56 protein-coding genes and 2 pseudogenes (1 of these 58 cut by a window edge) are annotated in these 56971 nt (G+C 69.1%); 40 read left to right on the forward strand and 18 right to left on the reverse strand.

What is annotated here, in order from left to right; translation table 11 throughout:
• The first annotated feature begins 1165 nt into the window (after window positions 1-1165).
• From SSP29_RS49555 to SSP29_RS49575, 5 genes are all read left to right on the forward strand, one after another.
• Entirely contained in the window at window positions 1166-1870 is a 705-nt protein-coding gene (locus SSP29_RS49555; RefSeq protein WP_089107613.1) for a hypothetical protein, read from the forward strand.
• Window positions 1867-2313 (forward strand): helix-turn-helix domain-containing protein, encoded by a 447-nt coding sequence (locus tag SSP29_RS49560; RefSeq protein ID WP_089107614.1) that lies wholly within the window; start codon window positions 1867-1869, stop codon window positions 2311-2313. Before SSP29_RS49555 ends, SSP29_RS49560 begins: the two co-directional genes overlap by 4 nt.
• 674 nt (window positions 2314-2987) lie before the next feature.
• Window positions 2988-3581 carry a hypothetical protein gene (locus SSP29_RS49565; protein ID WP_089107615.1) on the forward strand — a complete coding sequence of 198 codons (594 nt, stop codon included), beginning with the start codon at window positions 2988-2990 and terminating at the stop codon, window positions 3579-3581.
• A 78-nt stretch (window positions 3582-3659) separates the two neighbouring features.
• Window positions 3660-4865: a PIN domain-containing protein gene (locus SSP29_RS49570; RefSeq protein ID WP_145969078.1), complete on the forward strand. Its 1206-nt coding sequence runs from the start codon at window positions 3660-3662 to the stop codon at window positions 4863-4865.
• A gap of 229 nt (window positions 4866-5094) precedes the next feature.
• On the forward strand, window positions 5095-5442 hold the full coding sequence (locus tag SSP29_RS49575; protein WP_089107617.1) for a hypothetical protein: 348 nt from the start codon (window positions 5095-5097) through the stop codon (window positions 5440-5442).
• Between the two features lie 98 nt (window positions 5443-5540).
• Here the strand turns inward: SSP29_RS49575 and SSP29_RS49580 are convergent, their stop codons facing one another.
• The 3 genes from SSP29_RS49580 to tap are packed head-to-tail and all read right to left on the reverse strand — an operon-like array spanning window position 5541 to window position 9310.
• Window positions 5541-6629, reverse strand: coding sequence for a hypothetical protein (locus SSP29_RS49580; protein ID WP_089107618.1), 1089 nt, complete (start codon window positions 6627-6629; stop codon window positions 5541-5543).
• Between the two features lie 14 nt (window positions 6630-6643).
• A complete protein-coding gene (gene tpg, locus SSP29_RS49585; RefSeq protein ID WP_089107619.1) occupies window positions 6644-7201 on the reverse strand; it encodes a telomere-protecting terminal protein Tpg in 558 nt (185 codons plus the stop codon).
• Between the two features lie 3 nt (window positions 7202-7204).
• Window positions 7205-9310: a telomere-associated protein Tap gene (gene tap, locus SSP29_RS49590; RefSeq protein ID WP_089107620.1), complete on the reverse strand. Its 2106-nt coding sequence runs from the start codon at window positions 9308-9310 to the stop codon at window positions 7205-7207.
• Window positions 9311-9492: 182 nt separating this feature from the next.
• On the opposite strand from tap, the gene SSP29_RS60780 reads away from it, so the two are divergent.
• Complete coding sequence (locus SSP29_RS60780; RefSeq protein WP_150136483.1) at window positions 9493-9876, forward strand: zeta toxin family protein; 384 nt, start codon at window positions 9493-9495, stop codon at window positions 9874-9876.
• Window positions 9821-10357 (forward strand): hypothetical protein, encoded by a 537-nt coding sequence (locus SSP29_RS49600; RefSeq protein WP_150136484.1) that lies wholly within the window; start codon window positions 9821-9823, stop codon window positions 10355-10357. The genes SSP29_RS60780 and SSP29_RS49600 overlap by 56 nt, the downstream gene beginning before the upstream one ends.
• A 66-nt stretch (window positions 10358-10423) precedes the next feature.
• Here the strand turns inward: SSP29_RS49600 and SSP29_RS49605 are convergent, their stop codons facing one another.
• Complete coding sequence (locus tag SSP29_RS49605) at window positions 10424-10795, reverse strand: fic family toxin-antitoxin system, toxin component (RefSeq protein WP_089107621.1); 372 nt, start codon at window positions 10793-10795, stop codon at window positions 10424-10426.
• Entirely contained in the window at window positions 10792-11049 is a 258-nt protein-coding gene (locus tag SSP29_RS49610) for a type II toxin-antitoxin system CcdA family antitoxin (protein WP_089107622.1), read from the reverse strand. Before SSP29_RS49610 ends, SSP29_RS49605 begins: the two co-directional genes overlap by 4 nt.
• 357 nt (window positions 11050-11406) lie before the next feature.
• On the opposite strand from SSP29_RS49610, the gene SSP29_RS60785 reads away from it, so the two are divergent.
• On the forward strand, window positions 11407-11940 hold the full coding sequence (locus SSP29_RS60785; protein ID WP_245883587.1) for a transposase: 534 nt from the start codon (window positions 11407-11409) through the stop codon (window positions 11938-11940).
• Here SSP29_RS60785 and SSP29_RS61655 read toward each other — a convergent pair.
• Complete coding sequence (locus SSP29_RS61655; RefSeq protein WP_438363854.1) at window positions 11873-12211, reverse strand: GGDEF domain-containing protein; 339 nt, start codon at window positions 12209-12211, stop codon at window positions 11873-11875. The two genes, SSP29_RS60785 and SSP29_RS61655, sit on opposite strands and share 68 nt — an antisense overlap.
• Window positions 12212-12349: 138 nt before the next feature.
• A pseudogene (gene cdgB / locus SSP29_RS61075) lies at window positions 12350-13360 on the reverse strand (diguanylate cyclase CdgB); the annotation flags it as partial.
• A 1787-nt stretch (window positions 13361-15147) separates the two neighbouring features.
• On the opposite strand from cdgB, the gene SSP29_RS49625 reads away from it, so the two are divergent.
• Window positions 15148-15348 carry a hypothetical protein gene (locus SSP29_RS49625; RefSeq protein ID WP_089107623.1) on the forward strand — a complete coding sequence of 67 codons (201 nt, stop codon included), beginning with the start codon at window positions 15148-15150 and terminating at the stop codon, window positions 15346-15348.
• A 52-nt stretch (window positions 15349-15400) separates the two neighbouring features.
• On the opposite strand, the gene SSP29_RS60795 is transcribed toward SSP29_RS49625, so the two are convergent.
• The 3 genes from SSP29_RS60795 to SSP29_RS49645 all read right to left on the reverse strand — a co-directional run bounded on the left by SSP29_RS60795 (window position 15401) and on the right by SSP29_RS49645 (window position 20041).
• Complete coding sequence (locus SSP29_RS60795) at window positions 15401-17761, reverse strand: hypothetical protein (protein WP_150136487.1); 2361 nt, start codon at window positions 17759-17761, stop codon at window positions 15401-15403.
• A 1060-nt stretch (window positions 17762-18821) separates the two neighbouring features.
• Entirely contained in the window at window positions 18822-19283 is a 462-nt protein-coding gene (locus SSP29_RS49640; protein ID WP_089107624.1) for a PPC domain-containing DNA-binding protein, read from the reverse strand.
• 29 nt (window positions 19284-19312) lie between these two features.
• Window positions 19313-20041, reverse strand: coding sequence for an asparaginase domain-containing protein (locus tag SSP29_RS49645; RefSeq protein ID WP_218036980.1), 729 nt, complete (start codon window positions 20039-20041; stop codon window positions 19313-19315).
• A 185-nt stretch (window positions 20042-20226) separates the two neighbouring features.
• Here SSP29_RS49645 and SSP29_RS49650 point away from each other — a divergent pair, with 185 nt between their 5' ends.
• The 7 genes from SSP29_RS49650 (at window position 20227) to SSP29_RS49675 (ending at window position 26302) form a co-directional block, all read left to right on the forward strand.
• Window positions 20227-20880 carry a hypothetical protein gene (locus tag SSP29_RS49650; protein WP_089107626.1) on the forward strand — a complete coding sequence of 218 codons (654 nt, stop codon included), beginning with the start codon at window positions 20227-20229 and terminating at the stop codon, window positions 20878-20880.
• Between the two features lie 105 nt (window positions 20881-20985).
• On the forward strand, window positions 20986-21204 hold the full coding sequence (locus SSP29_RS49655) for a hypothetical protein (RefSeq protein ID WP_089107627.1): 219 nt from the start codon (window positions 20986-20988) through the stop codon (window positions 21202-21204).
• Window positions 21205-21239: 35 nt separating this feature from the next.
• Window positions 21240-21548 (forward strand): hypothetical protein, encoded by a 309-nt coding sequence (locus SSP29_RS49660; RefSeq protein ID WP_089107628.1) that lies wholly within the window; start codon window positions 21240-21242, stop codon window positions 21546-21548.
• Window positions 21527-21667, forward strand: coding sequence for a hypothetical protein (locus tag SSP29_RS59020; protein WP_167450202.1), 141 nt, complete (start codon window positions 21527-21529; stop codon window positions 21665-21667). The genes SSP29_RS49660 and SSP29_RS59020 overlap by 22 nt, the downstream gene beginning before the upstream one ends.
• A 1012-nt stretch (window positions 21668-22679) precedes the next feature.
• Window positions 22680-23228, forward strand: a complete 549-nt coding sequence (locus tag SSP29_RS49665; protein ID WP_438363853.1) for a sigma-70 family RNA polymerase sigma factor — start codon at window positions 22680-22682, stop codon at window positions 23226-23228.
• 663 nt (window positions 23229-23891) lie between these two features.
• Entirely contained in the window at window positions 23892-25154 is a 1263-nt protein-coding gene (locus SSP29_RS49670) for a ParA family protein (RefSeq protein ID WP_089107630.1), read from the forward strand.
• Window positions 25151-26302: a ParB/RepB/Spo0J family partition protein gene (locus SSP29_RS49675; protein ID WP_089107631.1), complete on the forward strand. Its 1152-nt coding sequence runs from the start codon at window positions 25151-25153 to the stop codon at window positions 26300-26302. The genes SSP29_RS49670 and SSP29_RS49675 overlap by 4 nt, the downstream gene beginning before the upstream one ends.
• Window positions 26303-26427: 125 nt before the next feature.
• Here the strand turns inward: SSP29_RS49675 and SSP29_RS49680 are convergent, their stop codons facing one another.
• Window positions 26428-26616 (reverse strand): immunoglobulin domain-containing protein, encoded by a 189-nt coding sequence (locus tag SSP29_RS49680; protein WP_089107632.1) that lies wholly within the window; start codon window positions 26614-26616, stop codon window positions 26428-26430.
• Between the two features lie 498 nt (window positions 26617-27114).
• On the opposite strand from SSP29_RS49680, the gene SSP29_RS61080 reads away from it, so the two are divergent.
• The 10 genes and pseudogenes from SSP29_RS61080 to SSP29_RS49730 all read left to right on the forward strand — a co-directional run bounded on the left by SSP29_RS61080 (window position 27115) and on the right by SSP29_RS49730 (window position 36482).
• A complete protein-coding gene (locus SSP29_RS61080) occupies window positions 27115-27243 on the forward strand; it encodes a hypothetical protein (protein ID WP_275539798.1) in 129 nt (42 codons plus the stop codon).
• 1424 nt (window positions 27244-28667) lie between these two features.
• Window positions 28668-29699 carry a bifunctional DNA primase/polymerase gene (locus tag SSP29_RS49690; RefSeq protein ID WP_245883588.1) on the forward strand — a complete coding sequence of 344 codons (1032 nt, stop codon included), beginning with the start codon at window positions 28668-28670 and terminating at the stop codon, window positions 29697-29699.
• Entirely contained in the window at window positions 29696-31201 is a 1506-nt protein-coding gene (locus tag SSP29_RS49695; RefSeq protein ID WP_089107634.1) for a DNA primase family protein, read from the forward strand. Before SSP29_RS49690 ends, SSP29_RS49695 begins: the two co-directional genes overlap by 4 nt.
• Entirely contained in the window at window positions 31198-31569 is a 372-nt protein-coding gene (locus tag SSP29_RS49700) for a DUF6009 family protein (protein ID WP_089107635.1), read from the forward strand. Before SSP29_RS49695 ends, SSP29_RS49700 begins: the two co-directional genes overlap by 4 nt.
• An 899-nt stretch (window positions 31570-32468) precedes the next feature.
• Window positions 32469-32666: an acyl-CoA carboxylase epsilon subunit gene (locus tag SSP29_RS49710; protein WP_089107637.1), complete on the forward strand. Its 198-nt coding sequence runs from the start codon at window positions 32469-32471 to the stop codon at window positions 32664-32666.
• Between the two features lie 487 nt (window positions 32667-33153).
• Window positions 33154-33990, forward strand: coding sequence for an AfsR/SARP family transcriptional regulator (locus SSP29_RS49715; protein ID WP_089107685.1), 837 nt, complete (start codon window positions 33154-33156; stop codon window positions 33988-33990).
• A gap of 182 nt (window positions 33991-34172) precedes the next feature.
• Window positions 34173-34994, forward strand: a complete 822-nt coding sequence (locus SSP29_RS49720) for an AfsR/SARP family transcriptional regulator (RefSeq protein WP_089107638.1) — start codon at window positions 34173-34175, stop codon at window positions 34992-34994.
• A 7-nt stretch (window positions 34995-35001) separates the two neighbouring features.
• Window positions 35002-35721: pseudogene (locus SSP29_RS49725) on the forward strand (transposase); the annotation flags it as partial.
• A gap of 205 nt (window positions 35722-35926) precedes the next feature.
• On the forward strand, window positions 35927-36067 hold the full coding sequence (locus SSP29_RS59025) for a hypothetical protein (RefSeq protein ID WP_167450203.1): 141 nt from the start codon (window positions 35927-35929) through the stop codon (window positions 36065-36067).
• A 100-nt stretch (window positions 36068-36167) separates the two neighbouring features.
• Window positions 36168-36482, forward strand: a complete 315-nt coding sequence (locus tag SSP29_RS49730; RefSeq protein WP_089107639.1) for a DUF6059 family protein — start codon at window positions 36168-36170, stop codon at window positions 36480-36482.
• A 472-nt stretch (window positions 36483-36954) separates the two neighbouring features.
• On the opposite strand, the gene SSP29_RS59030 is transcribed toward SSP29_RS49730, so the two are convergent.
• Window positions 36955-37419, reverse strand: coding sequence for a hypothetical protein (locus SSP29_RS59030; RefSeq protein ID WP_150136490.1), 465 nt, complete (start codon window positions 37417-37419; stop codon window positions 36955-36957).
• A 151-nt stretch (window positions 37420-37570) separates the two neighbouring features.
• Here SSP29_RS59030 and SSP29_RS61660 point away from each other — a divergent pair, with 151 nt between their 5' ends.
• The 7 genes from SSP29_RS61660 to SSP29_RS49770 all read left to right on the forward strand — a co-directional run bounded on the left by SSP29_RS61660 (window position 37571) and on the right by SSP29_RS49770 (window position 44628).
• Window positions 37571-38911, forward strand: coding sequence for a PhzF family phenazine biosynthesis protein (locus SSP29_RS61660; RefSeq protein ID WP_089107640.1), 1341 nt, complete (start codon window positions 37571-37573; stop codon window positions 38909-38911).
• The gene (locus tag SSP29_RS61090; RefSeq protein ID WP_089107641.1) at window positions 38902-39111 is read left to right on the forward strand and encodes a pyridoxine 5'-phosphate oxidase C-terminal domain-containing protein; all 210 of its coding nucleotides are present in this window, start codon (window positions 38902-38904) and stop codon (window positions 39109-39111) included. Before SSP29_RS61660 ends, SSP29_RS61090 begins: the two co-directional genes overlap by 10 nt.
• Window positions 39112-39221: 110 nt before the next feature.
• On the forward strand, window positions 39222-40055 hold the full coding sequence (locus SSP29_RS49750) for a 4'-phosphopantetheinyl transferase family protein (RefSeq protein WP_245883597.1): 834 nt from the start codon (window positions 39222-39224) through the stop codon (window positions 40053-40055).
• Window positions 40010-41575, forward strand: coding sequence for an acyl-CoA carboxylase subunit beta (locus SSP29_RS49755; protein WP_089107642.1), 1566 nt, complete (start codon window positions 40010-40012; stop codon window positions 41573-41575). Before SSP29_RS49750 ends, SSP29_RS49755 begins: the two co-directional genes overlap by 46 nt.
• Before the next feature lie 6 nt (window positions 41576-41581).
• The gene (locus tag SSP29_RS49760) at window positions 41582-42523 is read left to right on the forward strand and encodes an alpha/beta hydrolase (protein WP_089107643.1); all 942 of its coding nucleotides are present in this window, start codon (window positions 41582-41584) and stop codon (window positions 42521-42523) included.
• 28 nt (window positions 42524-42551) lie between these two features.
• A complete protein-coding gene (locus tag SSP29_RS49765) occupies window positions 42552-43619 on the forward strand; it encodes a glucose-1-phosphate thymidylyltransferase (protein WP_089107644.1) in 1068 nt (355 codons plus the stop codon).
• Between the two features lie 52 nt (window positions 43620-43671).
• Complete coding sequence (locus SSP29_RS49770; RefSeq protein WP_089107645.1) at window positions 43672-44628, forward strand: NAD-dependent epimerase/dehydratase family protein; 957 nt, start codon at window positions 43672-43674, stop codon at window positions 44626-44628.
• Here SSP29_RS49770 and SSP29_RS61095 read toward each other — a convergent pair.
• Both SSP29_RS61095 and SSP29_RS60805 read right to left on the reverse strand, forming a co-directional pair.
• On the reverse strand, window positions 44603-44737 hold the full coding sequence (locus SSP29_RS61095) for a hypothetical protein (RefSeq protein WP_275539799.1): 135 nt from the start codon (window positions 44735-44737) through the stop codon (window positions 44603-44605). The genes SSP29_RS49770 and SSP29_RS61095 overlap by 26 nt on opposite strands.
• A gap of 118 nt (window positions 44738-44855) precedes the next feature.
• The gene (locus tag SSP29_RS60805) at window positions 44856-45287 is read right to left on the reverse strand and encodes a methyltransferase family protein (RefSeq protein WP_438363855.1); all 432 of its coding nucleotides are present in this window, start codon (window positions 45285-45287) and stop codon (window positions 44856-44858) included.
• Window positions 45288-45839: 552 nt separating this feature from the next.
• Here SSP29_RS60805 and SSP29_RS49780 point away from each other — a divergent pair.
• Window positions 45840-47357, forward strand: a complete 1518-nt coding sequence (locus SSP29_RS49780) for an FAD-dependent monooxygenase (RefSeq protein ID WP_089107646.1) — start codon at window positions 45840-45842, stop codon at window positions 47355-47357.
• 259 nt (window positions 47358-47616) lie between these two features.
• Window positions 47617-49101: an FAD-dependent monooxygenase gene (locus SSP29_RS49785; protein WP_089107647.1), complete on the forward strand. Its 1485-nt coding sequence runs from the start codon at window positions 47617-47619 to the stop codon at window positions 49099-49101.
• A gap of 72 nt (window positions 49102-49173) precedes the next feature.
• Here SSP29_RS49785 and SSP29_RS49790 read toward each other — a convergent pair whose 3' ends face one another.
• A complete protein-coding gene (locus SSP29_RS49790) occupies window positions 49174-49938 on the reverse strand; it encodes an SDR family NAD(P)-dependent oxidoreductase (protein ID WP_089107648.1) in 765 nt (254 codons plus the stop codon).
• A 281-nt stretch (window positions 49939-50219) separates the two neighbouring features.
• On the opposite strand from SSP29_RS49790, the gene SSP29_RS49795 reads away from it, so the two are divergent.
• Both SSP29_RS49795 and SSP29_RS49800 read left to right on the forward strand, forming a co-directional pair.
• Window positions 50220-51041, forward strand: a complete 822-nt coding sequence (locus SSP29_RS49795) for an alpha/beta fold hydrolase (protein WP_245883589.1) — start codon at window positions 50220-50222, stop codon at window positions 51039-51041.
• 150 nt (window positions 51042-51191) lie between these two features.
• Window positions 51192-52289 (forward strand): acyltransferase family protein, encoded by a 1098-nt coding sequence (locus SSP29_RS49800; protein WP_245883590.1) that lies wholly within the window; start codon window positions 51192-51194, stop codon window positions 52287-52289.
• Window positions 52290-52346: 57 nt separating this feature from the next.
• Here SSP29_RS49800 and SSP29_RS49805 read toward each other — a convergent pair whose 3' ends face one another.
• Entirely contained in the window at window positions 52347-53510 is a 1164-nt protein-coding gene (locus tag SSP29_RS49805) for a nucleotide disphospho-sugar-binding domain-containing protein (protein WP_089107651.1), read from the reverse strand.
• A gap of 74 nt (window positions 53511-53584) precedes the next feature.
• Window positions 53585-54004 carry a pyridoxamine 5'-phosphate oxidase family protein gene (locus tag SSP29_RS49810; RefSeq protein ID WP_089107687.1) on the reverse strand — a complete coding sequence of 140 codons (420 nt, stop codon included), beginning with the start codon at window positions 54002-54004 and terminating at the stop codon, window positions 53585-53587.
• Between the two features lie 271 nt (window positions 54005-54275).
• Here SSP29_RS49810 and SSP29_RS58135 point away from each other — a divergent pair, with 271 nt between their 5' ends.
• Window positions 54276-54965: a gamma-glutamyl-gamma-aminobutyrate hydrolase family protein gene (locus tag SSP29_RS58135; protein WP_245883591.1), complete on the forward strand. Its 690-nt coding sequence runs from the start codon at window positions 54276-54278 to the stop codon at window positions 54963-54965.
• Window positions 54966-54990: 25 nt separating this feature from the next.
• On the opposite strand, the gene SSP29_RS49820 is transcribed toward SSP29_RS58135, so the two are convergent.
• Entirely contained in the window at window positions 54991-55869 is an 879-nt protein-coding gene (locus tag SSP29_RS49820; RefSeq protein WP_089107653.1) for a sigma-70 family RNA polymerase sigma factor, read from the reverse strand.
• Between the two features lie 84 nt (window positions 55870-55953).
• On the opposite strand from SSP29_RS49820, the gene SSP29_RS49825 reads away from it, so the two are divergent.
• Together SSP29_RS49825 and SSP29_RS49830 are read left to right on the forward strand one after the other, a co-directional pair.
• Window positions 55954-56406, forward strand: a complete 453-nt coding sequence (locus tag SSP29_RS49825; protein ID WP_089107654.1) for a carboxymuconolactone decarboxylase family protein — start codon at window positions 55954-55956, stop codon at window positions 56404-56406.
• Window positions 56407-56439: 33 nt separating this feature from the next.
• Window positions 56440-56971 carry the beginning of an MMPL family transporter gene (locus tag SSP29_RS49830; protein WP_150136497.1) on the forward strand. 587 nt of this gene lie beyond the right edge of the window, so 532 of the gene's 1119 nt are visible here — the first part of the coding sequence; its start codon is at window positions 56440-56442; the stop codon falls past the right edge of the window.

The raw sequence follows: 56971 nt of genomic DNA on the forward strand, positions 1-56971 counted from the left end.
CCCGCGGAGCGGGATATGTCCCGGCTTGCCGGGACATAGAGCACGAATTTGCGCAAGCGCAATTCGAATTCCGGCGTAAACGCCGGAATGGAATTCCGTAAACGGAATTCTGACGGGACGTCAATTCGCGCAAGCGCGAATTGAGGGCACCCGCGCAAGCGCGGTCGCCGAGGGCTGGCAGCAAGGGGGGGTGCATCATGTGCGGGCCTGTGTAGCCACTGGGAATCCGAGGTGTAACCCCCGCAACGAAAGTGACGAACCGCCGACTCTACAGGTGTCGGCCCCGCCGCCAGTGACGGGCTCCGCTTACGCTCCACCCGAACCCCTCCCAAGCATCCCAATTCACTTCGACACGTTCACCAATACCCCGCCAACATACACGTCAACCCGTCAACGATGGGGCGGGTTGACGTGACGCATCACTCTGGCGAGCAAAGGAGCGGCCCAAGTGATGCATCATCGTAACTAACTGTGTAGTGCCTGGATCCTGGAGAGGCCACCACCTACCCGTCCCTAAAACTGCCGGTGGAATTCAGAATTGCACTGCCCAGAATTCCTCAGCCCCGGAAAGGAAGCTCCGATATGAGGTGCTGAAATTCAGCGTGCGGAGGTACCGAAGCCGAACGGCCCCTCGGGCCGGGCGGCGAAACCCCGACGGAGATCGACCCCGCCTATTGCTGCTGCTTTTCCGTCACGGCCTCAGCCGCCCGAGACTCAGAGCCGCTGATGCCGCCTACGGTCTGCGCGGGCCCACGGGCCCGCACGCGAAGCTGCCTCAGCCTCGACGAGGTTCGGCGGTTGCCCACCGGTGGACCTCAGCCACTTATATCTACACAGATCAAGAACATGCTGGTCAGCGCGTTGCGCGTGGCGCGATGCGCACCGGCTGAGGGGACGTATCGCCGCCGATGTGTCCCGACTGAGGGGGCATATCGACCCCTCGAAGTCAATTGGAGGCGACACGTTCTGCGCTGGTGTGTCAACTGGAGGCGACATGCGGGGGCCGTTGTGTCCGGGGAGACGTCCGCGGTGCGGGAAGGGGGGAGATCTGTCCCCCTGGGGGGACACAACTTGCGCGGCATGTCGTGTCGAAGCGACATGAGTGTCAAGCGGAGGTGACATACTGCCGAGAGTCCGAAGATCAAGAGCGTGGGAGAACAGCCTCGTGCCGAGTGATCCGCAGCATCGCCGTACGAGCGCCCGTGAGGCGCCGCAGCCGAGCCTGCCACTGGATGATCCGGCTGATGCCTGGGATCGGCCGCTACGGCCCGTCAAGGATCTTGACGACGTCGCGCGGCAGTACCCGGGCCGGAAGCTCACGCTGGACAGCCACCGCAAGCCCCTGGAGTTCTACGGGCCGCCGGACCAGCCGAACGCGTTCTCCATGGACAGCCTGGAATTCTTCCTCGTCATCAGCCAGTTCTTCCGCGAGGCGCTGCCGCTGAGGCTGATCCTGCTGATGATCGCCTGCCAGAGGGCGGGCGGCCGGATCCACCTGACCCAGGAAGAGATGGCGCACGTCCTGGACGTGGCCCGCACCAAGGTCAACGAGGCTCTGGGCGAGGTCACGTCGCACGGGATCGTCTTTCGGGTGAAGCGTGGTGTATACCAGTTCAACCCGCCGTACTCCTATCGGGTGGCTGAGTTCATCCCGGGCACCGAGACGGTGGAGGCGGAGTACCGGAAGGTCGAGCAGCACGACACGATTGCCAAAATCCGCGCCGACGAGAGCCTTCCCGACCTGGTGCGCTTCCCCTCTCTGGAGAAGATGCGCCAGGAGATCGAGCGGCTGCGTGAGGAACGCGCGAAAATGCGTGCTGAGAGGCGTCAGGAACGGGCGGCGCGCAAAGAGAAGGGGGCACAGCAGTGAGCGGTCTGCATTTCGCCGCAGTCAACGCGGAGGGCGTCGTCGCCGACCTGGACCTGCTGCCCGCGGCCTACCGGGTGCTGCTGAAGCTGCGGGCCCACAGCGAGGCCGGCGGCCGTATCGAGATCGACCAGATCACCATCGCCCAGATGCTCGGGCTGAGCCGGGCCGCGGTCAACGCCGCCCTGCGCGACCTCGATCTGGCGCAGCTGGTGAAGAAGCAGAGGGCCGGTGTCTACCAGCTCAACCCGATGCTGGCGGCCTACCTCTCCCCCGAGGACGCCATCGCGGCCGTGAAGGCGATGCCGAAGAGCGAGCGTCTGAACTCTCCCGGCTTCGCCGACCGCTACCGTCACGCGGTCACCGCCTACCAGGACCAGCTCGCCGAGAAGCGCCGGCGCCGGGAAGACGCCAAGCGGCGCCAAGCCCTCAAAGCCGTCTCCTGATCCTGGCCACCCTGCCGGACGTCACGGCGCTGCACTCCACGGTGCGGCGCCGTTCTGGTTCTCTGGAACGAGCCGGTTCACCTGGTGCTACCGGGCGAGTGAAATGGCGAGCAGCGCGACCTGAGCGTTGCGTGCAGCACGGAGCCGAGTAGCAGCTGCTGCACCCGCGGTTGCTGCAGGGCGGGACCGGCATGCCACCCGTGCAGCACCCTTGTGCCGCCTGGCCATGTAAATGCTGCGCGACAGACTCGACACCACCCCAACCACCACCAGGACCCCGAGCAGTAACCACCCGGACACCGCCGAGCAGCACCCGTGCCGCACTCCGCTGCACAACACCGTCGTGCAGCAGCCGCAGGCCTTCGGCTGCTGCATCTCTTACCCCTCACACCCTCACAGCGTGACGCCGGGTACGTGACACAAGTCGGGCTCGCCTGGGTGGGCCAAAAGCGGGAACCGATCCGCGTCGCCAGCGCGCCGTGAACGTTCTCCAGGGCATGGAGCTCGTAGTCGAAGAGGCCGCGGTGACCATCAAGGTCCTGTCCGTGAGCGGCAAGCGGATGTCGAAGGGTATCTACAACCAGCTGCCCCGGCGCAGTCCCTGAGCGATCACGACTGCACGATGGAGGGCCCGGCCCTGGGGCGTCGTGATTGATCCGAAGTGCTGCCAACACATGTACGCGGAAGGCCGGGAGCACTGGCACGTCGTGTTCGAGTGCGATGGCGAGCTGGCGGTGTGGTGGGTACGGCAGGGGGCGAAGAACGCCCCGTACAACCTGATCGCCGGTGGCCCGTACGAGCCGCAGTCCCGCGTCGACGGAGAGTTCCTGGACGCCTGCGCCCTGGAGACCTACCGGGGCTCCACCGATTTCTTCCAGGGCAACATGTTCGCCCTGATCCGCGACGACCAGATCGCGGCAACGATCGAGGACACCAAGGTCTACCTGTCTTGCTCCGCCGCAGTGTTGAAGCTGCACACCGCCAGGAAGGAGCATCACGCCGCCGCACAGCGGGCCGCTTCGACACCGCCCTATCCCCCGCATATCAAGATCCCCAACTTCGCTGCCGAGGCCGCCGCGAAGACAGAGAAGGCGCTGAGGGCCGCCGAAGAGGCCCTGGAGCAGATGTATGACCAGCGCGGGCACAGTGCCCAGGATCTGTATCCCGATGTGGTCGCGGACGTTCGCCGCATCAAGCAGGCCCGGGTGAACTACGCCGTGGCACTGGAGGCAGTTGAGCAGCTTCCCCAGCTCTTCTTGGGCGCCTGAGCGGCCGACGGAGCAGCGCGGACCGGGCGTGGGGAAAATCCGTGACTGGCTGCTTCGACGAGGGCCTACGCTCCCGTCATGTACAGCCCTTACGCCCGCCCCCACCCGTTGACTGGTGTCGGCTTCCGGCTCGGAGTTTTCGACACGTCGGTGCTCACCACGGACGTCACGGCGGCGGTGTTCCGCGGCCGGCCATCCTCGATCCTGGACGGGATGCGGTACGGCACGCTGCGCGGCTTCATCCCGCACTATGTGTGGGCGGAGGTCCCCCGGGTGCTGGCCGATCTCAAGCGCGAGGGCGGCGCCTTCGACCTCGAGGCGGCGGAGCGGCTGTGGTGGCAGCAGTACGTGCCGCTGCTGCACGTCGTCTGCGTGAACGGGCTGCCCATGACGGCGGCCGCCGACAAGCTCGCCCAGGAGGACCTCAGCGACGTCGGCATCCTGCAGCTGGCCGGCGTCCTCGCGCCTGTCGTGCTGTTCGCCGAAGACCCCGACCTGATCCGCCAGGGCGTCGCCGTACCGGGATGGAGGGACGTACGGGCCGCGCTGGGAAGGATCGGCAAGGCAGAGGCCGACATGGAGGTCACCGGCAACCTGGTCGTGGGCACCGGCTACGGCCTGTACGGCGTCACGCGCCTGGCCCGCGTGTATCCCGTGGCCGCCGGGATCGTGGCGGCCGCCGCCGGCGTCTACGCCTACCGCAACCGTGCCCGGTTCACCGCCGACGTCCGCGCGAAACTCGCCCGGGTCGGCACGGAGGCCTTGAAGGTCCTGACCGAGCCGTACGGCCAGTACGAGCTGCACAAGCCCGGCTGGACACGGGCGCAACGCGGCACCGCCGGAGATGACGTGCTCTCTCAGGTCGCCCGCCTGCTCGCCCGCGCGCCCGTGCCGATGACCCGTACCGAGATGCTCGCCGCCCTGCCCGCCGCCGTGCAGACGCCGCACCGCCGGCAGATGGACGGGCTAGGGCGGCTTCTGCACCGCTTCCCCGCCTTCTATCAAGTGGAGCCCGGCAGGTGGCAGTTGGGCCGGGCCAACGTGCAGGTACGTCGCCCCCGTCCATGGGAACGCCGCGTGCGGATAGACGCCTGGTCACGCCCTTCGGCGCGAGGCTGGCGGAACGTACGACCGGAATGGCTCCGCCCTCGGCATCTGCCATACCGGGACGGATTCCAGACGTTGTCCGCGCACCCCAGCGGATCAGTGCTCAGTTGGGCAAACTGGCAGGCAAAGAGAGCCGCCTTCGTACGCCAACTGGCACTGACTTGGGGGAACTTGTGATCGTCCGGCGATTCCTTGACGACGATGGTGAACTGGCCCAGCACGTCATCCAGCAGCTCAACACTCCACTGGACTGGCCAGAAACGGAGGGCTGAACACTGGGCAGGTCGCGAAGATTGCTTCTGCGGCAGCCTGCGACGTCTCGTACAACCAGGCAGCCAACGGTCATCTGGCCGACCTTTTCGCCGTCCTCCCCCTGCCGGGCACGCCCAAAGGCGATGAGTTCTGGGTGGCGCTGGAGGATGCGGGAGGCGATGCCGCTCTGTACATCGACCCCGGCAACATGGGCGGTCCGTCCTTCGATCGCCTGGCCAGGGAGAACGGAGCGGGCATTGCCGACCGGGTGCTCAACTTTTCGGCAGAACTTGACGACCAGCAGCGCGACGCTGTGACCAAGGTGATCGGCGACGCACTGGCCCATGACACGCTCGTCGCAGGTGGGCGCTACCTCGGGCAGTTGTGGCTGCGTGACGCCGAGACCACTGCCTGGCATGTGCTGCTCGCTAGGCGCCGGCTGCACGAGACAGAGGACGACCGTAAGCGATTCTTCGAGGTGAGGAGGCGCGGCCGCCGATGACGACGACTTGACGGAGCAGCGTTGCCAGGGGAACGGCATCATCTAGGACGCCCTGCTCCAGCCGATCGAGAGCGTGGACTTGCTTCAGCGGGTCCGCCTCACTTGTACAGGGTGACGATCGAAGCGATGGCGCCCACCACGGCGGCCACGGAGCCCAAGGCCGTCCAGAGGACTGCACCGCGGTTCCACCAGGGCTTCGGCGCGGCGTCGTCAGAAGACGGGCCGACGGTCGCGCTGGCGGTGGATTTGTTGGAGGCCTGCGCGTACGGGGCGCTTACGTTGACAGGGGAGTTGTCACCTGCGGTGATGTTCACGGACTGCCCTGCAGGCGGCTGCGGGTCCGGGGCCGGAGACTGGCTGCTCATGGCGTTCATCAGTTTCTTGTAGGCGCCGAGAACATCCTCGCGCGCGTGGGAGAGGGCTTGCAGGGTCTCGTAGTAGCGGGTGGGGTCGGTGCGTTTCCACTCGGGTGGAACTTCGGTGTACGAGAGGGTGTCCGAGTCTTCAGGGGGGAAGGTACCGCCGAACTCGTCGGCCAGGCGGCCGAGTGCATCAACAAGATCCTGGTAGAGCCTTGTGAGACCGGGGTCGGTGAAGTCGATGATGTCCTGCTGCAGGGCCTCCTGGGCGTCGTCTACACCTGCCGTCACCCGGGCAGGAATGCGGTGCAACGGCTTCCTCGACAGCAGGAACTTCATCCAGGGGGCATCCGGCGGAATGGTACGTGCGACCCGCGTCATCTTGTCCCTGTCAGGTCCCCCCGCTGAGACCGTCTGTCTTCCGACGGCCCGGCTGAACTCCTCAAGAGCGGAGTCGACCCGCCCGCTGTGGTGGGGGAACGCCTCGCCGTCTAGATCGCATAGGCGGCCGCCATTGCCAGGGTTCCGCAGATGCAGCTCGAACTGTGCGTCCGCTGCGGCCCGTATCGCCTCGTACAGGTCCTCGGCCGCCGAGATCACTTGAGGGGCGGCGAGCATCTGCAGTTCCCGGAGTTGGTTGCGGAGATTCAGGACTCCGGCCTCCACCGTGGCCACGGGGAGAGGCACCGGGGCGTCGAGCGACTCGGCCGGGGGTGCGGTCCAGCTGCGATAAAGATCCGTCTGAAGGGTTTGTGTGGCCCGGAGGTAAGAACGGCAGACGTCCAGCACCTCGCCTCTCCCCCCGTCCAGGTAATTGAAGTTCGCCACAGAATGGCTCCGGATTAGTAGTCGAGGTCCAGGTAGTCGATGTCATTGATTTCCACGTCCGACAGCCCCATAGCGCGGGAACCGCCGTCCTGGAAGTACACGTCCTTAAACCCCTCGGCGATGATTCCGCGCATCTGCTGGTCGCTGGCCCCGGCGTCGCGGGCGTCGAACAAGCGGCGGGCGTACTCCGGGGGGAGGTGCACGGTGAGTCGCCGGAAGCGGCCGTCGTCGGTCGTGCCGACCGGCGCGGTGTAGCCGAAGCGGGCCCTTGTCTCTACTGTGATTCCGCCGGTGGCGGCGGCCTGCTTCCGTCGGCGCTTGCGGACCAGGGGCTGCCACCGGGACCGCACCGCCGCGTCGATCTTGTCGGCGATGGCCTTGGGCGGGTGCTTGCGCTCGCCCTTGCGGTAGCGCTCCACCGACCGCTGACTCACCCCGAGCTCCGCCGCGACGGCCCTGGTCGTCTTGAGCTGCTTCATCAGGTAGCCGATCTGGCCCTTGAGGGTCTTGGGCGGCTCGTGGGTGAACGCCTCCTGGTCGGCGCGCTCGATGGCGTCTTCGATCTCCCGCACCGGTCACTCCCCTTCATCCAGGACGGCGTCGCCGCCCTTGATGTGGCGGGCGGGGTTGTAGCCCTTCTCCATCAGGTCGATCGCCCAGAGCATCTCCTGGACGCCTTCCAGCTTGGCCAGGCCGGGGGTGGGCCCGAGGCGGAAGCCGCCGGGCTGGGGCTTGCCGGAGGCCGCGTACGGCAGGAAGTCCAGCGGCGAGGGGCCGGGGCTCGGGTAGACGACGCAGTCGGACAGCACGGCGAGCGGGAACAGGCCGGTCATCTTGGCCATGTTGTTGAGCTTGCGGTGCATGTTGACCCGGGCCTTGCTGATGACGGCGGCCCGGATGTCGGGGCGCCAGGTCGGGCGTTCCAGGGCCGGCCACCGGTCGCCGTCCTTGTAGTTCTTGCCCTGGTGGCGCTCGCGCAGTTTGCCGATGCCCCCCTTGACGGTGGCCTTGATGGCGGCGAGGACGGCCGCCAGGGCGGGGTCGACGTCCTTGTGCCGCTCCATCGCGGCGAGGAACTGCTGGTCGTCCAGGTCCTTGGTGACGCCGAGGTCGGCGAGGGTGTCGACGTACGCGTTCTTGAGCCGGTCGTGCCACGGGTCCAGGTACGCGCCGGTCTCGCGGCGCAGGTACGCCTCGATCGGCTGGACGTTGTAGCCGAGCTCCTGGGCGTAGGCGACGGTGTGCGTCTGGTACCAGGCCGGGCCTGTCGGGCGCTCGCCGGTCGGCGTGAACGGCGAGGGCAGGCGCGGGTCCAGCTCGATGTGGGAGAGGTCGACCAGCCAGGAGCCGGGGATCTTCGGGTTGAAGGCCGGAGCGTGGAAGTGGTCGGGCTCCGACAGGCCGACGACCAGGCGGGCGGCAGCGGCGAGGAACGCCGTGTTGAGGTCCAGGCCGACCGCGTACGGCAGCATGCACTCCTCATCGGTCAGCTGGTCCACCGGCCGCACCCACTGGTACGCCTCCTCATTGAGGAACCCGCCCGTCCAGCCGGAGTGCACGACCACGGGGTGCTCGGGGGTGGCCTCCGGCGGCGCCGGGTCCATCGGGTCCTTCCCGAGCGAGCCGGGGTTGTGGCCGGGCACCCAGTTCCCGGTCTCCTCGTCGCGCACCGCGCGCGTGGGCGGGCGCAGCGCCGTCATCAGTTCCAGCCCGGACACGGCCGTCGACCCGCGTGGGGTGATGACCCGCTGGGCGTACACCCCGAGGACGCGGGCGACGTCGGCCGGCTCCATCTCCGCGACGCCGGGCCACGACCGGGGGTCAAGTGCGTCCCACGACAGGATCGCGAGCTGCACGCACTGGCGCTGGTTGCCCTGCGCCTTGCGGTAGATGCGCGCCCACGGGCCGAACCCGCGCTGCGTGAGCTCCCACTTCGCCTTCGCCACCTGCTTGACGACCGGGTGGTCCTCGGGCAGCCGCAGGGAACGGCGCTGCTCGTGGCCCTCCAGGCGCTCGGGCAGTCCGAGCTTCACGGCGGCCGCCGCGGTGAGCACGATCAACGGGTCGCTGTCCTTGCCGTTCTTGTGCAGGCGCGGCGCACCGAGACCGGACTCGCGCAGGGTCCACTCCACCAGCTCCGGAACCGTGCGAGCGGGGCAGTCCAGCACGATGCCGTCGACGCCGTACGCGGACCCGTCACCGGCCAGCACGGCCAGCGGGCCGTGCGGGAAGCGCGGGTCGGCGGCGGGCTTGGCCGCCTTCTTCGCCGCCGGGCGCCGCGACGACGGACGGGCCGCGGGGCGCTCGGGCTCCGGCACGGCCTGGACGGAGGGAGCCTCCACCGCAGCGGGCGCCTCGGGCGCGGCCGGGCCGGTGAACGTCTGCGGGACCGCCGGCGACTGGGGAGCGGCGGCCGCGGGTGCGGTGCCGGGCTTGGGATGCTTCTCCGCCCAGCCGTTCAACAGCCGCTGGTACGCCGACAGTCGCGGCTCCCTCGGCTCCGAGCGGCCGTTCTCCCAGTTCTTCACCGTCTGCGTCGACGTCTTCAACGCGACCGCAAGGCGGGCCTGCGTGACGCCGGCGGCCTCGCGCAGCCGGGCCCGCTCCGCCGGGGGCGGGAGCTGCGGCTCTTCCCCCAGCAGGGCGTCGACCGACGCGAACAGCTCTTCCTCAGTAGCCACTTGATCTACCTCCCACCCTGAACACTATCAGCGATTGCCCCAAAATTTAACCCGTTTCTTTAACCTGATCGGATTCTTTGTATAGGATCGATCTTGACGTCGTGCGGAGCGGCGCGGACACCAGCAGGAGGGGACCGTGGCAGTGGCGGGACCGGGCGAGGCGTCGGACGTACTGCGGCGCGATGCCCCAGCCGGACCCTGCGCGCCCGGTGGTGGTCGTCGCCGCGCAGCCGGGCAGCGGCAAGGCCCTGGTCGTCGACCTCGTGTGCGCCGCGCTCCAGGGGCGCGGTGGTGCGGTGCGGGTAGACCGCGACACCTACAAGAACGTGCACCCCGGCTACACCGCCTACCTCGCCGAGGACGTGCGGACCGCCGGGGTCCGGGTGCGGCCGGAGACCTACCGGTGGCAGGCCGGCATCGAGGCACGCGTCCGCCGTCCCCGCCCTGGGCTGGGCTGGGAGGGGACGGCACCATCGTGTCCTGGGACACATCTGGTGGCCGCACGGCGACATGGACCGCACCCGTGCCGCCTTCGAGGACGCACGGACGGACACCGAGCAGCATGACGCGCCGGGTGAACAGGCCATCGCTCAGACCCACATCGCGCTGGCCGCCGCCTTCACCGACCCGGCCCGCGCCGACGGCGAACTCGCCCTCGCCCACCAGCTCCTGGACCGGCTCGATCAGCGCGCCACCACGCTCCTGGTCGACGTCGCCGCCCTCGCACGCGACGCCGGCACCGACCGCGATATCACCGGCCGCGCCACCGTGCTGCGCACCGAGATCACGGTCACCGGGCTCCCCTGGCTCACCCCGCTCCTGGAGACGGCTCTCGCCTTTCACCACGCCGTACGCGGCGCCGACGACGACCTGAGCGACACCATCGGCCGGCTGCGCGAGGCGACCGCAAACGGCGACTTCGCCTACCACGTGCCCATCGCGGCCGCCATGGCCGGCCGGCCCCGGCCCGACGGACCCGTCATCCGCTGGCTGGACGACGAACACATCGTCCTTGCCCGCTGGCGTGCCCTGGTCACCGCCCGCTGAGAACTCCTTCGCAACGACCCGACACCGGCATGAACGCCCTGGGCAGCAGGACCGCCTGGACGGGGGTCAGGGCTTCCAGGTGCGCAGGAGGACGGCGATCTGTTCGGCGGTGCAGCGCGGGCTGTTCAGTTCGCGGGCCAGCGCTGAGAGCTGTTCACGGGTGGGGTCGACCGGGATGTTCGACGCCGCAAGGTACATGACGGCCACCGCGCAGGCGACGGTGAGGTTGGAGCGCTCCAGCCACCGGCAGCGTCCCAGGGTGTGTACCAGGGCGGCGGCGCGCGCGTAGGGGCCGTCGTAGACTGGGCGGTCGAAGAACTCGCCGCGGTGCCGGGCGACGGCCGCGATCGGAACGCCGTAGTCGTCCACGCTCGGATCGCGATGACCGGCCCGTTCGGCGACTTCCAGGATCCAGGACTCGTCGACGTGCACGATCACGCCGCGGCTCCCGGGTGCACGTCGCCGGCCGGCTCGTCGAACTGGCGCTCCAGGTCATCGAGGAAGCCGCCGTGCTGGTCGATGAGGCGCTGCGCGGCCTCCATGCCGGCGGCCCGCGCACCGGTCGTGTCCTCCACGATCAGCCGCTCGACATACTTGTTGAAGTCGAGTCCGCGGGCTTTCGCGGCGTCCTTGCCGTTGGCGAGGACGTCGGGTGACAGGCGGAGCTGGGTCTGCTTCCGGTCAGAGGCCATACCGCATGCTAGCAGGGTGGTATCAGCTGGGGTGTGACTGGAACACGGAGCACCCGTCAGACCATCCTGCGGCTCGCAGGTGTCTGAATACGCCACACCGGCATCGCTGCGGAAGGGCTATTCAGCGAGACGCGTTCGCAACGGTGACGGCGTTCCGGACCAAGTTGTACGCGTCGCTGCTCTCCCGGGGCGACGCGTTGTTCGAGCTGTGCGACGCGTTGTTGTGCACCGACGGCCCGGTCCGCACGCTCGTGGACTCGGCCCTCGCCCCCGAGCACCGGCGCGGGCACGGGGCCCGCTACGCCGGGCTGAACCAGGGCCGTATCGACGTCGCGCCTCCGACGTGCCTTGGGCGGGGTGGCGTTGCCTCGGGTTGCCGACGGTCGCCTCGTGCTCGCGGTGGACGTCTCACCGTGGCTGCGGCCGGACGCCGACACGTGCTCGGACCGCTCGTTCTGCCACACCTTCGGCCTGGGCAAGCACCAGATGGTGCCCGGCCGGACCTCCTGGACCGCGCTGCTCGACGCGATCCAGCTGGAACCCGGCGTGGACCTGGCCGCGGTCACCGCCGGCCAGGTCCACGACGTCATCGAACGGCTCGTCGCGGCCGGCCAGTGGCGTCGAGGTGACCCGGAGGTCCTTGTCCTTCTCGATGCTGCCCACAACGCGCCCCCGATCGCCCACCTCCTGGTGGACATGCCGGTCGAGGTGCTGGGCCGGCTGCGTTCGGACCGGGTCATGCGCAAGCCGGTCCCGGTTCCAACGCCGGGCACGCCGTACAACGCCGCTTCCCTTCGGCGTACCGGCCCTGGCAAACCTGCGCTCATGACGCGGACTCACGGGCTGCTCGCAGGATGTCACCAGGAGCCGTCCCGCACTGGGCCCATGTGATGCCGATACCTGCGTGGATGCGCACGGCTTGGTCTGCCAGGGGGATCGGCAGGTGGATCTGGGACTGCATCAACGCCGCCGTGGTCTGCGCGTTGGCAGTGCCTAAGTCGTCGGCGAGGACGACGAACTCGTCACCGCCGTATCGAGCGACCGTGTCTCCGTCTCGTACGGCATGACTGAGCCGCCGGGCGACCTCGACGAGGACGCCGTCCCCCGCGTCATGCCCGAAACGGGTGTTGATCGCCTTGAAGCCGCGGAGGGCGAAGAACATCACGGCCAGGCCATGGGTGCCGGCTTCCACGGGGGCCCATACGTGGGTGTGCTGGTCCGCGGCCTGGTCGGCGTGGCCGAGGTAGGGGTCGTGGTGGACCCACTCCGTGGCGCCAAAGGGCCTGTACTCCCGGAGTACGCAGAGCCGGGCGTCGAGACGGGCGTGCAGCTCGGTGGAGTTCGGCAGGCCGGTAAGGGCGTCGTGCGAGGCGCGGTGGGCGAGATCGAACTCGCGGCGCTTGCGCTCCTCGATGTCCTCGATGTGAGTGAGCAGGAGTCGGGGGCCGTCGACGGCGTCCGCGACCACGCTGTTGCGGAGCGAGACCCACAGATACGTCCCGTCGCGGCGCCCGAGGCGCAGTTCCGCATGCCCGCCCTCGGCGCTGGTGCGGAGCAGAGTGCCTATGTCCTCGGGGTGGACAAGGTCGGAGAACGCGTAGCGGCGCATGGCGAAGGCAGGGCGGCCCAGCATGCGGCACAGCGCGTCGTTCGTCCGGAGGATCCGGCCGTGGCGGTCGCTGTCCATCTCGGCGATGGCCATACCGTTGGGCGCGAACTCGAAGGCTTGCCGGAAGGATTCCTCGCTGGCCCGCAGAGCCTGCTGCTCCCTTTCTTGTCTGACCAGCGCGCGTTGCATGTTCGAGCGCAGCCGTACGTTGGTGATCGCGATGGCGGCCTGGAAGGCGTACTCCTCCAGGTCCCGGCGCTCGTCCGGTCTGGGATGGCGGCGGGTGAGGGGCCGGTCCACGGAGATCACGCCGAGCAGCTCACTGTGGTTGGCGCCGGAAGCGTTCCGGGTGTACATCGGTGCGAAGAGGCGGTCGGAGGGGTGCCACTCGTCCTCGAAGCGGGGGGCGGGGCCGTCGGTGTGCCACTGGGGCACGTCGTCATTGTCGAGGACCCAGCCCTGGGTGTGCGGTATGAACCGCAGGTCGCCCCAGGCCTCGCCCATGTTCAGCCTGCGTTCCCAGGAGTCCCGGGAGCCGACGCGGCCGGTGATCTGCGCCTCGGCGACGGAGTCACCTGCGAGGGAGGCGACCACGAGATCGCCGTCCGGGCGGACGAGGTTGACACAGGCCAGCTCGTAGCCGAGACCGGTCACGACTCCGTCGGCGATGATCTGCAGGGTGTCCGGGAGACTGCGGGCGAGATGGAGACCCTGGACGGCGGCCTGCAGATTGTGACTCTTGTCGATGGCGAGCGCGCTGCGGGTGGCGAAGTCGGCGGCGACCGACAGATCGGCGTCCTGGAAGGCCTGCTCGGTGGGGTGGCGCAGGAGGACCGCTGTGCCGATGATCCGCTTGCGGCCGTGCAGGGGTACGAGGACGGTGTGGCGTCCGCCGGGTGTCTCATGCCCTTCACCGAGCAGTTCCGGCAGCGCGGCGCTGCCGACCGGCGAGTCGGTGGTGACCGGCAGTGCCCCGTGCAGTACTTCGAAGAGTGCGCTGCCGGGGCGTACCTCGCACAGCGCGATGCCCCCTCCGGCGTGAAGCGGGTGTACCTGTTGCAGCCGCAGCATCAGCGGGCCCGCGTGTTCTTCGTCGCCCACCGGGATCGGGTCCCGCAGGTAGACCATGACTGCGTCGGCGACGGTGGGGACGACGGCCCGGCACAGCCGCGTCACGATGTCCTCCGGGTCCCTTCCTCCGCTTATCCGGCGGGCCGCCTCGGAGATGTCGTCCTGCGGGTCGGCGGCCGGAGGTCGTGGGGACTCGAGCGCGGGGAAGGTTGTCTCCTGGCTGGTCGGCGGGTTGTTCGGGGTTGTTCCGGACAACCCGAAGGGTTGTCTCCCCAGGTTCTGCCGAACCTGCCCGGGCACGGAGGCGCCGGCTTCGGCCGGAGAAGCCGAGGGAATCGAGGACGTCCAGTACCCCACCTCGTCGGCGGCCTGCTGGACGGCTTCGTGCTCCTCGTCGAGGACGGCGCGTGCCTTCTCCAGCGCACGGTCCACGTCGTTGAGCGCGGCATCGTCGGGGCTGAGCGCGTGCAGATCGGGCCTGGACAGCAGCGGCGTCGGCTCCTGCGTCCGCGTAGGCTCGTCCTCTCCCATTCTGAGTCGCAACTCGGCGAGCTCAGCCTCTAGTTCGTGGATACGGCGTGCCGCGTGGTCGGCGACCTGCTGAGCGGTGCCTCGCTCCCGCTCGGCGCGAACCAACTGGTCGCGTAGTTCCGTCTCCTGCCGTTGGGCTCGGGAGAGGAGCTCCACCACCCCTTGGCCGTCGGGGAGTTCGACCGTCCCCGACTCCAGCGCGTCGAGCCGACGTCTCAGTTCGGCGACCTTCGCCTGGGCTTGTCCGAGCATGACGAACAGCAGTGTGGCGATGGACAGGGCCTGTTGCCGCCCACGTTCGCCGGCCTCGTAGGCCTGCCGGGCGCGCTGCATCTCTTGGAGGACCTCGATGGTGCGGTCCTTGGCCTCCAGCAGTTCCCGAGCGGGCACCAGCTCCTGGGCCTCCGTGATCGCTGTGGGGTTTGTGCCCGCCCGGTCCCACAGCGTCCTCGCCTCCCTGAGGCGTCGCCGGGAGAGGTCGGCCTGTTCGTGGGGAAAACAGACGTCGGCCACGGCCTCGACGAGATCCCACTCCAGTGATTCGCCGGACAGCCGGTCACGTAACGGGCGTAACTCGGGCACGGCCCCGGCGACGAAGTGCTCGGCAGTGAGCCGTGAGTGCAACTGCCGTACGGACACGGACGATTCGTCAAGCCAGGACCGGACTACAGCGACCAGCTGGTTGATCTCGACGCACGAGCCCCGGGCCGGTCCCCACGGCCGTCCCGCCCGCTTCTTCTCGCCAGCCACTCGTTCTCCCCGTCATGGTTTGTTCGCCGGACAACCCCCTGTTGTCACCGGAGAAACATCCAACCGTCCCACCTGCAGTTCCGCCCGGGGATCGTCGTAATCCGTCATCGACACCACACGACCCAGGCGGTGCCTTCATGAAACACACCTTCCCGGCGTTCCTGCTCCTCGCGCTGGCGGTGGCCGTCCTCTTCTCCGTCGTCGCCGCGGCGATCGCCTTCGCCCTCGCCCGCTGGGAGGGAGCCGCGGTGCCGACGGCCCTGTCCCGCTGCGGCATCGCGTTCGCTGCGAGCCTCACCCTGTGCCTGGCCGTCTTCACGGCGCTGGACCGGACGTAGCGAAGGCGGAACAAAGGAGCAGGCGGCCGACGGGACTTTCGCAACACGTCCTCTAAGCGGCTGCACGGCGGGCCCGCCCAGCCGCCGCCCGCGCCCGAGCCACCTGCAGCTGCCCCAACCGGCTGCGCAGCAGGTAGCCCGCAGTACGGCGGCAGGCATCGTCCGCGGCGGCCTCAGCAGCGTGGAAGGCACGGGGGTGCTGGCGCAGCGCCGCCTCGTACACAGCGTCGGCCTCCGCCACGGCTTCACCACTCCCAGCCAGGTGCCGCAGAGCCGCGGCCCGGCGCCCGTCACGAACCTGCTCGGCAACCTCCTGCGCCACGTACGCCGCCCAGACCTCGTCGCCGCCGCGGCGCCGGGACACCTCAGCGATCAGCGTCCGGGTGTCGGCCTCACAACGCCCCGCCAACTGCGCAACCTGCTCCGCATCCTCAAGGTCGGCGCGCACGACGACGGCCAGGTCGACAGCCTCCTGCACCAGCAGATCCGTACGCCGGACGTATGAACAGGCCGGGCACAGACCGGCCGCGTCCGGCAACCCGCACCCCGAGCACGGGGCCGACCGCCGGGCCAGCTCCGCCTCCGCCTCCCGCTCTCGCCGCCGCTCCACCGCCGCACGACGCGCCGAGACCTCAGCCACCTCACGAACCTGCCGAACACGGGCTTGCTCCTCATCCCGAGCAGTGAGCTCACGCAGCCGCTCCTCAAGGGCTCGACGGCGTTCACCGAAGCCAAGGCCGGGCAGCTCCCGGTCGACCTCCGCAGCGGCCAACGCCCGCCGAGCCCGCCAGATGTGGAGCGCGTTGTGGCAGTTCTCGCACTCACCTCCGGTGTCCAGCCGGATCCCGTCATCACACCGATGGTCCGAGCATGCCTGACGCTGCACCAGGCCCCGCCGGATCAGCCACCCGTAGGGGCCGGTGACCAGAGCCTCGCCACCGGTCTCCTCCAGCCGGTCGGTGAGCCGGTCGGCCAGCAGCCGCGGCCCATCCCCCAACCGCTCCAGCATCCCCGCCAGCCGCTCCACCTCAGCCCTCGCGGCCGCTTCGACCCGGTCCTGCTGCCAGCCGGACAGCCGCCCCCACAGCCCGGAGACCGGCCCCAGAGCCACCCGCAGATCAAGATCAGCTGGAAGAGACGCCCTCCGCTGCCGCTGCGCCTTGTTCCAGCCCACAGCCGTCGGCCCGCCAGCAGCCCCCGCCGCGGCAGCCCGCCGCTCATCCCGCTCATCAACCGGGGACTCCTCCGGCTTTTCCCCGCGCAGCGGGCCGACCTTCGCCACCGGTGACCCGCTCGCGGCAGGAGCTTCCTCACTGCCCGGGGCCCGGTCCTCGCGCACGCACGCGCCCTCCGGCCGACGGCCTTCACCACCACGGCCTTCGCCGGAACACCCATCAGAGAGAGCAGGAGACAGGACAGGACCAGCCACAGGAGGGTGATCAGTGTGAAGGGCTGCCGTCAGCGCGGGATCTGCCCAATCAGCCTCACCGACCCCCGGCACTTCGCCGGCCTGCGGATCTGCCTCCGGCTCGGAGGCCCCACTACCCTCTGCTGCAAGATCGGGGTCTGAAAACTCGGGCCTGGCAGCCTCCAGACGGTCCTCCGGGGCGTCGGCGATCCCGTCCCGGCCGTGCGCGGCCGCGACCGCCGGCACCACCAGCCGGGACCGGTGACGCAGCCCGGACGCCGTCCGCACCCGGACCCGCACCACCACGTCCCGGTCCTCCAGGCGCTCCAGCACCCGCTCGCCCGCCGACGCCGTGCAGCCCAGAAGCCGGGCCACCGTTGCCGCCGCCCGACCGCGCCGGGTGTCCACCTTCCCGCCGCACTGCCGCACCCGACCGTTCTCGCGGGCCTCCAGCACCAGCAGCAGCAGCGCGAGCCTGTCCGTCGCCGCCGCCCGGCCCGTCCGCGACCCGAGCAGCCCGGCCGGAGTCACCCGGCCGTCCCGGTGCGCCCAGCCCGGCGCCATCAACACCTCCAACAGCCGCAGCAGCGTCGCCAGTTCCTGCTTCGCCAGCGCCAGCGGATGCCCGACCACGCCGTGCGCGGCCCACATCGGCAGCACCCTGCACTTCAGCCCGATGTCCTGGCCGGACTCGCCTTCCGCCGTCTCCACCGAGACCACCCCGGACCGGCGCAGCGCTGACACCACGTCCGAGGCGACGTACGAGGCGGACAGCCCCAGCCACCGCGCCAGCTCCGGCGTACGGATCTCCACCACACCTGACTCATACGGCGTACGCGACGCCAGCACGACCACCGCGAGACGCGCCGCGTCCGTCATGCCGTCCAGGCCGGGGGCGTCCAGCAGCGTCCGCACTGCACCGCCCAGCCGGGCCCGGGCATCCCGACCCAGCGCGAGCGGGTGCGCAGGGCCGCGCACCGGCGCCGGGCCGGCTTGCACGGGCACCGACCGCAGCCGACGCCGCGGAACACCGTTGACCGCGGCGACTGGTGCCGCCACAGCGCTCACTGGGCACCCTGAGAGGACGTCAGGACATGATCCATTCGGCGACCATGGACCCTGACTGAAGGAGGCGTCCGCGAAAACACCAGATCGTGTGATGTCAGCCACGTCGAGCTGACTTTGTGGCCGCTCCGGCGGGGGGAACGGCGCTACACGGGGGCGCCAAAGCTGGCGACCCCGAACGAGGTCATGCACAATGACTCCAGTCACGGGACTTCGGTCTTGCGATGAAGCCCCTACTCGGGTGCTTCTGGTTTCTGGTGAAACCTGATGTTGAACCGCTCGCAGCCGGCGGCAACCGGGGCGGGCAACTCCTCCAAGAGGTCGGCAAACCTCATGGAGAACAGGTGGGCGTGGAACCTGGTGACGGGCAATCACCGGTCAAGTGCCCGGGGCGGCTAGAAGATCTGCATCGCAGGCGCCGCCCCCGAACGACCTACGTCATCCGGACCCCCTCAGCAGAGGGGTGAACCGGGGTGCGCGCGGACAGCACGAACGCCCCGGCGACAGACCAGCAACCGGCATGGCTGCTGACCCCACGGCGGGGTGCGGTGTGTCGGGTGACGGGTACGGGTACCCTGATCACGTCGGCACGTCCTTTCTCGTGAAAAGGGTGCTCGGCAGGCTTCCGGACCCCTCTCACAAGGTCCGTCGGCCACGTGGCCCCTCCCGGCTTGTCCAAGGCCGGTCGACGGGGCCACTTTTTTTGATCAACGCTGGGGATCACCCTACCGGTCCCGCTGAACTCTGCATGGCCCCGGGGCACACGTGTCGCAAAGGCCGACGCCCTCTGACGCCCGATCACAACCTCGTACATCCCGGCTGAATGCGTGCTTCAGATGCTCAACTGAGCTGCTCACGTGGCACGTGCCTGTGATCCGAACAGGAGTCGGTCCGGAATTCCAGAGGGTTTGCACGAACACCCTCGCCGATCCCGCAGGGCGGGCAACCATCTGCTTGGCGCGCCGCCCGCCCCACGGGACAGCGATTCGAGAACGGTCTCTCACGCCTCGAAGGTCAGCAGGGGCACGTCGTAGAGGCTGGGGTTCTTGGGGCGCGTCATTGGCGGTGCGGTGACCTCGACTACGAGCATCTCGACAAGGAACTGGACGCGGGCGCTGAGGAGATGGCTGGTGTGGCCGGTGGCGGACCGGGCCTTCTCCCCCAGTGACGTGTGGATGTGCGGCAGGACCGAGTCTGTCTCCGGGGCGTAGGCGAGCGTCCCGCACCCCATGGCCTCCACACCGGTCAGATGGACCTTGCTCCAGACTGGTGCTTCGGGGTCCTCGAGCTTTTCACACGCACCGACGATCTCAGCCTCTGCGAAGCCGGCGATGAACATCGGGATGTGGCCGTGCCGGACGTTGTTCTGGCGGCAGAACTCGGCGAGGGTGGGGAAGAAGTCGTCTCCATGGTCGAAATTCACGGCGAAGGTGCGCCCAGTGGTCAGTTCGTAGCTGCGCAAGACGGGTCCTCGAGACTGGTGGAGACGGGTTACGAAAGGGCGCTGAAGGCTTGGGCGACCTGGTCGTTGTCGGCCGTGGTCATCAGGAGCAGTTGCAGCAGAATGCGGGCTTTGACGGGATCCAGCGTGCTGCCGGAGATCAGACCGCGTTCGAGCAGGTCGGATTCGGAGCCGGGGAAACCGTAGGTGTGCCGGAGCACGGGGCCTGATCCGGTGCGTGTGGCGAGGACGACGGGCATGCGCTTCGCGAGATCGGCGAGCGCGTCCACGCATGCCATCGGGACATGGCCGGCTCCGAAGGCCGCGACCACCAGGCCGTCGACGTGGTCGCTCAGGGCGTGCAGGAGAGTCCCGTCGTCGCCGAGGCCGACCGTGTAGATCGCGGTGCGCGCGGCCGCGGTGGCACTGTGGGGATCGAACGTCAGAGAGGGAGCGGGGCGTGCCGTGATCTGCACACGGTCCTCTGCGACGTAGCCGATCGGCCCGGGGTACGAGGTGAAGGCCGTGGGACTTGTTGCGTGGGTCTTGCGGACCCAGCGGGCAGCGTGGATCTCCTCGGCGAACACCACCACACAACCTGTGCCGCGTGCTTCGGTGCTGGTCGCGACACGGAGGGCGGCAAGCACGTTCGCGGGACCGTCGGCCCCGGCCATGCCGGCATTGCGCATGGCGCCGGTCACCTCGACCGGCGTGTCTCCAGCGGTGAGGAGGTCCAGCAGATACACCGCTGCGGGCGCGAGAGGTACGTAGGAACTCACCTGTTGTGTCACCGGTTCGGCTGGACGAGGAGCGGGCGGGGCGCGGAGAGGGGCGCGCGGTCTGCACCGCCTGCCCGGGCGCCGTCCGCAGCCCGCCGAGTTCTGGTGGGCGGACTCAGGCTCGGCCTAGTTCAGAGAAGGAGCCTCCACCACGAACAGCGCGGGAGAGATCTGGGACGAACTCAGTGCCCGCTTCCCCGGCCCTGGGCACCGAGCCGGTCATCGACGGCGCCCACTACCGGCTGGACACAGCCCTGGACGGCATCGGGATCTGGGGGTCGGCCACGATCCCCGAGGCCGACTACGACATGGATCAGGCGGTGTTCGTCCCCACCGTCGACGACGTCACCTTCACCTTGCGGGGCCTGCTCGTGACCGAGCTCGGGGAGGACGGCGACCTGCTCATCATCGGCCACCCGCCCGCCCGCGAGGTCCTGGCCGTCACCAGCGCCTACTACCTGGACACCTGCGGCCTGCGCCTGCGCGCGTTCGACGGCCACGTTCTCGCTGACAGCATCACCCGCAGCTGGGGCCGGTTCGTCGCCTGCCCCACCCGTGAGGACTGGCGGCTTCGCAGCGTGCCGCAGGACACACCCGGCGCGCTCCCCGTCACCATGGAAGCCCGGGACGGCGACCGGCAGGACATCGGCAACCCCGTCCACTGCCCGGCCTGTGGACGCAACAGCCGCGGACTCGACTACGACCACGAGACCGGGCAGCGCATACACATCTGCCCCTCACCCGTCTGCCGGCACCAGCGGCCCGTCGACCACTCCCCCACGTCCTCGGACCGCGCGGCCACCGAACAGAACCAGCGCGCCGCCCTCACCGCCCCCTGACCCGCTCGGCCCGGCCGGGACACCCCTCACGCCTGCGGGGCGGCCGTCGACACCGACTCCGGCCGCCCTGCAGCACCACCCCATCCGGAAGGATCCGAGAAGCCCATGACCGCCTCCCCCGCCACGGACCAGCCCACCGTGCCGAACTGGCTCGCCGCCGCCGAAGCCGCCCACCAGGAACAGCAGATCGACACCGTGGCCCAGAAACTGCAGCGCGCACAGCGCCACGCCGACCTGATCAACGCCCGCCTCGCCGAACTCGGCATCGAGCCGATCGAGGCCGTCGGCATCGACGGCCACGGCAACCTGCGGCCCGCCCACTGACCCAGCCCGAGTACGAGCCGTACGCCTACTACGAGGTGCGCGCGGCCTGGAGCGAGGACGACAAGGAAGTCGAACTCCACACCGCCGACTGGGAGGCCGACCGCTCCACGTTCGGCCGCGTCCGACTGCTGAACACGCTCGCCGACGTCGCCGCCGCCCGTCGCGAATGGCCCAAGTTCCCCGCCCCCAGGCGCGACTACCGCCGCGAGGCGCTCCGCGCGATCGACGGCCTCAACGCCGACAGCCTCAACAACGCCCACGTCGGAGAGATCGCACCGAAGCCCAGGACTCCTGCCGCTTTCACAAGGGCGTCAGCGCCGGCATGGACTACCAGGCCGACCTGATCAAGACCCTCCTGGCCGACGGCCAGGCCACCGAGTACGTCCAGCAGCGCCACGCCGAACTGGAGGCAAGCACCGCCCAGTCGTCCGCGGCCGACACGAACACCTCCACCACCCAGTGAACGCCGGGGCGGCCGTCGACTTCACGTCAGGCCGCCCCGGCGCTCACCCGCACCACGAAGGGAAACGGTCCCGATCACCGTGGTGCGGCATCCGGCCGCACCAGGGACTGCGGCCGGCCTTTCCAGCCCCGACCACGGAGACGTGCCAGCAACTTGGGCACCTTGATCAGGATCGCCTGCGTTTCTGCTCAGACTGGGGCGGCACGCGTGCAGTGTCTGCCTCCGAGGCGAGGCTACGGTGATCGCCTATTACCGGGTAATAGCGTGCGGCTGTCGTAGATCCGGAAGCCGGCCACGGTCCGGGCACCACTCACTGAACCCGGTGCCGTTCCGATCACGGCTGTGCGGCGCCCTGCCGCTCCGCCGGCTGCCACCGGCACCCTGAACCCCAACCGCGCGTCGACGACCTCGGTGGGAGGGCCCGCCGTCTCAGTCGCTTGGCCGGAGCGAGACGGCGGGCCTTTCTCAGACGCGGAAGAGTCCGCAGCCGCCTGAACGCCAGTGTCACCACTAAGCGCCCGCGAACTGTTCAACGATCCAGACCTCAAGGGCGTTTAGTCCAGAACGTGTGAACTTATCCACGCTCCTCCGGCCTTGGAAGCAACGTGTGACTGGTTCCACACTGCGAGGTATCAGCTTCGCGGAGCCTTCCGCCGTAGTCCTTGGCCGGAGCGCGGTGAAAGGTCATCTCAGGCAAGGGAGTTCATGCCATGCGACAACCTCTGTATCCGCCAGGAGGCAGCTGCCGGCAGCCGTCGTGCGGTGTACCACTTCCACGTCGCGTCCGAGTCGTCATCCTTGTGATCATCATCCTGCTGGCGGTTGCGGCGTGTATCGCTGTGGCCACCCCTGAAGTTGCAGCTAGCGCCGCTGCCCTCGTCCAGTCCGGTGTTGCCTTGTGGATTGCCTTGCGCAGGCCGGGCATTCTGGCAGCTGAGGGCTGATGCCTACGCCGGCATCGTCGGCTCCCCGCCCGCGGGGCGGGGAGGCCGGGTACGGGATCGAGAACACCATGCAGTGCGTTGAGCGTGCTCAGGCAGGCGACAGCACAGCCTTCGCATGGCTCTACTCCGCCTACGCCGACACGGTCTACCGGTACATCTACTACCGAGTCGGCGGGAAGGCCACCGCCGAGGATCTGACCAGCGAGGTGTTCACCCGAGCCTTCCAACGCCTGCATACGTTCACTTGGACAGGCCGGGATCTCGGGGCCTGGCTGGTCACCATCGCCCGGAACCTCGTGGCTGACCACTTTGCCTCAGCGCGCTTCAGACTGGAGGTGACGACGGGCGAGTTCTTGGAAAGCGACGAACTCGAGCAAAGCTCCGAAGACGCTGCTGTCGAAGCCCTTCGCAACAGTGGCCTGGCGGAAGCGCTCGATCGGCTACCCCGCCGGATGCGGCAGGCCGTATGGCTGTGGGCGCTCGGAACCCCCACGTCCCACGTAGCGCAGCAACTGGGCATCAGCCCCAGCACAGTCCGGGTTCACTTGCACCAAGCACGTCAGCGCCTTGCTGCTGACCCTCTCCTGGCTTCGATCATTGGGCCCCCAAGTTCCTGAACTCGCTGACATGCCTGCCCGAGGCGGCCGTCCAGCGCCGCCAAGCGGCGCGCGTTCAGCGACGACCCAGTGGTTCGGCGCAATTGGCGGTGGCCTGGTGGCGACCGCCAGTCAACGGTGACCGCTCCCTCCATTCTCCGGGCCGCGGCGTCACCTTGGACGGCCAGTAGTGGGGGCCGTGCTGAACGTGGAGGCGCGCAGGGCCGTTCTGCCGACCTGAAGGAGCTGTCCCCCCTGGAAGTCCTGGCCGTTCTCAGAGGCCATAGCCGCAGTCCCGTGTAGGCGAGCGAGACGGACCCGCGACACACGGTCTGGAACTCACCGGAGCTGATGGCGCCTTCGAGCTCAGCGACGAGGCGGACGCTGCGGCAAAGGTGAGGTTGACGTTGCCGTGGGACGGCACTGCGTTGTAGGGGGTGAAGGCCACACCGCCAAGCTGCCGCACGAAGGGACGGCGGCTCCGATCTACGGTGTGAGGCGTCTGCCTCTGAGCCAGGTTCCAGAGGCGCCCATTACCCGGTAATAGCCTGCGGGCCTCCCGGCGCCAGCCGCTGCGGCTATTACCCGGTAATAGCCTGCGTGGCCCCGCTAACACTCCACCATGTTCTACAAACTAACGCGTCGATCGCGCAATCGATCAAGGACGTTAGTAAGGTGTCCCCCATGAGTTCGCCAGCCACCTCCAGCGACCGCGAGAAGGTCGTCTCCAAGCTGCCGGGATGGCTCCGGCAGAACCTCAAGATCAGAGCCGCCCAGCACGGCATCGAGATCCAGGCCGCCGTGGAACAGGGCATCACCGACTGGTGCGGCCTGGCCTCCACCACAGCAACCATCGACACCGCCGGAGCCGACTCGTTCTCCACCTTCCTGCCTCCCGGGCAGTGGGAAGAGTTCCGTCAAGTCGTCGCAGACCGCCGTGTCTCCCTCATCCAGGGCCTCGCCCAGGCCGTCCAGCTGTGGCTCGACTCCAACCCCGCCCCCGACGTCGAACGCCCCGAAGTCACCCGCCGCATCGTCGTCTGCAACCAGAAAGGCGGTGTCGGCAAGACCGCCATCACCGCCGGACTTGGTGAAGCACTCGCCGAAGACCCCAACGCCCTGCACTCCGTCCGCGTCGCGAAGGCACTGGCGAAGGCGCTCCGCGCGAGCGAGGACCAGTCCGGCAACGAGCCGGCAAACGATCCGCTCGACATCGAGAACCTGCCCGGACTCGGCCTGCGCGTCCTACTGGTCGACTTCGACCCGCAGTGTCACCTCACCAACCAACTCGGTGGCGCCCCACTGCCGATGGACGGCGACAGCCTCACCAACCACATGGCGGGTGCCCCCAAGGGTGACCTCCGTGACCTCATCGTCCCCGTCGACGACGACACCTTCGGCGGCCGGCTGCACCTGCTGCCCGCCTGCAACGACGCCTTCCTCCTTGACGTCCGCCTGTCCGCCGTACGAGCCCGGGAAGCCGCCCTTGAGCGCGCGCTCGCCCCGCTCGAAGCCGACTACGACGTGATCCTTGTCGACTGCCCGCCGAGCCTCGGCCTCAGCATGGACGCAGCTGCCTACTACGGCCGCCGCCGAGACGGAGAAAAGCCCGGCCAGTCCGGCGCCCTGATCGTCGTGCAGGCCGAAGACAGCTCCGCCGACGCCTACGAGCTGCTCACCACACAGGTCGACGACCTGCGCAATGACCTGCAGGTCGACATCGACTACCTCGGCATCGTCGTCAATCTCTACGACTCCCGTCGCGGCTTCATCGCCACCTCCTCACTGCAGGGGTGGGTCGACATAAAGGATCCACGCGTCGTCGGCCTCATCGGCGACCTCAAGGAACAGAAGGAAGCAGTCCGGATGAAGCAGCCCCTGCTGTCATACGCCCCCAAATCACAGCAGGCGATCGGGATGCGCGCACTGGCCAGGGAGATCGCATGAGCAAGGCCGACCAGTTGGGCGCAGGCCGCTTCGGCGGGGGAGTGCGGGGCGTCAGCGCACGCCGGCAAGCCGTAGCCGCCGCCACAGGAGTCCCCACCGACGGCATCGCCCCGCCCACCGAACTCCCGCCGCACCGCATCAGTCTCAACCCCGACAACCCCCGCTCCAGCCTCGGCGACCTCACGGACCTCGCCGGAAGCCTCAAGACCCACGGCCAGAAGGTGGCGATCACGGTGATGAACCGCGACGCCTACCTCACCGCAAACCCCGAACGCGAAGCCGATCTCGAAGCCGACACGACGCACGTCGTCATCGACGGCAGCAGCCGGCTCGCCGCCGCCCGCGAAGCACAGCTCGCCAGCATCAAGATCATGGTCAGCGACGACCAAGGCAACACCTCTGAGGAACTCCTTGAGTCCGCTCTCGTTGCCAACATCCACCGCCAAGACCTCGAAGAACTCGACGAAGCCCGTGCCCTCGACCGCCTCCTGAAGATCTACGGCAGCCAGACCGAACTGGCCAAAAGGCTGCACCGTTCCCAAGGCTGGGTATCGCAACGCCTGGCTCTGCTCAACCTCACACCCGAACTCCAGGCCCAGATCGGCCAAGAACCCATCAAGCTGCTGCGCGCGGTGGGCAACAAGCCAGCTGCCGAGCAGGAAACAGCCCTCAAGGAACTCAAGGACGAACAGGCTCGTCAGGAAGCGGAGAAGCAGCAACGCCGCCAGAAGAAGCCAGCGAAGATCGCCACGCCTGCTAGCCAGGACTCTGAGAAGCCCGGCAGCCATTACCGGGTAATAGAGGACGACGCGACCAACGCATCGCCCTCCACCGCCCCGGCCGCCCACGACAACGGTGAGGACGGCGCCCGACCATCAGCTGGCGATGATCTTGATTCGGCGGCGCCGGACAAGGACGAACCACATCAGGAAGACGGGACACAGCAATCTGTTCCCGAACCGCGATCCCGCAACGACGGACCAGCCGAGGGGGACCAGGTCGCAGAACAGCAGCTGAAGCGGTTTCCCTACGGTGACGGCGCGTCGGCCGCGGTGTACCTGATTCATAAGATGCCGCCCGACGAGTTCAACACGATGTTGGACCTACTCATCAAGCACAGGGACGGCCAGCTCGCCCCTTCTGGCTGAGAGCCCTGTTGGCGTGCGGAGAGCCCGACAAGGACGTCATGGGTTCCGATACGGCGCCAGATGACGTGCGGGACTCCGGGGTGTGTCTCCGGGCCGTACTGCCAGGTGACCCGACCGCCTCCCGACTACGTCAGTTCGTAGACGCCGCATGGCGCGCAGCGGACGCGCTTGATGCGAAGCGAGGCCCGGAATCCGGTGCCGGTGTGGAGGTCGTCCACGAAGACGCTGACGGTTTGGCGGAAACGGCGTCGCTGTTCGGGGGTGAGGCGGTCCAGGTCGGCGGTGAAGCGGGTCGTGGTCTCGTAGGTCGGCACGTCGTCTGGTGTGAAGGGAGTCGGTGATGTGGTGCGGGGCTGTTCGTCTTCGGCTGTGTTGGACGGGGAGTTACGTGAGGGCGCGCGGGTTGACGCTGGAGTCGGCTGTTGTCGGGGTGCGTGGTGGGTGAGGTGTGGATGGGTGGCTGTGGCGCAGCATTTGCCTGGCCCTCTGTAAGTGCCGTGAGGACGAAAGCGGAGCCCGTAGGGCGGGCTTGAGGCAGCGGCCGGCGCCCGTCGTGCGGGATCGGCCGTGAAGGTTCGCTGAACTCTCCCGCACTACGGGATCGGGTCTTTTCCGCAGGTCAGAGCCGGTGTCCCCTGTGGGCATGCTCAGTGTTGCGAAGGTGCACAGGCGGAACGCCTGGCGTTACTACGTGCGGTGGGTGGCCTTCGGGGTCGGTCGCCGTCCGGCCCGCCAGCCGTTGGAAGACGCTCTGGAGAAGGCCGGGCTCCCGCCCGGGGGCGCTCGACACCCGGCGCCTCTACCGAAACGTCGTGGCGGCAGGGACCCTGTACACCCTCACGATGACGACGGAGGTCTGCGAGGAGCCGGGGCCGGCGACCGTGCCCCGGAAGGTGACGCCGGGCCTGCGTCCCGTCATGGAGACAGCCGGGGTGGAGTAGGACCTCATCGACTGGTCGGCCACCCGCCGCGAGCAGATCACCGCGGCCCTGGAAGGCATCACCGACACGTACGTCGCCAAGCACGGGCGGCTGCCCGACGAGCGGGCCCGCCACGACCGCATCGGCCACCGCTCGCGGCGACGACCGCAACCACGACCAGGCGGCGGCCGCGCCGCACGCCGTCGACCACCCGGACCGGGATGCCGCCCTACACCCCGGTACAGCGGGCCGCCGCCGTCCAGGCCCACCAGCAGGCCGCGATGCCCGAGCTCCTGGAAGGCCGGACGACCGACCCGGAGACATGGATGCGAACCCCGGAGCACCTCGACCGGTTCGCCGCCTTCAAGCGCGAGAGCGACGCCCGCCCTCGCGCCGTCGCCGACCATCTCAGGCAGACCGGGCAACCGGCCAGCGGGGGAGTGATCTGCGCCTTCGCGCCATCTGCAGCTCGGAGCGGATCGAGAATCGGGAAGTTGGGTACCGCGCGTCCTGACTCGCCACCAGGTCCACCACGACGGGAGCGCCACGTTGACCTACGAGCCAGTCGACCTGAACCTGACCGATCCGACGAAGGGCTACCTGAACTTCGTCGCCCGCACGGTCGACGAGCCAGGGCCCGAGGCCTCAGGCTGCCTGGCGGACTGCTCCGTCTCGGTCTGCTTGTGGAGTTTGTCGTCCGCGGACAAGACGTGCCCGAGGGGCCCGTCTCACCCGAGGCTTCAGAGTTCTGCTGTTCCAGGTGGTCCAGCAGACCGGCAGCATCGAGGCCCGGACTGCCCTTCAGATGGCGGGCCAGGAGGCGGCCATCACGTCCCATGGCGACGGCCGCCTCCTGAACTGGGGCGCGAACTGGGGCGCGGCTCTACGACGTCATGTGTCGCTTCGGTCGCTGCTGCAGGGGTGTGCGGTCGAGGAGTACTCAAGAGTCACTCAAGACGGCAGCGACGGACGGGCAGCGACCCGGAAGAGGCAGCGTCGCTGCTCGGTCGCTGAAGGAAAGTGGCTGGCTGGCGGGGGAGTTCCCGGTGGCCCAGCGACCGAAGCGACCCAAGGCCCGGGTATATGACGCGCTCACCCGCATGCACGCATGTGAGTGAGCGCGTCATACATTGACGACTTGGGTCGCTTCGGTCGCTGTTCAGGCTGGTGCACGATGGTGACCTGCGGGTTTTGTCCAGCGGCTGAGGAAGCGACCGACGGGCTGCTCGGTCACTGCGTCTCTCCTCGGGTTCCTGGTCCGGTTGCGGGGACGGAATCGTCTCCTGTCTCACATGACCTTTCCTTTATCGCTGCTTCGCTAGTCTGTTTCCCTTGTTGAGTAGCTTCGGTCGCTGACGGGGGGACGCATGACCGGTGAGCTGCGAGATTTAGGCTGCGATTTACGACGTTCCGCTCCGCCCCGGCAAGACGTTGTCCTGCGGTCCTTGGCCGTCGCACGATGGTGCGCCGGGCGGGGGTGGCCGGTCCATCCGCTGGCCCCGGGACGCAAGACGCCCCCGGGCAACTGCACGGCCTGCCGCGAGCCCGGGCACACCCACCGGGGGTGCCCCTGTCCCGCCGCCGGGCGCTGGTGCCACGGATTCCGGGCTGCCACGCTGGACTTCGCCCGGATCGAGAAGTGGTGGGGTGAGCGGCCCGACTTCGGCGTCGGGATCGCCTGCGGCCCAGCAGGGCTGGTCGTCATCGACATCGACGCCCATCCGGGGCAAATGCCCGGCCGTGACCGGCTGCTGCCCGGCATCGACATCGCCGATACCGTGGACCTGACGGGGCTCGCCAACGGGTTCCACACGATCGGGGTGCTCGCCGCGTTGCGCGGCGCCGTCTCGCCCGCCGAGGACACGACCACCTTGCGGGTGCGCACGCCCTCCCGCGGGCTGCACGTCTGGTACAGGGCCCCGCAGGGGCACCCCTGGCAGTGCTCCTCCGGCTCCGGCGGCCGACGCGCGCTGGCCTGGCAGGTGGACGTACGGGCGCACGGCGGGTACATCGTCGCGCCGGGCACCGTGACCGAGGCGGGGCGCTACGAGGGCGTGGGCGAGGTGAGAGAACCTGCCCCGCTGCCGGACTGGCTTGCGTGGGAGCTGGAGCGCACCGGGCATCTGCCACCCACGCACGTGCCGGCGCCCCGGCCGGTGCCGCCCCGGGCCCGGCAGGCCGTCCTGGCCGCCGGAGGAGGGCACGGAGCCGTCGGCCGTCTCCTGAGCGGGCTGCTGGCCGAAGTGGCCGCCTGTGCCGCCGTACCCGAAGGGGCGGGCTTCACCGACAAACTCAACCGGGCCGCCTACACCGCCGGCGGGCTCGTCGCTGCCGGGCTGCTGGCTGAGGCCGAGCAGGTCCTGGGCGAGGTGGCGGAGTACGCCCGCCCCGGGCAGGAACGCCGCTACGCCGCCGTCATCAGGAGCGGGATCAGCGCAGGGCGCATGCGCCCGCTGAGTCCGGGGGGCGGCCGGTGACGCCCGCCCCCGACAAAGCCGTCTTCGACGCCCGCTCGGTCGCCGCCCAGATCCTGGCCCAGCCCGTGCCCCAGCCCCGCCCGCAGGAACGGAGCACCCCCGGGCTGGGCGGCGAAGCCACCGCCGGCGGGCTGTTGCCGGACACCCTCAGTGACCGCGGCAACGCCAAACTGTTCGTCCGGCTCTACGCCAACGACTACCGGCACGTGCCGGGACTGGGCTGGTTCCGCTGGGACAGCACCCGCTGGCAGCCCGACGAGGATGACACCGTGCTGTGGGCCGCCGGTGACCTGGCGGAGTCCCTCGCAACCACCGACCCGCGCGGTGTGTTCAGCACGGCCGCGCTCCAGCAGCACCAGCGCCGCGCGCTGAGCACCAGCGGGATGAACGCGATGCTCACCCAGGCCCGGTCGGCGCCCGGTATGGTGCTCAACGCGGCGCTGCTGGATGCCGATCCGTACGCGCTGTGCACCCCCGGCGGGATCGCCGACCTGCGCACCGGGCTGATCCGAACCCCCGACCCGGACAAGGACTTCCACTCCCGCTCCACCACCGCCGCTCCCGAGCCCATGCCGACGCCCCGCTGGGACCGGTTCCTCACCGACACCTTCGGGGAGGGGCCCGAGGGCGCGGAGATGATCGACTTCCTGCATCTGCTGCTCGGCTACTCCATCACCGGCGACGTCGGCGCCCAGGTGATGCCGTTCCTGTTCGGCTCCGGCAAGAACGGCAAGTCCGTACTGCTGGACGTGGTGATGAAGCTCGTCGGCGACTACGCGGACGCCGCGCCGCCGGGGTTTCTCATGGCCCGCCCCTACGAGGGGCACCCCACCGATCTGGCGGAACTGCACGGCCGCCGGGTCATCGTGTGCAGCGAGGTGAAGCCGGGGGACCGTTTCGACGAGGCCCGCGTGAAGCTGCTGACCGGCGGAGACCGCATCAAGGCGCGGCGGATGCGGCAGGACTTCTTCAGCTTTCAGCCCACGCACAAGCTATGGCTGCTGGGCAACCACCGGCCTGAGGTCGGTACGGGCGGGTTCGCGTTCTGGCGGCGGATGCGGCTGATCCCGTTCGAGCGGGTCGTGCCCGATCGCCGGAAAGTGGACAACCTGGCCGACATCCTTGTCACCGAGGAGGGGCCTGGCATCCTCAACTGGCTCATCACGGGCGCCCGACGCTACCTGAGCGGCGAGCGGGACCTGCTGGGGCCGGAGCGGGTGCGCATCGCCACCACGGCGTACGCGGAGACCGAGGACCACATTGGGCGTTTCCTTGGTGAGTCCTGTCAGCTGCAGCCGGACCTGAGGGCGGAGCAAGCCGGTCTCTATGCGGCGTACCGGACGTGGTGTCAGAATGAGGGAGCCCCGGCCGTCTCGTCCCGATCCTTCGCGGCGCGGGTCCGGGAGGCGGTGGGACTGGAGTCTCCCAAGGGGATGATCCTGTCCAACCAGCGCAAGTACTACCCGGGCATCGGACTGGCCGCCGACGAGGAGACAGCATGAGCGCCCTCATCGCCGAGGACGAGATCGACCACGAGATCGACTTCGTCTGGCTCGAGGACATCAGCAGGCTGGACTACGTGCGGCAGAGTCTGGACCGGCTGCCGACCCGCCGGGGCAGGCCCGCCTACCACCGCGACGGCCGCATGGTCGGCTACGCGCTGCTCGGGCGAGGGGCCAAGCCGTCCCGTTCGTCGGGGACCTTCCGGCGGCGGGTGTTCTGGCTGTTGCCGCACGACCGGGACACCGAGCCGGAGGGGCTGTACGCCACCGGCGCTCCGGCCGAGGCGGTCGATCCGCGCACGCTGATGCCCGGGAGCAAGGGGCGCAAGACGGAACTGTCGGAGGGCGGGGCAGTATCGTCTCTGTAGGGCGAGAGGGAGACGGACAGCTGCTGGGCGGGCCCGAAGCGCGCGCCCGGCAGAGCGGGATGTGTCCCTTGGAGGGGCCGTACCTATGCGGCGGTCTCCGCGTAGTCGGTGAGCGGAATACGGACGCTGTCGGCGGCGGAAGCGGTTGCCGGCTGATGTCGTCGTAGAGCACGTACAGGATGCTGCAGGCACAACCGGTCATCCACCAGCCTGGGACCGGGAGCCTTCCACGGCCAGGTCGGACGCCACGTTCCTCCTCGCTCACCTGCTGTCCATCCGGGAGCAGGGCACGCAGACCTGATGAAGCACATGGTGGACATCCAGCGGCAGTCGATCGGGCCGGGGAGAGGGGAGTGATGGCCTGGTCCCGCGGTGCGGCAGCACCATGTCGAGAGCCTGCGGGCTGATCCGCGGGTTTCCCGCGACGCCCGCCGCCACCGGCCCGCGTTCATGCGCGGGGAGGTCACGGAGGAGTGGCTGCTGTCCGCGTGGGTGGCGAACGAGAACACACTGTTCTCCCACGGGGAGCGTCACTCCCGATTGCGCTGGCTGGTCCGGGACCCGTTCACGGCATGGCACGCCGAATCCAGGCTCTGTGGTCCCGGGTTGAGCGAATCGCGGCAGAGCTGCTCGACGGCCTGGCCGCGGCCCGTCCGGAACGGCTGATGCATGGGACAGCGAGTGGCGCCCACCTGAGCGAATCGCCGAATTCTGGTTGTTCTTGCTTCCCGGGCCGGCGGTAGCGCCGGGCGTCGCAGTCCGACAAAGGAGCAGCGGCAAAGAATCAGCTCCCCAGAATCTGTGTGAACCCGCCCCGCCGAGCGGGTCTCCGGTCCAGCAGCTGTCAAGTCGGCATCGAGTACGGTCAGGGACCGTTGCGGCAGGCTGATGGAGGAGCGATGAGCAGTCGCAACGTTGCACCCGTCCTGATCCGCGTCGAGCGGGGACGCGCCACCGAGGAAGAACTGGCTGCCCTCACCCTGGTGTTGCTCGCGGCGTGCGAGCGCGGCGCGGATCCCCACGGCGAACTGCCTTCCGTCCGCCCCTGTTGGTGGCAGCACAGCACGAACTACCGATCCCCGGCCGGATGGCTGTGACCTGCCGCGCTTGAAAGATGCGGCCGGCGAGCGAGACTGCCCGCCGGATCACCGCGCCGGCGATGCCGTCCACCCGACCCGGACTCCCCTTCTGCGCAGGCTGAGCACTGCGGCGTCCTCTGCCCGACTGTTACCCGCGCCCACAATCGACCAGAGACCGACCGGATCGGTCATGCCTAACGCGTCAAAGAACTCCTCTGGTTTGTACCTCTGGCGTCAAATAAGTCCGCGTCGTTTGTAATTGACTCTCATCGTCGGCACCCATGGGTGACCCTCATCCTAATCCCTGAGACGGCCACGTGCATTTATCGGCGATAGGGATATAAGGATGAATATGACCATCATGTCGTTGCTGAACAGGGGATTCCGCTTATTAAAACAGCTGGTGCGGTTTTGTATTGACAGGCTGCTTGTGCTGTTTTTAGGATGCCGCAAACGGCGTGTGCTGACAGCACTAGACCGCTTGGGCATGGGACAGGGGGAACCCGTGAACATCGATGTACTTGGCACTCTGAACGTCCGCGAGAATGGTGTCTCCATTACTCCGACCGCGCCGAAGCCGAGACAGGTACTCGCCCTGCTCGCGCTCCGCGCCGATCAGGTGGTGTCCGTCGCCTCTCTGACCGAGGAACTGTGGGGCAGCACGCCGCCGCGCAGCGCTCGTACAATTATGCAGACTTATGTGCTTCAGCTGCGTGAACTCATCGCGTCCGCACGGGAACGGGGCCGTGAACCAACTGGTGCGCGGCGCGCACCCAAGGCCGTTCTGGCAACGCTTCCCGGCGGCTATCTGCTCGACAGCGACGGGGGAGCCAGTGATGTGCGGGACTTCGAGCACCTCGTGGCCGCGGGTTACCGGGCGATGGACGCCGGGGATTTCCAGGATGCGGCACGGAAGCTGAGGCAGGCTCTCGGGCTGTGGACCGGGCCTGCCTTCGCGGATGTTCTGCCTGGCGAGCAACTTCAGATGGAGATCCGGCGTCTGGAAGAGATCCGGCTGTGCGCTCTCGACCAGTGCATCGGGGCAGAACTCCGGCTCGGCCGGCATCGTGATCTTCTCGCCGAACTCACCCTGTTGATAAACCGTCACCCAACCCACGAAAAGCTACGATCTCAGTACATGCTGGCCCTTTACCGATCCGGGCGGCGCGGCGAGGCGCTGGAGGCGTACCAGGACCTGCGCGCGACGCTGGTACGAGAACTCGGACTGGAGCCGTCCGCCGAACTGCAGCGGATCCAGCGCCTGATCCTCATGGAGGGCGCCGATGCCCCACTTGGCCGCCCCGCAGCCGGCCGCGCCGACCGTCTGGTGCGGAGCAACTGAGCGACGACAGGCGGCTGACCTGCACCGAAGACCCGCGCGCACATTTTGCTTGTATTGCGAATGTTTGAGGCCCGCTCAAATGCGGCTCAAGGCACCGGTGTTTTCCGCGCGGTCCCGGCTAGCGTGCCAATTTGCCGACGCCTTTCCGATCAAGGAGAACCTGACGACGAACGGAGGCACCTGTGGAGATCAAGGTCCTGGGACCGTTGCACGCGGAAGTGAACGGCCGCTCGATCGTCCCGACCGCCGGCAAGCCCCGACAGGTTCTCGCCCTGCTGGCGCTGCACCCGCGCCGTGTCGTTTCCGTCGCGACGCTGATGGAGGAGATCTGGGGGAATCAGCCGCCGAGGAGCGCGATGACCACGTTGCAGACGTACATCGTGCAGCTGCGCCGCTGCCTGAGCACCGCGATGGGGCCCGAGATATCAGGCGCGGCGAAAGATGTTCTGGTCACCCGACACGGCGGCTACCTCCTACAGGTGCCGCCGGAGTCCGTGGACGTACAGGCGTTTGAGCAATTGGTCGCTGACGGCCAGAAAGCATTCGAGGAGGGGAAGGACGAGCGGGCCGCCGGCCGTTTCAGGCGCGCTCTGGCCCTGTGGCAGGGCCTGGCGCTGCTGGACGTACGACGCGGCCCGGTCCTGGAGATCGAGGCGATGCGGCTGGAACAGTCCCGGTTGGTGACCGTCGAACGCCGGATCGACGCGGACCTGCGACTGGGCCGGCACGCGGAACTGATCGCCGAACTCGCCGAGTTGATCGCACGCCATCCCCAGCACGAAGGCCTGCACGCGCAGGCGATGGTGGCGCTGTACCGGTCCGGCCGGCAGGCGTCCGCTCTGGACCTCTACCGGAAGCTGCGGGGACGGCTCATCAACGAGCTCGGAGTGGAGCCCTCGCCGCAGCTCCAGCGCCTGCACCAGGCGATGCTCGCGGTCGATCCGGAACTCGACGTGGCCGCCGGTTCTCGGCGCGGCTCGACATTCGACCGGTACGCCGCCTGAAACCGGCATCGTGCTGGTGGACGCGGTGCTGTGTGCGGACGGCCCGGTGAAATCGCCGGTGGATCTGACGCTGGCGCCCGAACACCGCCGTGGGCACGGCGCGTTGTACGGTGCCCTCAACCGCGGCGGGTTGGACGTCGGCCGTCTACGGACGGCGCTGGCCGGGTTGCCGCTGCCGCGTTTCGAGGGCGGTCGCCTGGTGCTCGCGGTCGGCGTGTCGCCGTGGCCGCGCTCGGACGCTCCCTGCTCGGACCAGCGGCTGTTCTGCCACGTCTGCGGCCGGGCGAGGACAGCTTCGCAGCTCATCCCGGGCTGGCCCTACTCCTTTGTCGCTGTGCTGGAGCCCGGTGCCACCTCGTGGACCGGGATCCTGGACGTGGTCCGGCTCGGGTCCGAGGACGATGCGACCGCGGTCACCGCCGCCCAGCTCCGGGCCGTGGTGGAGCGGCTCGTCGCGGCCGGCCAGTGGGCGCCTGGGGACCCCGTCATCACGATCGTCATGGACGCCGGCTATGACGTCACCCGCCTTGCCTGGGTACTGCGCGATCTCCCGGCGGAGCTGGTCGGCCGCAACCGTGGCGACCGGGTGATGCGGCTGCCGAAGCCGACCCGCGTCCACGACCCCAAGGGCGGGCGCCCGCCCGAGCACGGGCCGGAGTTCCGCTTCGCCAAACCCGAGACCTGGCCCGAACCGGAGACCATCACGGCCACCGACACCCTGAACTACGTCACCGCCGCCACCCTGTCGAACAACGGTGAGTTCCTGAAGCTCCCCGGGGCGGGCGCCCGCCGGTCGGAAGTGCGGCCACCCTGGTCCCTAGCACCTTTCGAGCCTTCCTCTTGCACCCTTGTGCAAGGTGGTCTGTGACCCGTATCACTCACGCCGCAGTCCGGCGCCACTCCTGCCGGGGTCGGGCGAACAGGAGGACCACGTGGACGACATGGATGAGGACGCCGGCTGGAATTCCCGGGAAGGGGTAGAGCTGTCACCACCCCACTGGCCACCGCTCCGGCTCGCCGGTATCGATGAGGACGACGCCTGGGAATCCCACGTCGTGCGCGGGATCGACTGACACCCGGCACCCGTGTTCCTGACGTTCGACCGGGACACGAGTGGACCTTGACAGTCTGTGCAACTGGCATGGCATAGGGCACAGGTGCGAAGGGGTCGACATGAAACGGTTCGTCCGGCCGGGGTGGGCAGCGGGCTTCCTGCGCGGGCTCGGGCGGTCCCTGATATGTCTCGGGGCCATCCACACCGGCCCGATCGTGCTCCAGTACTACGTGCTGCACGAGCGAGCGCCGGATCCGCACGCCCGTGATCCCTTCGCCAGGTACGCCGAGGGAGGGCTGCGGCTGCTGCCTCCGGATGCCTCGGGCCCGTCGCCGTACCACCCCGAGCGCCTTTGTGCGGACATGTCGCTGTCCGAGACGGAACAGCTGCTGGCTCGTGAATTATGGCCGCCGGACGGCTACAGACTGCTGTGACCACATCACCTGTCGCGGGCGGGAGCACGCCATGGACGATGTGAACCGGGACATTCGCATCCGCGGGGTACGGCAGCAGCCCGAGTGGAGCGATCTTCTGTAGTTACGCAGGGTAGGCCGGGAACCGGCTGCCCAGCCCGCCCTCGTACGCGCCGAGGAACCGCAGGAATGCACGCGCGAGCACATCACGCGCAAGGCCGCCCCGCTCCCGGCCCGTCGAAGTCGTCGGCGGCGCCGAACTGCCCGTGTTCCGCGCGCACACGGTGAACGGCCCGGAGCCGGACCCGGACCCGGTGGCCAGGGCCTGTCTGACAATTCCCGTCTGCCTCGCGACACCATGCACGCACTCTCGCCGCACCGGGCGCAGACCCAAGTAGGTCCAGTACGAGGGCCTACGCCCGGCACGCCGAGAGCACGCACCTGACGCCGCGAGGCCGCCCTCCGGGCGACGACGGGAATTGTCAGACAGCCCCTAGGGCCGGCCGACCGGCACCGGATCTGCCGCAGCGGCGACCGGCAGTTCAACCGCGTGCTGCACACCATCAGTTTGATCCGGAGGCGACTGGACCCGGCCACGAAGACGTACGTCGCCCGCAGAGCCGTCGGGGGCAAGACCTCCCGTGACGCCCAGCGGTGCCTCAAGCGTGCCATCTGCCGTCAGCTCTTCAAAACTCTCGAACGCGCCGGTCACGACAGCGGAGCGGATCGTGAAGATCTCCCTCAGGCAGCTTGACGCGATACAGCGGCCTCGGGGCAGCAGCAGATCGACCTGTTCGGTACCGCCGGACGCGTCGGCTTCTGCAACACCTTCGCGCTCACCTGAGAACGCGACGAGTTCGTCCCGGACGGCCTGGGCCCGGTCCGGGTCAGCCGGGACGCGGTCGCCGGGGAGGTGCACGCGTTGCGCGGACCGTCCTTCGCCGCCGTGTAATTCCACCTCGAATCCGTGCTCACTCTAGGCGGGCCCCGCATCGTGGGCACGACCCTGGCCGACCTGCTGGCCTCCGCGCCGGCGCCCGCCGCCCGAACTTTTCCCTCGACGGTCCTCCGGTCACGGCACAGCTCCCCTACGACGTGTGAGGAGGCGCATGCACCCGTATGTCGTCGACGCGTTCGCCGAGCAACCCCTCAGCGGAAATCCGGTGGCGGTGTTCTTCGGCAGCGACGACCTGAACGCCCAGCAGATGCAGCGCATCGCCCGGGAGATCAACCTCTCGGAGACCACGTTCGTGCCACGCCCACGCCGGCCCGGAAGCGATGCCCGCGTGCGCATCTTCACGCCCATCTGCGAACTCCCCTTCGCCGGGCACCCGCTACTCGGGACCGTCGTCGCCCCGGGGCTGCGGACCGAAGGGGACCGGCTCCGGATAGAGACCGCCACGGGCGTCATCCTCTTCAGCCCGGAACGCGCCCCGGAATGCGCCGACGAAGTGGCGATCTGGGCGAGCGTGCGCCGGCCGGTGCCCGTGGGGCAGCCCTTCGACCGCACCGGCGAGCTGTTGCAGGCGCCGGGCGTGAGCACCTCGACCCTCCCGGTGGAGATGCACGTGAGCGGCCCCAGGCATGTCCTCGTCGGCCTAGAGAGCACGGAGGCCCTGGCGAAGGTGAACCCCGATCACCGTGCCCTGTCCCGCTTCCCCGACCTGGCGGTCGACTGCTTCGCCGGAGGCGGGACCGTCTGGCGCAACCGCACGTTCTCACCCGCCCACGGAGTGGTCGAGGACGCGGCCACCGGATCCGCCGCCGGTCCCCTTGCCATCCATCTCGGCCGTCACGGTCTCAGCACCTGCGGGCGGCGCATCGAGATCGCGCAGGGCGTCGAGATCGGCCGTCCCTCGCCCATGGGCGCATTGGTCCACGGACAGGGCGACCGGGTCGACTCCGTCGAGGTCCTCGGCCACGGCGTCCTCACCGTCGAAGGGCGTCTCCATGTCTGTCCCGTCCCCGTCGACCAAGACCTCCGGCGTGGTGGACGGCCGTCGTACCGCCAGCCGCTCCGAGTCGCCCACGGGCACCGTGGAAGTGCGCCTCCCCGAGTACCGCGTGCCGCCTGCCGAACCGATGGGGCTGCTGGTGCCGTGGCTGGAGCGAGGCGCCGCCCTCGGCCAACCGGAGCCCCTCGCGCTGGCCTTGGCCACGGCCGGCCCCCGGGGCCGTACACCGTCCCGCATCGTGGTGCTGGGCGCGGTGACGGAAGCCGGGACCGGCTTCGTCACCCACGCCGACAGCCGAAAGTGCCGGGAACCGGCCGGGAACCCGTGGGCGTCCGGCGTCCTGCACCGGAGGGAGTGCATCCGGCAGATCACGTTCGCCGGCCCCGTGCACCGGCTGTCCGACGCGGACGCCGCAGCCCTGTGGTTCGGATGGCCTGTCTTCACGCATGCCATGAACACGGCCTCCTGCCAGAGCCGGCCGCCGGATGGCCTTGACCACGTCGCCGAGCCTGCGGGCCGGCGCCCGCAGGCTCGGCGAGCCGCAGCGGGCACTGCCCCGCCCCGGGAGGTTCGCGGCCTACCGGCCAGCGACCGATTCCGTGGAGTTCTGGGCGAACGGCACCGACCGACTGCACGAGCGGCTCCGTTACGACCGCACCGCCTGCGGCTGGCAGGCCAGCAGACTCCAGCCCTGAACCGTCGATGCGTCACGTCGAGGCGGCCGCATCCCCGAAGAACTGGAGGACCCATGGCGCTGTGGCCGACCGCACCGTCCTGGCCCGGTACATCCCCGTCGGGGTTCACCATGTCATCGGACCGGCTCGACCTGTGGTTCATCCGCAGCCCCAGCGGCGGCGGACGGCGAGCCCTGGACCTGTCCGCGCTGGACGACGGCGAGCGGGCGCGGGCTGACGCCTTCCGCAGACAGGCCGACAGGCTGCTGTACGCCGCCGCCCACGCCGGGCTGCGCCGCCTGCTCAGCCGGTACACCGGTCATGACCCGCAGTCCCTGCGCTTCATCCGCGAACCGTGCCCGGGCTGTGCCGGGCCGCACGGCCGTCCTGCCGTGGCCGACCCGCCGGTGCCGCTGCACTTCTCGCTCTCCCACAGCTTCGGCGTGGCCCTGGTGGGCTTTGCGCCGGTGCCCGTGGGCGTGGACGTGCAGCGGCTACCCCGCGAACACACTGTCGAGATCTGTACGCCGGCCCTCCACCCGGGCGAACGCGCCGAACTAGCCGCGGTGCCGCCGGCCGACCGCCGGGCCGTGTTCGGCTGGCTGTGGACCCGCAAGGAGGCCTATCTCAAAGGTCTGGGCGTCGGCCTGAGCCGTGGGGCGATACAGGACTACCTGGGATTTCGCGGATCGGAGCACCCGGTGGACTGGACGGTACGCAGCATTCCCTGCTTCCCGGACTACGCCGCCGCAGTGGCCGTACGCCACCCCGCGCCCACCGCGGCCGGGGTGCGGTGTGTTCCGGCGCGTTGGCTGGATTCTACCGATGCCTGGCGTGTGGAGGGCGCCCCGGCAGGCGTGCGGATGCCCCTGGCAGCGGCGGGCCGCGCCCTTTCGTCTGATCTCCCATGGAGGACCCCATGTCCCGGACAACCCAGAGCCTGCACCACCGCATTGACGAGCTGACCGACCGAAAGCGGGCCGCACGGGATGGTCCCGGTGCCGCCGCCACCGAGCGCCAGCACAGCAAGGGCAAGCTGACCGCGTACGAACGCATCGACCTGCTGCTCGACAAGGGATCGTTCACCGAGGTGGAGCAGCTGCGCCGGCACAGGGCGACGGGTTTCGGGCTGGAGCACAAGAAGCCGGACGGCGACGGAGTCGTCACCGGCTGGGGAACGGTGAACGGCCGTACCGTCTTCGTGTACGCCCATGACTTCCGCGTCTTTGGCGGGGCGCTCGGCGAAGCGCACGCCGAGAAGATTCACAAAGTCATGGATCTGGCCGCGGCCGCGGGGGCGCCGCTGGTGTCACTGAACGACGGTGCGGGAGCCCGTATCCAGGAGGGGGTTTCCGCACTGGCCGGCTATGGCGGAATCTTCCGGCGCAACACGCGTGCGTCCGGGGTGATTCCGCAGATCTCCATCATGCTCGGCCCGTGCGCAGGCGGCGCCGCCTATTCGCCCGCACTCACCGATTTCGTGTTCATGGTGCGCGACACCGCGCAGATGTTCATCACCGGGCCGGACGTGGTCCGGGCGGTGACGGGCGAGAAGATCACCCACAACGCGCTGGGCGGTGCCGATGTGCATGCCGGCAGTTCCGGCGTGGCCCACTTCGCCTACGACGACGAAGAGCACTGCCTGGAGGAAGTGCGATACCTGCTGTCCCTGCTGCCCTCGAACAACCGTGAGATGGCGCCCGTTGTACCCACCGACGATCCGGCGGACCGGCCCAACGACCGGCTGCTGGACCTGATCCCGGCTGACCCGGGCCAGGCGTACGACGTCCGCGACGTCATCGAGGAGATTGTCGACGACGGCGAGTACTTCGAGGTCCATCCGCTCTGGGCGACGAACATCGTCTGTGCACTGACCCGGCTCGACGGCCAGGTGACGGGCATCGTGGCCAACCAGCCGGTCAACCTGGCGGGTGTCCTGGACATCGAGGCGTCCGAGAAGGGCGCGCGATTCGTGCAGTTCTGCGACGCGTTCAACATTCCGCTGGTCACCCTGGTCGACGTGCCCGGCTTCCTGCCCGGCGTTGACCAGGAGCACAACGGCATCATCCGGCGCGGCGCGAAGCTGCTCTACGCCTACTGCAACGCCACTGTTCCGCGGATCTCCCTGGTGTTGCGCAAGGCGTACGGCGGCGCCTACATCGTCATGGACTCCCGGTCCATCGGCGCCGACCTGGCGTTGGCCTGGCCGACCAACGAGATCGCGGTGATGGGCGCCGAGGGCGCCGCCAACGTCGTGTTCAGGCGTGAGATCAACGCGGCGGACGCCCCCGAGGCCATCCGCCAGAAGCGCATCAAGGAATACAAGGACGAGCTGATGCACCCGTACTACGCGGCCGAACGCGGACTGGTGGACGACGTCATCGACCCGCGTGAGACCCGATCGGTGCTGATCCGGTCGCTCGTGATGCTCCGCACCAAACACGCCGACCTGCCCTCGCGCAAGCACGGCAACGCGCCGCAGTGATCTCCCATGAAGCTCTCATCCGAACAGGACTCCGCCCGCGCGTCTGCCGCCCCCGGGACCGAGAACATCGTCCTGGACGCCGGCGGCACTGCGCTCTCCGGGCTGCTCGCCCGGCCGGCCCGACCCACACCGCACGCCGTCGTGGTCGCCGTCCACGGCAGCGGGATGCGCGCCGGCTACTTCGACAGCCGGGCGCGCGCGGGACTGTCCCTGCTGGCGACCGGGGCCCAGCTCGGCTACACCGTGCTGGCCCTCGACCGGCCCGGTTACGGCCTGTCCGCACGCCAGTTGCCGCACGGACTTGCGCTGGCGCAACAGACACAGGTCCTGCACGCGGCGCTGGCCTCCTTCGCCCGCTCGCACGCCACCGGTGCCGGGTTCTTCGTCGTCGGCCACTCCCACGGCGGCAAGCTGGCGCTGGCCGCCGCAGCCCATGCCGACGGCGCCGGGCTCATAGGGGTGGACGTCTCCGGGATCGGCACCCGGCTGGCCGTGACCCCGGACCAGCTTCCCGGGGCCGCCGGGCCTGGCGACTGGCGTCGGCACTGGGGTCCCCTGCGGCTGTATCCACCGGGCGCCTTCCGCCTCGGCCACACCCTGGTCGCGCCCGTCCCTGCGGCAGAGGCGCGCGAGGCGTCGGCCTGGCCGCGGACCTACCTGCACCTGGCCGCCCGGATCCGGATCCCGGTCCGGTTCACCTTCGCCGAACAAGAGCGGTGGTGGCGCCACGACGACGAGGCCGTCGCCGAACTGCTCCGGCCGCTGGCCGCCCCGAAGTCGAAGGTCGACCGCCTCCCCGACGCCGGCCACAACATCAGCCTCGGCTGGGCGGCCCGCACGTATCACCTGCGAGTCCTGGCCTTCCTCGAAGAGTGCCTGCTCGCAAGCGAGGCGGCGCCGGCCGGCCCCGTACGCAATGTCCCTCCTGCACGGCTCGGCATGTCATGAACTGCACGTGTGAAAGGAAGAACCGGTCATGAAGGCACTGGTGTTGTCGGGTGGGTCGGGAACACGGTTGCGGCCCTTCAGCCATTCCATGCCCAAGCAACTGATGCCGATAGCCAACAAACCCGTTCTCGAGCACGTTCTGGACGGTGTGGGCGCTCTGGGGATCACCGACGTCGGCATCATCGTCGGGGACCGTGCCGCGCAGATCATCGCGGCCATCGGCGACGGATCCCGGTTCGGCCTCGTGATCACCTACATTCACCAGGACGAACCGCGTGGACTGGCCCACTGCGTCCTGCTGGCCCGGGAGTTCCTGGCCGACGACGACTTCGTCATGTACCTCGGCGACAACATCCTGCCCGACGGTGTCGAGGACATCGCCCGGGACTTCACCGAGAAGCGTCCCGCGGCGCAGGTCGTCGTCCACAAGGTCGCCGACCCGCGTTCCTTCGGTGTCGCCGAGCTGGATCGGGACGGCCGCGTCGAACGGCTCGTGGAGAAGCCGGAGCATCCGCGCAGCGATCTCGCCCTCATCGGCGTGTACTTCTTCACGCCTGCCATCCACCAGGCGGTCGACGCGATCAGCCCCAGCGGACGCGGTGAACTGGAGATCACCGACGCCGTCCAGTGGCTGGTCACCCAGGGCGTGCAGGTCATCGCCACTGAATACAGCGGCTACTGGAAGGACACCGGCCGCGTCGACGACGTGCTGGAATGCAACCGCAAACTGCTGGAGGGGCTGGTGCCGTCCGTCCGCGGTCACGTCGACGACGCCAGCGTCCTGATCGGCCCGGTCGTTGTGGAGGAAGGGGCCCGGGTGATCGGCTCCCGCATCGTCGGACCTGCCATCATCGGCGCCGGCACCTCGGTCGAGCACAGCCGCATCGGTCCGAACACCTCCATCGGCAAGGACTGCGTGCTGCGCGACACGCACGTCGACTCCTCCATCGCCCTCGACGGCGCGACGGTCACCGGGGTCCGGGGTCTGCACAGCTCGGTCATCGGCCGCAACGCCAGCATCGGCCCAGCGGAGGGTCACCCATCGCACCACCGGCTGGTCGTCGGGGACCACACCAGGATCGAGGTCCCCGTATGACGGCCATGGTCATCCTCCGGTCACTCGGCAGCACAGGCCCGGCGGGGCTGCCATGACCGGTCGACGCATCGTGGTCCTCGGCGCCACCGGCTTCCTGGGGCGGCACATCGCCCAGGCCTGTGCCGCCGAGGGCCACTGGGTGCTCGGGGTCTCGCGTGCCACGCCGCACGTGGCCGCGGGGCACCGGGCCGCACTCGACCTGGCCGCGACCACCACGGCCCGCCTGGGGGAGTTCCTCCTGGCGCACCGGCCCGACGTGGTGGTGAATGCGGTCGGCACCGTGTGGCAGGCGGACGAGCAGCGCATGCGCGAGCTCAACGACGTGTTCGTGCACCGCCTCGTCACCGCGCTGGCGGAGCTGCCCTCCCCCGCGCGGTTGGTGCACCTGGGGAGTGTGCACGAATACGGGCCGACACCCGCCGGCGTGCCGCTCACCGAGACCCAGGACCCCTCGCCGGCCGGCACCTACGGCTGGACCAAACTGCGCGGCACCCGACGGGTGCAGGCCGCCGCAGGTGACGGGCTGGACGCGGTGACGCTGCGGGTGGCCAACGCCTGCGGGCCCGGGGCGCCACCGCAGAGCCTGCTGGGAAAGGTGGCTGCCGAGCTGGCCGGTCAGGCCGGCCTGACCGGCGGGACGGGCGAGTTGCGGCTCGCTCCCCTGCGGGCCCGACGCGACTTCGTCGACGTGCGCGACGTGGCCGAGGCTGCCCTTGCGGCGGCCTTCGCCGCGCCGGACGTGGTGGCGGGCCGGACCATCAACATCGGCCGCGGGCAGGCCGTGCCGGTCAGGGATCTCGTGGACCGGCTGGTCGCACTCAGTGGACTTCCGGTGCGGCTGGTGGAGGCGGAGTCCCCGGACGGCACCCGCTCCGGTGCCGAGTGGCAGCAGACCGACATCACGCTGGCCCGGCTCCTGCTGGGGTGGCGGCCTCGGCGCACGCTTGACGCGTCGCTGCGCGATCTGCTCGCCGGCGCGTGGCTCAGGCAGCCGGCGTCGCCTCGATGACCGACGCGTGCGCCGAGGTGTCCAGCACGCGTACGACCGTGAACCCCGCCGCCGCGAGCAGCGCCTCGTACTCCGCACGCGTGCGTCCCCGTCTGTTCAGGACCGTCATCATCAGCACATCGCCGGCCTGTCCCGCGTACGCACTCCTCGTCCCGCCAGCTGGCCAGCACATGAAATGGCCAGGACGTGCCCGGCGACCACGGACTCCAGACCGAGACGGATCCCCGTCATGTGAGGGTTGCGGAACAGCACCGTACGCAGCAGACCGCCGCGTCCGCCGCCCAGTTCGACGCACTCTTGCATCCGGAGAAGTCGAAGGCGCTGGTACCGGTGCGTACCGCCTGGTGGAGCCGGGACGCCGACTGCCAGAAGACCGGCTCTCCGCGCACCATGACATGGTCGTGCAGCGACTGCTCCGCGTCCGTACGCAATGGCTCCGCGAGCGGGGTGAGAGGGAACCGGGCGTCGCCGTCCTCGCGGAACACCCCCTTGGCGGCGAGGAATCCGAGGATCCGGTGGAGGTGCCAGTCGTCGACTCCCGCGACTTCGGCGAGTCCGCCCACCGAGCGCGGGCCGGCCGCCAGGCGGCCGGCGATGCGGAAGCGGGCGGCGGTGTGCAGGGCCGCCGAGTACAGACAGCCCAGCGACAGCTCAAGCAGCTATTCCGTCACCTCTGCCGAAGCGGCCATCGATGAACTCCCTTTCCCCGTCCCGTGCGACTGCCCCAGCCCGGGCCCGGCACATCGGGTTTCAATGGACTACCGCCACAGCACCACCGTGCAACGGAGGATTCATGCAGGACGTGAATACCCTCTCAGTCGATCTTCAAGCCGACGCCGAGTGTTTGCCGAGCGGTGACTGCCATAATTCCCCGTGCCTCTGCCGACGCCTGCGCAGTGCTGAATGCCGCGCTCCGACACATCACCCTGCTGGGGGAGTCCATGGCTGATGCAATTCCGCACGGCTTCGCCGAAACCGCCGAACTGCGCCGGAAGAACCGGGCCTGGCGGACAGAAGGGACCGGCCCGGCCGTGCCACATGCTCGACCACTCGGTGATGGGAATTATGGCGACGATCCGAATCGTCCGGCGGACCGGAACACAAGAGCACAACAGTTCCGCCGGATTCGCCGGCCCGGGTGTTCAACCAGGCGCCCGCACCCGGTTGAACACCCCGCCGGCAACCAACGGCACGAGTAAGGAGGGAACAACGTGATCAAGGACGTGATCGTCGTCGGTGCCGGGCCGGTCGGGCTGATGCTCGCCGGAGAACTGCGGCTCGGCGGCGCGGATGTGGCCGTGTACGAAAAACTGCCCGCGGCGAGCGGGGAGTCCCGCGGGGTGGGGTTCACCCGGCGCGCGGCCGAGGTCTTCGACCAGCGGGGCCTACTGGAGCGGTTCGGCGAGGTGGAGTGGGCGCAAGGGCATTTCGGCGGCGTACGCATCGACTTCGGCAAACTCGCCGACAACCACTTCAGCGTCCGGGGGATTCCGCAGTTCCAGACAGAGGAGATCCTGGAGGGCTGGTTGCGAGAACTGGGCGTCACCGTTCACCGCAGCCACGAGGTGACCGGATACCGGCAGACCGCGGACAAGGTCACCGTGTGGTTCGACGGTCCCGGCGGACCGGGCGAGGAGACGGCCCGGTACCTGGTGGGCTGTGACGGCGCCCGTAGCCTCGTACGCAGCCTCGCCGGCATCGACTTCCCCGGCTGGGGTGCCACCCGGGGGATGTACATGGCTGATGTGGTGGGCAGCGGCATACGGCCGCGGCCCATCGGCGAGCGGGTCCCCGGCGGCATGGTGATGGCCTTCAACCTGCAGAGCGGCGTGGACCGGATCGTCATCCACGATGAGAACCTGCGCCCGCACGAGGACCGCAGCACGCTGCGGTTCACCGAGATCGCGGACGCGTGGCAGCGCATGACCGGCGAGTCCATCCACCACGCCGAGGTGCGCTGGATCAGCTCGTTCACCGACACCACCCGGCAGGCCTCCACCTACCGGGTCGGCCGCGTCTTCCTGGCCGGTGACGCCGCGCACATCCACATGCCCGCCGGGGCCCAGGGCATGAGCGTGGGCGTGCAGGACGCCGTGAACCTTGGCTGGAAGCTCGCCGCGGACATCGCCGGCTGGGCCCCCGCCGGACTGCTCGACAGCTACCACAGCGAGCGCCACCCGGTGGGACAGTTGTTGATGCGCAACACCCGCGCCCAGACCCGGCTGTACCTCAGCGGCGACGAGATGGAGCCGCTGCGCGAGGTGATGCGCGACCTCGTGCAGATTCCGGCGGTGGCCCGGCACCTGGCCGGCACCGTCAGTGGCCTCGACGTCCGGTACGACATGGGTGCCGCGGACCATCCCCAGACCGGGCTGAGGCTCTCACCGGACCTGGTGCTGCGGCGCGTCGGCGGCGGTCCGGTGCGGGTCGGTGAACTGCTGCACCCGGGCCGTCCGGTGCTCGTCGTCGCCGGTACCGGTAGCGGCGACAGCGGGGTGGCGCGGGCGGCGGACGGCTGGTCGGACCGGGTCGACGTGGTCACCGGCACCTGGGCCTCCGCGCGCGCGGGCGACCAGGCCGTCCCAGAGGCGGTCCTGCTGCGCCCGGACGGGTACGTCGCCTGGGCCGCGCCGAGCCGCTACAGCCTGACGGAGGCACTAGAGCGCTGGTTCGGCCGGCCGCAGCCGGCGGTGCCGGCCGCCGGGGACCGGCACGCCGCGGTCTCCTAGGGCCTGTCTGACAATTCCCGTCGTCGCCCGGAGGGCGGCCTCGCGGCGTCAGGTGCGTGCTCTCGGCGTGCCGGGCGTAGGCCCTCGTACTGGACGTACTTGGGTCTGCGCCCGGTGCGGCGAGAGTGCGTGCATGGCGTCGCGAGGCAGACGGGAATTGTCAGACAGGCCCTAGCCCCGGACCGGCGACGGTCGCGCCCTTGATCTCCCGAGAGCACCACCAACCGAGACCCAGTTTTCGTGTGTGAGGAGTGCGTTTATGCCTAAGGGCGCAATCATCGTTGGCGCCGGGCCGGTCGGGCTGATGCTGGCCGGCGAACTCCGGCTGGCCGGCCTGGACGTCGTCGTCTACGACAAGCTGCCTGCCCCCACCGGCGAATCCCGCGGTCTCGGGTTCACCGGGCGGACCGCTGAAGTACTCGACCAGCGTGGCCTGCTGACCCGGCTCGGCGAATTGAGGTGGGGAAAGCAAGGCCATTTCGGTGGGGTCCGTATCGACTTCGGAAAGCTCTCCGAGAACCACTTCGGTGTCATGGGGCTGGCCCAGTCCCGCACCGAGGAGGTGCTGGGGGAGTGGGCTGCCGGGCTGGGTGCCGCCATCCGCCGTGGCTGCGAGGTGACCGGCTTCACCGAGGCCGACGACCACGTCGTGGTCGACTTCGAGGGGCCCGACGGTCCGGGCCAGGACACGGCCCGGTATCTCGTGGGTTGCGACGGGGCCCGCAGCACCGTGCGCCGCCTGGCCGGCATCGACTTCCCAGGCCTGGCCGCCACGCGCGGTATGTACCTCGCCGACGTTGTCGGCGCCGACCTGCGGATGCGGCCCATCGGCGAGGGCGTCCCCGGCGGTGGCATGGTTCTGTCGGTCCCCCTGGAACCGGGCGTCGACCGCATCGTCATTCACGAGCCGGGCATCCGCCCTGGCCACGGTGTCGGCGACCTCACCTTCACCGAGGTCGCCGATGCCTGGCAGCGCATGACAGGCGAGTCCATCCACCACGCCTCCGCGCGCTGGATGGCCGCCCTCACCAACGCCACCGGCCAGGCCACCGAATACCGGAGCGGACGTGTTCTGCTCGTCGGAGACGCCGCCCACGACCATGCCCCGCTGGGCGCGCAGGGCCTGAGCGTCGGCCTGCAGGATGCGGTGAACCTGGGCTGGAAGCTGGCCGCCACGGTCAACGGCTGGGCCCCCGAAGGACTGCTGGACAGCTACCACAGCGAACGCCACCCCGTCGGCCGGCAGCTGATCCGCAACACCCTCGCCCAGTCGCTGATCTACCTCAGCGGCGAGGAGATGGAACCGCTGCGGGAGGTGATGCGTGAACTCGTCACCATCCCCGATGCCGCCCGCCTCCTCGCCGGCCAGGTCAGTGGCCTGGACGTCCGCTACGACGTGGAGGGCGGCGGTCACCCGCTGCTTGGCCTGCGGCTGGATCCGGCGCTGGAGCTGACTGGCCCGAACGGTGCCCGCAGCCGTGTCGCCACCATGCTGCACCCCGCGCGCGGTGTCCTCATCCGCACCGGTGCGCTGGCCGACGGCGCGGAGCCGGCCGGTCTCGCCGAGGGCTGGTCCGGCCGCGTCGACGTCTTCACCGGCACCTGGGCCCCCACCGGGAACACCGAGACGGAAGGCCTCCCGGAGGCGGTGCTGCTGCGCCCGGACGGTCACGTGGTGTGGGCCGCGCCGGAGGGCGGCAAGCTTCGCGACGCCCTCGAACGCTGGTTTGGCGCCCCTGCGTGACCCTGTGAACGTGCCGGGGCCGGAGCGGTGCGCACCGCTCCGGCCCCGGCACGTTCACAGGGTCACGCAGGATCAGCCGAGCAGCGTGCCGCCGGTGGCGTCGATGAAACTCCCGGTGATCCACCGGGCGTCGTCGGACGCGACGAAGGCCACTACGTCGGCGATGTCCTCGACCTGGCCGACGCGCTTGAACGCGGAGAGTTCGGCCATGCGAGCCACCGCGGCCGGGTTGGAGAAGAGCGGGCTGCCGTTGTCGGTGCGACCCGGCGCGACGCTGTTGACCGTGATGCCGCGGTCGGCGACGTGGCGCGCCAGGTGCAGGGTCAGTTGTTCGAGGACCCCCTTGGACATCGCGTAGGCGATCATGTCCGGCTGAGCACTCCGGGTGATTCCCGAAGAGATGTTGACGATACGGCCGCCCGAACGCATCAACTTCAGCGCGCGCTGTGCGACCAGGAGCGGCGCCCGCGCGTTCACGGCGAGGTACTGGTCCATCAGTTCGACGGTGACGTCCTCGGGCAGGGCGGGCCGGCCGCCGTATGCCGCGTTGTTGACCAGGATGTCGAGGGCACTTGAACCGGTCCGCTCCGTGAACTCCCGCTCCATCACCCGGAAGAGTTCCGCCGTCTGATCGGTCTCGGCAAGGTCGGCGCGCACGGTGAACGCGCGTCCGCCTTCCTCACCTATCAGCGCGGCCGTCTCCTTGGCCTCGGACTCTCCGGACGCGTAGTGCACAGCCACCAAGGCGCCGTCACGCGCCAGGCGCCGTGCGATACCACGCCCGATGCCTCGGCTCGCGCCGGTGACAAGAGCCGTCCTGCCGGTGAGCCCACCCATCGCGTAATTCCCTCCGCAGGTTATGCAGAAAATCTTCCAGTCGTTTCCTCGGCGTCTCAGCATGGCGAATTCCTGCATCCACGTCGAGCGCGAACAGCCCCTGTTCAAGTGCAGCTTCACGCATAGTCGGACAGCGCTACTGCTGGCTATAGTCAAGGAAATATGATCAAAGGGTGGGGTAAATGAGCGAATCAATGGGGTCGGCCATGGAACCCCCTGAAGTGCCGGACAATGCGGAACTGGCGTCTTCTTTGGGTGACTTCCATAGCGAATTCGCGGAGGTGAATGGAACGCGGCTGCACTACGTCGTGGGCGGGAGCGGGGAGCCGGTTGTCCTGCTGCATGGCTGGCCGGAGACATGGTGGGCCTACCGGAAGCTCATGCCGCGGCTCGCCGAGCAGTACCGGGTCATCGCCGTGGACCACCGGGGCATCGGCATTCCGGACGAGCTGAAGCCCACCGACGGGTTCACGAAGAAGAACATGGCGCGCGACGTCTACGAGCTCATCTGCTCGCTGGGGTATAGCAGCGCCTCATTCGTGGGGCACGACATGGGGGCGATGGTCGGTTACAGCTTCGCGGCCAACCACCCCGAGGCGACCCGGCGGCTTGCCCTGCTCGACGTCGTCCATCCCGACGAGTCCTACTACAGCCGGCCGATGCTGCGACGCCCGAACACCGGCTTCAACATGTGGTGGATGGCCTTCAACCAGGTACGCGGCCTGCCGGAGCAGGTCTTCGCGGACCGCGGCTGGTACCTGATCGACTGGCTCTACACCCACTCCCTCATGGACCAGGAATCGATCACTGCCTTCGATCGGGCCGTCTATGCCCGGGCGTACGACACCGCAGCGGGGATCCGGGCCACCAACGGCTACTACCAGGCGTACCACCAGGACATCGAGGACCTGAAGGGGTACGACAAGGTGACAGTGCCGATCCTCGCGCTGGCGGCGCCCACACAGTACGACCAGGTGCAGGACCAGCTGTCGCGCAGCGCGACCGACGTGCGCATGGTGCTGGTGGAGAAGTCCATGCACTGGCTCGCCGAGGACGCCTCCGACCTCGTGGCCCGTGAGTTGCTCGACTTCCTCGCCCGGTGAGCGGCAGGCCCCGGGCAGGTCAGTGGTCCGTCTGATCCTTTCCAGAATGAAAGGCTGTCCATGACACAGCACATCAGCAACGCGTCCAGCGCGCCATTGGCACGGCAGAGACCGGGCTCAGCGCTCTCCCGGCTGCCTTCCCTGACCGGCATGCGGTTTGCAGCGGCCTTTCTGGTCTTCTGCAGCCACATAGGTTCGCCGCTGCCCCAGCTGCGCCTGCTCAAGGACAACCACGCGGCGGCTCAGCTCACCAAAATCACCGAGAACGCCGGGGCGCTGGGCGTCACCTTCTTTTTCGTCCTCAGCGGTTTCGTGCTGACCTGGTCCGCGCGGGAGAAGGACACCGCCCGCGCCTTCTGGCGCCGGCGGTTCGCCAAGATCTATCCCAACTACGTGATCGCCTGGGCCCTGGCGATGATCCTTTTCGCCTCGGCCTACACCCCGACGCGGGTGGCCCTCGCCAACCTCTTCATGGTCCAGGTGTGGCTGCCGGACTACGCGTACATCTACAGCGTGGACCCGCCGAGCTGGTCGCTGGGGGTCGAGCTCGTCTTCTACGCCTCGTTCCCGCTGCTGCACCGGTGGTTCGTGCGCATCTGTGACGCACACCTGAAGTACTGGATCGCCGGGGTGACGGCGGCGATCCTCCTGACGCCGATGTTCACCTACGCCGTGCTGCCCGGCCCGGAGCCGCTGCCGATGTCCGCGCAGACCTGGGCGCCCGCAGGTACCTCGATCACGCAGATGTGGTTCGCCCTCTTCCTGCCGCCGGTCCGGGTGCTGGACTTCGCCCTGGGCATGCTGCTGGCGCATGCCGTGATGCGGGGGCGCTGGCGCAACATCGGCATGATCTGGTCGAGCCTCCTGCTCGCCGGCAGCTACTGGCTGGCCCAGGAGTCGAACATGCTCGTCGCCAAGCGCGCCGCCATGATCATCCCGATCGCGCTGCTGATCGCGGCGGCTGCTACCAGGGATGTCGAGGGTGAGTTCACCATCTTCCGCAACCGGGCGATGACGTGGCTGGGGGACATCTCATTCGCCTTCTACCTGCTCCACTTCATCGTCCTGCAGTACGGCCGCAAGCTCCTGGGCCACGACCTGTACTCCGCCTGGGAGACGGTGGGGCTGGACCTCGTGCTGCTGGCGGTGAGCGTGCTGGCCGCCGGGGCGCTGTACACGCTCGTGGAGCGGCCGGTCACCCGCCGCTGGTCCACCTCCAGGCGGGCGGTGCCGGCGCCGGCACAGTAAGGCGAGCGGGCCCGCCGGTGCGGAGGCACCGCCCGGCGTGCCACGCGGATCTCCGGCTCACCGGGCGGCGAGCTTCTCCATGGTGTGGGCCACTTCGGCCGGTGCGGGAAGCGTGGCCATCTCCTCGGACAGGGCCCGCGCGCGCTGCGTGTACCGAGGGGAGGACAGGATCTCCCGGCAGGCCGAGACGATCACCTCGGTCTGGTCCTGGCCCGGCTCCTGGCCCTGCGTCGCCAGCCTGATCCCGGCACCGAAGTCGGAGAGGGCCTGCGCGACGATCTCCATGTAGGAGGCCTCGGGTGCGATCACCTGCGGCACCCCCGCATTCATGGCGGTCATGGCAGTGACCCCACCTCCGTGATGCACCAGCAGATCGCAGGTGGGGGCCACCACATCCAGCGGGATCCAGCCGATGCGGACATCACCGAGCTCGCCGCCGAACTTCTCGGTCACCTGGTCGGGGGCCGCGATCACCACCTCCGCTCCCGTCCGGGCCAGCTGGCCCACCAGACTCCGCAGCGCCTCGGCGGACTGGAAGGCGAGGGCCCGGGTTCCCGTGGTGATCAGCACGCGCCGGCGGCCGTCGGGGCGTGTGTACATCCATCGTTCGACACGGCGCTGGCCGTTGCCGGGAATCCAGCGCATCAGCTGTGTTTCGTAGTCGTGCGACGGCGGAAGGCACGGGCGCAGCGACGGCGGGCAGACGTCGATGAACAGGTCGGGGGCCGGCAGCTCTCCCAGGCCCAGGTGCTTCAGCTCGGTCCGGAGCTCCTCTTCCGCGCCCGGGGTGGCGCCAGTGGTCGGGACGACGTCCCAGGCCTGGCACACGTACGGGACCCCGAGGTGGGCGGCGAGCAGCCCTGCTGCATAGGTCATCGAGCCGCCGACGACCAGGTCGGGGCGCCAGTCCCGGGCGAGGTCCCGCAGCGGGTCCAGGCTGGCGGCGGCCATCCTGCCGAAGGCCCTGCCTGTGTGCAGCATGTTTTCCCGCGGATCCTTGGGCGGCTCGACGGCCTTGCCCGAGCGGTCGAACCGCATGAAATGAAAGACCGGTTCGGGGACGACGGAGACCGAGGGAAGTCCGATGCCCGCTGCGATGTCGGGCAGCGGCTCGTTGGCGCCTACGAGAACCTCATGACCCGCATTCCGCAGGGCCGTTGCCAGGGGAGCGATGGTGAAGACAGTCGCCGAGCTGCCGCCGGCGACGAAGAGGAACTTCATGTAGTTTTCCAGGCTTCCCGTGAGACGGTGGATTTCAAGTACCGGAAAATCTGGCGGAGTCGGCCGAGGGCGGCTCAGACGTTCCGGCTCATGACGAGGTCGACCGCGATCTCGATGATCACCGCACCGGGCGGGTTGATCCACTCCTTGCCGTAGCGCTCGGCGTACCGCCGGGCCCCCTCCGCCAGGCGTCCGGGGTCGTCGAAGATCGTGCCGGTGCCTTCCAGCGTGGCCCAGGAGGAGACCTCGTCCCGCTGGCACAGGGCGACCCGGCTGCCTGGCGCCGCGACCAGGTTCCGGGCCTTCTTCGATTGAGCGACCGTCATGATCCGGGCCATCCGTGCCTCGCTGTCCCAGGTGAAGCTCACGGGTACGGCATGGGGAGTGCCGTTCGGCCGGAGCGTGACGAGAATGGCCTGGCCGGGTTCGGCGAGGAATTTCTCGATCTCGGCGGACAGCGGCCAGCTCTGCTTATCCCGGTGCCCCTCCGGCATGACGCCCACCTTTACGTTGCGCCGGGTATTGGCTGTCATCAATTTCCTTCTCTCGGCAGATTGTTTATGGTCCGTGTGGTACCCACTGGGTGCTGAGGCGAGCTTGCTGCGTGTCCCTGGAATGAGTCAACGTCGTATACGTGCGTACGGTGTTCAACTGCGGAAATCCGCGCTTAAACGCTGGCTGCACGTAGCAGGCATCTATTGCGGGATCCGGCCGGTTACGGTCATAGTCACGGCGCCGACAGAGCGCGAGAAGGAGGGCCAAACAGTGAACAGGCCAGTAGTGGCGGTCACCGCGGACTCGGTCACCGCGACCTGGGGTGTCTGGGGCGCCATCCCGGCCGCCGTGCAGCCGTGGGCGTATCTCACCAAGGTGACGGACGCGGGTGGCTCACCGGTGCTGCTGCCGCCGGTGCGCGAAGCCGTCGAGGACGTGATGGCCACGGCGGACGCGCTGCTGATAACCGGTGGCGCGGACATCGATCCTGCGCTCTACGGGGCCGAGCGCGATCCGCGCACGTTCCCGCCCGACCCACTGCGCGACGCCACCGACCTCGCCGCCCTGGCCGTCGCGGAGCGGCGCGGCATCCCGGTCCTGGGCATCTGCCGTGGGCTGCAGGTGATCGTTGTCTCCCGGGGCGGAACGCTGCACCAGCACCTGCCCGCTCACGCCCCCACTGTCCCGGGCCGCCACACCCTGCGCGACATCAGGATCGCGCCGGACTCCATGCTGGGCAGTGCCCTGGGGACCTCGACCACCGGGCACTGCCACCACCATCAGGGAGTGGCGCGGGTCGGTGCCGGGCTCACTGCCGTCGCCTGGGCGGAGGAGGACGGCGTTGTCGAAGCCGCCGAGGATCCCTCCGCGCGCTTCCTGGTCGGATTCCAGCCGCATGCCGAGGAGGGCGGCCCCGATAGCGCGTCACTGTTCAAGGCCTTCGTCAACGCGGCGTGCTGAGCGGTGCGGTGCCGGGGCGGCGCAGCTACGCCGGATCCGGCAGATTCATCCGTGCGAGCTTGGCCGGGTCGACCACGACTGTGATCTCGGTGATCCGGCCGTCGGCGACGGCGAAGGCGAGGACCGACAGCGGGGTGCCGTCCCCGCGCCAGGTGACCACCCCGGGCAGGCCGTTGACGAGCATCGGTTGCCCATGAGTGGCGGCACTGGCGGACAGCTGCGCGCCGGCGGCGACCTCGGTGGCGCCGAGGGTGACGACCATGCCGGAGGGGGTGTCGACGGTCAGCTTCACCTCGGGGTGGAGCACCCGCAGCAACTCGTCGAAGTCGCCGAGGCGAGCCGCCGTCAGGAACGCCTGGACCACCGCGCGTTGCTGCCGCCCGCCGTCCGCCGGCCGATCGGCTCCCTGCACCTTTCTGCGGGCGCGGCTGGCGAGCATCTTCGCGGCGGCGGCGGACTTGCCGAGGATCTCGCCGACCTGGTCGAACGGCACCCCGAACAGGTCGTGCAGCACGAACGCCAGCCGCTCGCTCGGCCCGAGCGAGTCGAGGACGACGAGGAGCGCGAGCCCGACCGAGTCGGCAAGCAGCGCGTCGTCCTCGGGAGCAGGGGCGTCGTCGAGCGCCATCGCGAGTTCGGGCAGCCGTTCGTCGTAGGACGCCTCGGGGCGGGTCTGGCGCGAGCGCAGGACGTCGAGGCTGATCCGGCCGACTACCGTGGTCAGCCAGCCGGCGAGATTGTCGATGGTCGACGTGTCCTGGCGGGAGAGGCGCAGCCAGGCCTCCTGGACCGCGTCCTCGGCGTCGGCGTGCGATCCGAGTACGCGGTAAGCGACCGAGCGCAGCCGGTCGCGCTGGGACTCGAACGCCTCGGCCACCGGGTCCGTCGGGCGGGTGTCGGACATGTTGTTACCTTCCTCGAATCCGCTTCGTCATGGGTAGTGACGGGCGCAAGCCCGGTCAGGTAACCCGATGAAGGAGCAGGACCGATGGAAGCACGCCTGAACAGCAAGTTGAACCCCGACCTCTGGACCGCTATCCAGCACCTCCAGAAGGCGATCGCTGCCGGCGGCGTCGACCCGAAGCTGCTGTCGCTGGTCCACCTGCGCGCCAGCCAGATCAACAGCTGTGCGGCGTGCGTCTATGCCAGCATCGCGTCGGCGAAGAAGGCCGGCGAGACGGACGAGCGGCTGCACAGCGTGGCCGCGTGGCGCGAGTCGCCCTTCTACACCGACGAGGAGCGGGCGGCCCTCGCCCTGGCCGAGGCTGCCACCCGGATTCAGGATGGTGCGCAGGGCGTGACCGACGAGATCTGGGACGCCGTCACCGACCACTTCACCGAGGACCAGATCAACTCGATCATTCTGGAGATCGCGCTGACCAACTTCTACAACCGGATCAACAGCACGATCAAGGAGCCGGCCGGCAAGACGTGGGGCTGAGCTGAGCGGGATTCCCGCCACCTGTCGAGGGTGGTGACCGGGCCTGTCGAGACCAAGGGTGCATCGACAGGCCCATCCCGGCCTTCCGAATCGAACATATGTACTATTTATCTCGCGGGCGCGGCTCTGGCGGTCCTGGCCGTTCCCGCGCTGTCGATGCGGCTGAGCCTGCCCGACGCCAGCGTCCAGCCCCACGACAGGAGCAGCTACACCTCGTACAAGATCCTCTCCGAGGGCTTCGGTCCCGGCTACGGCGCACCTCTGATCCTCGCCACCGAAACCGGTTCCAAGGGCGCTGATCTAGGTCCCGTCGTGGCGGCGGTGAGCAAGGCGGAGGGCATCGCCTACGTCTCGCAGCCCCAGGTCAGCAAGGACGGGCAGGCCGCGACCTTCATGGCCTTTCCGAGGACGGGATCCCAGGACGAGGCGACGACCGACCTGGTGCACACGCTCCGCGACGACGTGCTGCCCCAGGTGAACGGTGGTGACGGCGTCTACGTCGGCGGCCCGAACGCCGCCTCGATCGACTTCGCCGACGACATCGGCTCGCGGCTTCCCTTGATGG

Origin of the sequence: Streptomyces hyaluromycini (genome assembly GCF_002217755.1) — a bacterium.
In the GTDB taxonomy this organism is placed as follows: domain Bacteria; phylum Actinomycetota; class Actinomycetes; order Streptomycetales; family Streptomycetaceae; genus Streptomyces; species Streptomyces hyaluromycini.

Excerpts from the sequence above, each read along its gene's own strand:
- SSP29_RS49790 (WP_089107648.1), bottom strand. The coding sequence starts at position 49,938 with ATGGGTGGGCTCACCGGCAGGACGGCTCTTGTCACCGGCGCGAGCCGA.
- SSP29_RS60780 (WP_150136483.1), top strand. The coding sequence starts at position 9,493 with ATGCCCCAGCCGGACCCTGCGCGCCCGGTGGTGGTCGTCGCCGCGCAG.
- SSP29_RS49805 (WP_089107651.1), bottom strand. The coding sequence starts at position 53,510 with ATGAAGTTCCTCTTCGTCGCCGGCGGCAGCTCGGCGACTGTCTTCACC.
- SSP29_RS49655 (WP_089107627.1), top strand. The coding sequence starts at position 20,986 with ATGACCGCCTCCCCCGCCACGGACCAGCCCACCGTGCCGAACTGGCTC.
- SSP29_RS49810 (WP_089107687.1), bottom strand. The coding sequence starts at position 54,004 with ATGCCGGAGGGGCACCGGGATAAGCAGAGCTGGCCGCTGTCCGCCGAG.
- SSP29_RS49625 (WP_089107623.1), top strand. The coding sequence starts at position 15,148 with ATGAAACACACCTTCCCGGCGTTCCTGCTCCTCGCGCTGGCGGTGGCC.
- SSP29_RS49755 (WP_089107642.1), top strand. The coding sequence starts at position 40,010 with ATGTCCCGGACAACCCAGAGCCTGCACCACCGCATTGACGAGCTGACC.
- SSP29_RS49565 (WP_089107615.1), top strand. The coding sequence starts at position 2,988 with ATGTACGCGGAAGGCCGGGAGCACTGGCACGTCGTGTTCGAGTGCGAT.
- SSP29_RS49570 (WP_145969078.1), top strand. The coding sequence starts at position 3,660 with ATGTACAGCCCTTACGCCCGCCCCCACCCGTTGACTGGTGTCGGCTTC.
- SSP29_RS61095 (WP_275539799.1), bottom strand. The coding sequence starts at position 44,737 with ATGACGGTCCTGAACAGACGGGGACGCACGCGTGCGGAGTACGAGGCG.
- SSP29_RS49770 (WP_089107645.1), top strand. The coding sequence starts at position 43,672 with ATGACCGGTCGACGCATCGTGGTCCTCGGCGCCACCGGCTTCCTGGGG.
- SSP29_RS49820 (WP_089107653.1), bottom strand. The coding sequence starts at position 55,869 with ATGTCCGACACCCGCCCGACGGACCCGGTGGCCGAGGCGTTCGAGTCC.
- SSP29_RS49765 (WP_089107644.1), top strand. The coding sequence starts at position 42,552 with ATGAAGGCACTGGTGTTGTCGGGTGGGTCGGGAACACGGTTGCGGCCC.
- SSP29_RS49700 (WP_089107635.1), top strand. The coding sequence starts at position 31,198 with ATGAGCGCCCTCATCGCCGAGGACGAGATCGACCACGAGATCGACTTC.
- SSP29_RS49760 (WP_089107643.1), top strand. The coding sequence starts at position 41,582 with ATGAAGCTCTCATCCGAACAGGACTCCGCCCGCGCGTCTGCCGCCCCC.
- SSP29_RS49785 (WP_089107647.1), top strand. The coding sequence starts at position 47,617 with ATGCCTAAGGGCGCAATCATCGTTGGCGCCGGGCCGGTCGGGCTGATG.
- SSP29_RS49730 (WP_089107639.1), top strand. The coding sequence starts at position 36,168 with ATGAAACGGTTCGTCCGGCCGGGGTGGGCAGCGGGCTTCCTGCGCGGG.
- SSP29_RS49750 (WP_245883597.1), top strand. The coding sequence starts at position 39,222 with ATGTCATCGGACCGGCTCGACCTGTGGTTCATCCGCAGCCCCAGCGGC.
- SSP29_RS59020 (WP_167450202.1), top strand. The coding sequence starts at position 21,527 with ATGGACTACCAGGCCGACCTGATCAAGACCCTCCTGGCCGACGGCCAG.
- SSP29_RS49800 (WP_245883590.1), top strand. The coding sequence starts at position 51,192 with ATGCGGTTTGCAGCGGCCTTTCTGGTCTTCTGCAGCCACATAGGTTCG.
- SSP29_RS61655 (WP_438363854.1), bottom strand. The coding sequence starts at position 12,211 with ATGTTCTTCGCCCTCCGCGGCTTCAAGGCGATCAACACCCGTTTCGGG.
- SSP29_RS49600 (WP_150136484.1), top strand. The coding sequence starts at position 9,821 with ATGGACCGCACCCGTGCCGCCTTCGAGGACGCACGGACGGACACCGAG.
- SSP29_RS49610 (WP_089107622.1), bottom strand. The coding sequence starts at position 11,049 with ATGGCCTCTGACCGGAAGCAGACCCAGCTCCGCCTGTCACCCGACGTC.
- SSP29_RS49670 (WP_089107630.1), top strand. The coding sequence starts at position 23,892 with ATGAGTTCGCCAGCCACCTCCAGCGACCGCGAGAAGGTCGTCTCCAAG.
- SSP29_RS49710 (WP_089107637.1), top strand. The coding sequence starts at position 32,469 with ATGAGCAGTCGCAACGTTGCACCCGTCCTGATCCGCGTCGAGCGGGGA.
- SSP29_RS49665 (WP_438363853.1), top strand. The coding sequence starts at position 22,680 with ATGCAGTGCGTTGAGCGTGCTCAGGCAGGCGACAGCACAGCCTTCGCA.
- SSP29_RS61090 (WP_089107641.1), top strand. The coding sequence starts at position 38,902 with ATGGCCTTGACCACGTCGCCGAGCCTGCGGGCCGGCGCCCGCAGGCTC.
- SSP29_RS49825 (WP_089107654.1), top strand. The coding sequence starts at position 55,954 with ATGGAAGCACGCCTGAACAGCAAGTTGAACCCCGACCTCTGGACCGCT.
- SSP29_RS49675 (WP_089107631.1), top strand. The coding sequence starts at position 25,151 with ATGAGCAAGGCCGACCAGTTGGGCGCAGGCCGCTTCGGCGGGGGAGTG.
- SSP29_RS61660 (WP_089107640.1), top strand. The coding sequence starts at position 37,571 with ATGCACCCGTATGTCGTCGACGCGTTCGCCGAGCAACCCCTCAGCGGA.